This window comes from Lacicoccus kunmingensis DSM 17847 (genome assembly GCF_059568765.1).
Map to the genome: position 1 here is coordinate 114,729 of NZ_JCANUC010000002.1, position 57,671 is coordinate 172,399.

The 57,671-nt window shown below is 41.6% G+C and carries 65 protein-coding genes (2 of these 65 cut by a window edge); 15 read left to right on the plus strand and 50 right to left on the minus strand.

Features of this window, described 5'->3' with window-relative positions; all coding sequences use genetic code 11:
• The 16 genes from BO48_RS03050 to BO48_RS03125 form a co-directional block, all read right to left on the minus strand.
• A protein-coding gene (locus BO48_RS03050; protein WP_496365969.1) for a hypothetical protein crosses the window boundary here: on the minus strand, positions 1 to 134 show its 5' portion. It extends 61 nt beyond the left edge of the window; only the first 134 of its 195 coding nucleotides appear in the window; it begins with the start codon at positions 132 to 134; its stop codon lies beyond the left edge, outside the window.
• Positions 135 to 371: a hypothetical protein gene (locus tag BO48_RS03055; RefSeq protein ID WP_496365970.1), complete on the minus strand. Its 237-nt coding sequence runs from the start codon at positions 369 to 371 to the stop codon at positions 135 to 137.
• Entirely contained in the window at positions 368 to 880 is a 513-nt protein-coding gene (locus BO48_RS03060; protein ID WP_496365971.1) for a hypothetical protein, read from the minus strand. Before BO48_RS03060 ends, BO48_RS03055 begins: the two co-directional genes overlap by 4 nt.
• Before the next feature lie 6 nt (positions 881 to 886).
• Positions 887 to 1,588, minus strand: coding sequence for an MBL fold metallo-hydrolase (locus tag BO48_RS03065; RefSeq protein ID WP_496365972.1), 702 nt, complete (start codon positions 1,586 to 1,588; stop codon positions 887 to 889).
• Positions 1,589 to 2,515: a recombinase RecT gene (locus BO48_RS03070; RefSeq protein WP_496365973.1), complete on the minus strand. Its 927-nt coding sequence runs from the start codon at positions 2,513 to 2,515 to the stop codon at positions 1,589 to 1,591.
• A gap of 2 nt (positions 2,516 to 2,517) precedes the next feature.
• Positions 2,518 to 2,730 (minus strand): helix-turn-helix domain-containing protein, encoded by a 213-nt coding sequence (locus BO48_RS03075; RefSeq protein WP_496365974.1) that lies wholly within the window; start codon positions 2,728 to 2,730, stop codon positions 2,518 to 2,520.
• Between the two features lie 4 nt (positions 2,731 to 2,734).
• Positions 2,735 to 2,881 carry a hypothetical protein gene (locus BO48_RS03080; RefSeq protein WP_496365975.1) on the minus strand — a complete coding sequence of 49 codons (147 nt, stop codon included), beginning with the start codon at positions 2,879 to 2,881 and terminating at the stop codon, positions 2,735 to 2,737.
• 1 nt (position 2,882) lies between these two features.
• Entirely contained in the window at positions 2,883 to 4,841 is a 1,959-nt protein-coding gene (locus BO48_RS03085) for a hypothetical protein (RefSeq protein WP_496365976.1), read from the minus strand.
• Between the two features lie 74 nt (positions 4,842 to 4,915).
• Entirely contained in the window at positions 4,916 to 5,098 is a 183-nt protein-coding gene (locus BO48_RS03090; protein WP_496365977.1) for a hypothetical protein, read from the minus strand.
• Positions 5,095 to 5,367, minus strand: a complete 273-nt coding sequence (locus BO48_RS03095) for a hypothetical protein (RefSeq protein ID WP_496365978.1) — start codon at positions 5,365 to 5,367, stop codon at positions 5,095 to 5,097. The genes BO48_RS03090 and BO48_RS03095 overlap by 4 nt, the downstream gene beginning before the upstream one ends.
• Positions 5,360 to 5,569 carry a hypothetical protein gene (locus BO48_RS03100; protein ID WP_496365979.1) on the minus strand — a complete coding sequence of 70 codons (210 nt, stop codon included), beginning with the start codon at positions 5,567 to 5,569 and terminating at the stop codon, positions 5,360 to 5,362. Before BO48_RS03100 ends, BO48_RS03095 begins: the two co-directional genes overlap by 8 nt.
• The gene (locus BO48_RS03105) at positions 5,570 to 5,788 is read right to left on the minus strand and encodes a hypothetical protein (RefSeq protein WP_496365980.1); all 219 of its coding nucleotides are present in this window, start codon (positions 5,786 to 5,788) and stop codon (positions 5,570 to 5,572) included. It abuts the gene before it with no gap.
• Positions 5,789 to 5,932 (minus strand): hypothetical protein, encoded by a 144-nt coding sequence (locus tag BO48_RS03110; protein ID WP_496365981.1) that lies wholly within the window; start codon positions 5,930 to 5,932, stop codon positions 5,789 to 5,791.
• Positions 5,932 to 6,111, minus strand: a complete 180-nt coding sequence (locus tag BO48_RS03115; RefSeq protein WP_496365982.1) for a hypothetical protein — start codon at positions 6,109 to 6,111, stop codon at positions 5,932 to 5,934. The genes BO48_RS03110 and BO48_RS03115 overlap by 1 nt, the downstream gene beginning before the upstream one ends.
• A gap of 50 nt (positions 6,112 to 6,161) precedes the next feature.
• Positions 6,162 to 6,359 carry a hypothetical protein gene (locus tag BO48_RS03120; protein WP_496365983.1) on the minus strand — a complete coding sequence of 66 codons (198 nt, stop codon included), beginning with the start codon at positions 6,357 to 6,359 and terminating at the stop codon, positions 6,162 to 6,164.
• A gap of 17 nt (positions 6,360 to 6,376) precedes the next feature.
• Positions 6,377 to 6,601 carry a DUF739 family protein gene (locus BO48_RS03125; RefSeq protein ID WP_496365984.1) on the minus strand — a complete coding sequence of 75 codons (225 nt, stop codon included), beginning with the start codon at positions 6,599 to 6,601 and terminating at the stop codon, positions 6,377 to 6,379.
• Positions 6,602 to 6,759: 158 nt separating this feature from the next.
• Between BO48_RS03125 and BO48_RS03130 the strand changes: the two genes are divergently transcribed.
• Genes BO48_RS03130 through BO48_RS03140 form a run of 3 tightly spaced genes read left to right on the plus strand, consistent with a single transcriptional unit; the run spans position 6,760 to position 9,602 of the window.
• Positions 6,760 to 7,527 (plus strand): S24 family peptidase, encoded by a 768-nt coding sequence (locus BO48_RS03130; protein ID WP_496365985.1) that lies wholly within the window; start codon positions 6,760 to 6,762, stop codon positions 7,525 to 7,527.
• Positions 7,528 to 7,551: 24 nt separating this feature from the next.
• The gene (locus tag BO48_RS03135) at positions 7,552 to 8,361 is read left to right on the plus strand and encodes a hypothetical protein (RefSeq protein ID WP_496365986.1); all 810 of its coding nucleotides are present in this window, start codon (positions 7,552 to 7,554) and stop codon (positions 8,359 to 8,361) included.
• Between the two features lie 38 nt (positions 8,362 to 8,399).
• On the plus strand, positions 8,400 to 9,602 hold the full coding sequence (locus BO48_RS03140) for a site-specific integrase (protein WP_496365987.1): 1,203 nt from the start codon (positions 8,400 to 8,402) through the stop codon (positions 9,600 to 9,602).
• A 243-nt stretch (positions 9,603 to 9,845) separates the two neighbouring features.
• Here BO48_RS03140 and BO48_RS03145 read toward each other — a convergent pair whose 3' ends face one another.
• Positions 9,846 to 10,823 carry an acyltransferase family protein gene (locus BO48_RS03145; protein ID WP_496365988.1) on the minus strand — a complete coding sequence of 326 codons (978 nt, stop codon included), beginning with the start codon at positions 10,821 to 10,823 and terminating at the stop codon, positions 9,846 to 9,848.
• Between the two features lie 252 nt (positions 10,824 to 11,075).
• Here BO48_RS03145 and BO48_RS03150 point away from each other — a divergent pair, with 252 nt between their 5' ends.
• Entirely contained in the window at positions 11,076 to 11,498 is a 423-nt protein-coding gene (locus BO48_RS03150; protein WP_496365990.1) for a c-type cytochrome, read from the plus strand.
• Between the two features lie 64 nt (positions 11,499 to 11,562).
• Here the strand turns inward: BO48_RS03150 and BO48_RS03155 are convergent, their stop codons facing one another.
• From BO48_RS03155 to BO48_RS03170, 4 genes are all read right to left on the minus strand, one after another.
• On the minus strand, positions 11,563 to 11,745 hold the full coding sequence (locus BO48_RS03155) for a hypothetical protein (protein ID WP_496365991.1): 183 nt from the start codon (positions 11,743 to 11,745) through the stop codon (positions 11,563 to 11,565).
• A 64-nt stretch (positions 11,746 to 11,809) separates the two neighbouring features.
• Positions 11,810 to 12,991, minus strand: coding sequence for a M20 metallopeptidase family protein (locus BO48_RS03160; protein WP_496365992.1), 1,182 nt, complete (start codon positions 12,989 to 12,991; stop codon positions 11,810 to 11,812).
• 32 nt (positions 12,992 to 13,023) lie between these two features.
• A complete protein-coding gene (locus BO48_RS03165; RefSeq protein ID WP_496365993.1) occupies positions 13,024 to 13,650 on the minus strand; it encodes an N-acetyltransferase in 627 nt (208 codons plus the stop codon).
• Positions 13,651 to 13,991: 341 nt separating this feature from the next.
• A complete protein-coding gene (locus BO48_RS03170; RefSeq protein WP_496365994.1) occupies positions 13,992 to 14,900 on the minus strand; it encodes an alpha/beta hydrolase in 909 nt (302 codons plus the stop codon).
• A gap of 167 nt (positions 14,901 to 15,067) precedes the next feature.
• On the opposite strand from BO48_RS03170, the gene BO48_RS03175 reads away from it, so the two are divergent.
• Positions 15,068 to 15,292, plus strand: a complete 225-nt coding sequence (locus tag BO48_RS03175) for a hypothetical protein (RefSeq protein ID WP_496365995.1) — start codon at positions 15,068 to 15,070, stop codon at positions 15,290 to 15,292.
• A 73-nt stretch (positions 15,293 to 15,365) separates the two neighbouring features.
• A complete protein-coding gene (locus tag BO48_RS03180) occupies positions 15,366 to 15,929 on the plus strand; it encodes a histidine phosphatase family protein (RefSeq protein ID WP_496365996.1) in 564 nt (187 codons plus the stop codon).
• Between the two features lie 67 nt (positions 15,930 to 15,996).
• On the opposite strand, the gene BO48_RS03185 is transcribed toward BO48_RS03180, so the two are convergent.
• From BO48_RS03185 to BO48_RS03195, 3 genes are all read right to left on the minus strand, one after another.
• Entirely contained in the window at positions 15,997 to 17,187 is a 1,191-nt protein-coding gene (locus BO48_RS03185) for a DUF418 domain-containing protein (RefSeq protein WP_496365997.1), read from the minus strand.
• Positions 17,188 to 17,283: 96 nt separating this feature from the next.
• Entirely contained in the window at positions 17,284 to 17,562 is a 279-nt protein-coding gene (locus tag BO48_RS03190; protein WP_496365998.1) for a hypothetical protein, read from the minus strand.
• A 26-nt stretch (positions 17,563 to 17,588) separates the two neighbouring features.
• Positions 17,589 to 18,734: an MFS transporter gene (locus tag BO48_RS03195; protein ID WP_496365999.1), complete on the minus strand. Its 1,146-nt coding sequence runs from the start codon at positions 18,732 to 18,734 to the stop codon at positions 17,589 to 17,591.
• Between the two features lie 116 nt (positions 18,735 to 18,850).
• Here BO48_RS03195 and BO48_RS03200 point away from each other — a divergent pair, with 116 nt between their 5' ends.
• Positions 18,851 to 19,342: a hypothetical protein gene (locus tag BO48_RS03200; protein ID WP_496366000.1), complete on the plus strand. Its 492-nt coding sequence runs from the start codon at positions 18,851 to 18,853 to the stop codon at positions 19,340 to 19,342.
• A gap of 18 nt (positions 19,343 to 19,360) precedes the next feature.
• Here the strand turns inward: BO48_RS03200 and BO48_RS03205 are convergent, their stop codons facing one another.
• Positions 19,361 to 20,311: a dipeptidase gene (locus BO48_RS03205; RefSeq protein WP_496366001.1), complete on the minus strand. Its 951-nt coding sequence runs from the start codon at positions 20,309 to 20,311 to the stop codon at positions 19,361 to 19,363.
• Between the two features lie 204 nt (positions 20,312 to 20,515).
• On the opposite strand from BO48_RS03205, the gene BO48_RS03210 reads away from it, so the two are divergent.
• A complete protein-coding gene (locus BO48_RS03210) occupies positions 20,516 to 21,847 on the plus strand; it encodes a YjiH family protein (RefSeq protein WP_496366002.1) in 1,332 nt (443 codons plus the stop codon).
• A gap of 298 nt (positions 21,848 to 22,145) precedes the next feature.
• On the opposite strand, the gene tyrS is transcribed toward BO48_RS03210, so the two are convergent.
• Entirely contained in the window at positions 22,146 to 23,411 is a 1,266-nt protein-coding gene (gene tyrS / locus BO48_RS03215; protein WP_496366146.1) for a tyrosine--tRNA ligase, read from the minus strand.
• 385 nt (positions 23,412 to 23,796) lie between these two features.
• On the opposite strand from tyrS, the gene BO48_RS03220 reads away from it, so the two are divergent.
• Entirely contained in the window at positions 23,797 to 26,322 is a 2,526-nt protein-coding gene (locus BO48_RS03220; protein ID WP_496366003.1) for a transglycosylase domain-containing protein, read from the plus strand.
• A gap of 68 nt (positions 26,323 to 26,390) precedes the next feature.
• Here BO48_RS03220 and BO48_RS03225 read toward each other — a convergent pair whose 3' ends face one another.
• Together BO48_RS03225 and acsA are read right to left on the minus strand one after the other, a co-directional pair.
• The gene (locus tag BO48_RS03225; RefSeq protein ID WP_496366004.1) at positions 26,391 to 28,055 is read right to left on the minus strand and encodes a formate--tetrahydrofolate ligase; all 1,665 of its coding nucleotides are present in this window, start codon (positions 28,053 to 28,055) and stop codon (positions 26,391 to 26,393) included.
• A 276-nt stretch (positions 28,056 to 28,331) separates the two neighbouring features.
• Positions 28,332 to 30,041, minus strand: a complete 1,710-nt coding sequence (gene acsA, locus BO48_RS03230; RefSeq protein ID WP_496366005.1) for an acetate--CoA ligase — start codon at positions 30,039 to 30,041, stop codon at positions 28,332 to 28,334.
• A 102-nt stretch (positions 30,042 to 30,143) separates the two neighbouring features.
• On the opposite strand from acsA, the gene BO48_RS03235 reads away from it, so the two are divergent.
• From BO48_RS03235 to BO48_RS03245, 3 genes are read left to right on the plus strand one after another with little or no spacing between them, the layout of a single operon-like run.
• Complete coding sequence (locus BO48_RS03235) at positions 30,144 to 30,776, plus strand: GNAT family N-acetyltransferase (protein WP_092985584.1); 633 nt, start codon at positions 30,144 to 30,146, stop codon at positions 30,774 to 30,776.
• An 18-nt stretch (positions 30,777 to 30,794) separates the two neighbouring features.
• Positions 30,795 to 31,439 (plus strand): CBS and ACT domain-containing protein, encoded by a 645-nt coding sequence (locus BO48_RS03240; RefSeq protein ID WP_496366006.1) that lies wholly within the window; start codon positions 30,795 to 30,797, stop codon positions 31,437 to 31,439.
• Positions 31,436 to 32,584 (plus strand): acetoin utilization protein AcuC, encoded by a 1,149-nt coding sequence (locus BO48_RS03245; RefSeq protein WP_496366007.1) that lies wholly within the window; start codon positions 31,436 to 31,438, stop codon positions 32,582 to 32,584. Before BO48_RS03240 ends, BO48_RS03245 begins: the two co-directional genes overlap by 4 nt.
• A gap of 47 nt (positions 32,585 to 32,631) precedes the next feature.
• Here BO48_RS03245 and ccpA read toward each other — a convergent pair whose 3' ends face one another.
• The 9 genes from ccpA to BO48_RS03290 form a co-directional block, all read right to left on the minus strand.
• Positions 32,632 to 33,624, minus strand: a complete 993-nt coding sequence (ccpA, locus tag BO48_RS03250) for a catabolite control protein A (RefSeq protein ID WP_496366008.1) — start codon at positions 33,622 to 33,624, stop codon at positions 32,632 to 32,634.
• Positions 33,625 to 33,766: 142 nt separating this feature from the next.
• Positions 33,767 to 34,249, minus strand: coding sequence for a YtxH domain-containing protein (locus BO48_RS03255; RefSeq protein ID WP_496366009.1), 483 nt, complete (start codon positions 34,247 to 34,249; stop codon positions 33,767 to 33,769).
• Between the two features lie 41 nt (positions 34,250 to 34,290).
• Entirely contained in the window at positions 34,291 to 34,818 is a 528-nt protein-coding gene (locus BO48_RS03260) for a DUF948 domain-containing protein (protein ID WP_496366010.1), read from the minus strand.
• A gap of 90 nt (positions 34,819 to 34,908) precedes the next feature.
• Positions 34,909 to 36,207, minus strand: a complete 1,299-nt coding sequence (gene murC, locus BO48_RS03265) for a UDP-N-acetylmuramate--L-alanine ligase (RefSeq protein WP_496366011.1) — start codon at positions 36,205 to 36,207, stop codon at positions 34,909 to 34,911.
• 25 nt (positions 36,208 to 36,232) lie between these two features.
• The gene (locus tag BO48_RS03270) at positions 36,233 to 37,921 is read right to left on the minus strand and encodes a DNA translocase FtsK (protein WP_496366012.1); all 1,689 of its coding nucleotides are present in this window, start codon (positions 37,919 to 37,921) and stop codon (positions 36,233 to 36,235) included.
• Positions 37,922 to 37,931: 10 nt separating this feature from the next.
• Positions 37,932 to 38,525 (minus strand): YtpR family tRNA-binding protein, encoded by a 594-nt coding sequence (gene ytpR / locus BO48_RS03275; protein WP_496366013.1) that lies wholly within the window; start codon positions 38,523 to 38,525, stop codon positions 37,932 to 37,934.
• Positions 38,526 to 39,332, minus strand: coding sequence for a DUF1444 family protein (locus BO48_RS03280; RefSeq protein ID WP_496366014.1), 807 nt, complete (start codon positions 39,330 to 39,332; stop codon positions 38,526 to 38,528).
• A gap of 29 nt (positions 39,333 to 39,361) precedes the next feature.
• The gene (locus BO48_RS03285) at positions 39,362 to 40,345 is read right to left on the minus strand and encodes a PTS sugar transporter subunit IIC (RefSeq protein ID WP_496366015.1); all 984 of its coding nucleotides are present in this window, start codon (positions 40,343 to 40,345) and stop codon (positions 39,362 to 39,364) included.
• A 17-nt stretch (positions 40,346 to 40,362) separates the two neighbouring features.
• Positions 40,363 to 41,442 (minus strand): M42 family metallopeptidase, encoded by a 1,080-nt coding sequence (locus BO48_RS03290; protein ID WP_496366016.1) that lies wholly within the window; start codon positions 41,440 to 41,442, stop codon positions 40,363 to 40,365.
• A gap of 67 nt (positions 41,443 to 41,509) precedes the next feature.
• Between BO48_RS03290 and BO48_RS03295 the strand changes: the two genes are divergently transcribed.
• Positions 41,510 to 41,806 carry a hypothetical protein gene (locus tag BO48_RS03295; RefSeq protein WP_496366017.1) on the plus strand — a complete coding sequence of 99 codons (297 nt, stop codon included), beginning with the start codon at positions 41,510 to 41,512 and terminating at the stop codon, positions 41,804 to 41,806.
• A 20-nt stretch (positions 41,807 to 41,826) separates the two neighbouring features.
• Here the strand turns inward: BO48_RS03295 and BO48_RS03300 are convergent, their stop codons facing one another.
• The 8 genes from BO48_RS03300 to BO48_RS03335 form a co-directional block, all read right to left on the minus strand.
• A complete protein-coding gene (locus BO48_RS03300) occupies positions 41,827 to 43,029 on the minus strand; it encodes a MalY/PatB family protein (protein WP_496366018.1) in 1,203 nt (400 codons plus the stop codon).
• 89 nt (positions 43,030 to 43,118) lie between these two features.
• Positions 43,119 to 43,751, minus strand: a complete 633-nt coding sequence (gene trmB, locus BO48_RS03305) for a tRNA (guanosine(46)-N7)-methyltransferase TrmB (protein ID WP_496366019.1) — start codon at positions 43,749 to 43,751, stop codon at positions 43,119 to 43,121.
• A 24-nt stretch (positions 43,752 to 43,775) separates the two neighbouring features.
• A complete protein-coding gene (locus tag BO48_RS03310; protein ID WP_496366020.1) occupies positions 43,776 to 44,567 on the minus strand; it encodes a phosphotransferase in 792 nt (263 codons plus the stop codon).
• 219 nt (positions 44,568 to 44,786) lie between these two features.
• Positions 44,787 to 45,635 carry a D-amino-acid transaminase gene (dat, locus tag BO48_RS03315; RefSeq protein WP_496366021.1) on the minus strand — a complete coding sequence of 283 codons (849 nt, stop codon included), beginning with the start codon at positions 45,633 to 45,635 and terminating at the stop codon, positions 44,787 to 44,789.
• Positions 45,625 to 47,046 (minus strand): dipeptidase PepV, encoded by a 1,422-nt coding sequence (pepV, locus tag BO48_RS03320; RefSeq protein WP_496366022.1) that lies wholly within the window; start codon positions 47,044 to 47,046, stop codon positions 45,625 to 45,627. Before pepV ends, dat begins: the two co-directional genes overlap by 11 nt.
• A gap of 139 nt (positions 47,047 to 47,185) precedes the next feature.
• Positions 47,186 to 47,797, minus strand: a complete 612-nt coding sequence (locus BO48_RS03325; RefSeq protein WP_496366023.1) for a hypothetical protein — start codon at positions 47,795 to 47,797, stop codon at positions 47,186 to 47,188.
• Between the two features lie 69 nt (positions 47,798 to 47,866).
• Positions 47,867 to 48,562: a pseudouridine synthase gene (locus BO48_RS03330; RefSeq protein WP_496366024.1), complete on the minus strand. Its 696-nt coding sequence runs from the start codon at positions 48,560 to 48,562 to the stop codon at positions 47,867 to 47,869.
• The gene (locus tag BO48_RS03335) at positions 48,562 to 50,196 is read right to left on the minus strand and encodes a putative polysaccharide biosynthesis protein (RefSeq protein ID WP_496366025.1); all 1,635 of its coding nucleotides are present in this window, start codon (positions 50,194 to 50,196) and stop codon (positions 48,562 to 48,564) included. The genes BO48_RS03330 and BO48_RS03335 overlap by 1 nt, the downstream gene beginning before the upstream one ends.
• A 78-nt stretch (positions 50,197 to 50,274) precedes the next feature.
• Here BO48_RS03335 and BO48_RS03340 point away from each other — a divergent pair, with 78 nt between their 5' ends.
• Positions 50,275 to 51,528 carry a BaiN/RdsA family NAD(P)/FAD-dependent oxidoreductase gene (locus tag BO48_RS03340; RefSeq protein ID WP_496366026.1) on the plus strand — a complete coding sequence of 418 codons (1,254 nt, stop codon included), beginning with the start codon at positions 50,275 to 50,277 and terminating at the stop codon, positions 51,526 to 51,528.
• Between the two features lie 119 nt (positions 51,529 to 51,647).
• On the opposite strand, the gene BO48_RS03345 is transcribed toward BO48_RS03340, so the two are convergent.
• A complete protein-coding gene (locus BO48_RS03345; RefSeq protein WP_496366027.1) occupies positions 51,648 to 51,974 on the minus strand; it encodes an antibiotic biosynthesis monooxygenase in 327 nt (108 codons plus the stop codon).
• A gap of 154 nt (positions 51,975 to 52,128) precedes the next feature.
• On the opposite strand from BO48_RS03345, the gene BO48_RS03350 reads away from it, so the two are divergent.
• Positions 52,129 to 52,662: a DUF421 domain-containing protein gene (locus BO48_RS03350; protein WP_496366028.1), complete on the plus strand. Its 534-nt coding sequence runs from the start codon at positions 52,129 to 52,131 to the stop codon at positions 52,660 to 52,662.
• 22 nt (positions 52,663 to 52,684) lie between these two features.
• Here BO48_RS03350 and leuS read toward each other — a convergent pair whose 3' ends face one another.
• The 4 genes from leuS to BO48_RS03370 form a co-directional block, all read right to left on the minus strand.
• Positions 52,685 to 55,099 (minus strand): leucine--tRNA ligase, encoded by a 2,415-nt coding sequence (gene leuS / locus BO48_RS03355; RefSeq protein WP_496366029.1) that lies wholly within the window; start codon positions 55,097 to 55,099, stop codon positions 52,685 to 52,687.
• A 267-nt stretch (positions 55,100 to 55,366) separates the two neighbouring features.
• Positions 55,367 to 55,831, minus strand: coding sequence for a methylated-DNA--[protein]-cysteine S-methyltransferase (locus BO48_RS03360; RefSeq protein WP_496366030.1), 465 nt, complete (start codon positions 55,829 to 55,831; stop codon positions 55,367 to 55,369).
• 4 nt (positions 55,832 to 55,835) lie between these two features.
• A complete protein-coding gene (locus tag BO48_RS03365; RefSeq protein ID WP_496366031.1) occupies positions 55,836 to 57,386 on the minus strand; it encodes a permease-like membrane multi-spanning protein in 1,551 nt (516 codons plus the stop codon).
• Positions 57,346 to 57,671 carry the final stretch of an ABC transporter ATP-binding protein gene (locus BO48_RS03370; RefSeq protein WP_496366147.1) on the minus strand. Its footprint extends 445 nt past the window's final position, so only the last 326 of its 771 coding nucleotides appear in the window; its start codon lies beyond the right edge, outside the window; it ends in the stop codon at positions 57,346 to 57,348. Before BO48_RS03370 ends, BO48_RS03365 begins: the two co-directional genes overlap by 41 nt.

Genomic DNA, 57,671 nt, shown 5'->3' on the forward strand with positions numbered 1-57,671 from the left:
GGAAACTTACTCTGCGCCAGCCGTGCCAGTGTCTGGATGAATTTCTTGTTGCGTATCGGCTTATAATAGGTGATGTGGCACGGTGGATGGATCAATCTCAGTTCGCCTTGCAGCAGGCTGTTTGTAGGTTTCATCTAAAACAACTCCATCTGATATTTATTCGGTTTTCCAACTACTGTCACACGTTCATATCTCACTTTATTCCGTTTGACCATCGGGCCATGCGATATGATTTTTAATCGCTCCTTTAAACGTCGCCAGCACACCTCACACGTGCGCCGTTCTTCTATCGGGTGTAAATCATCGTCATGGTATTCAAACAGGAATGGCAAGGCAGATTTAAGTTCCTGACACTCCTCGCAACGTTTCATGACTTCACACTCCATTTAGTAAACATGTGGTCAAACAACATCCTTGTATACGGCTGCGGTTTCCACTCCACTTTCTTAACAGGTTTATTAATCGTTATGACCTCTTTTAGCTCAGGATCATACTTAGTATCTGTCGGCGTTGGTGCGTACTTATCATTTAGTGTGTGTCTCACTCTCACTGTCTCGTCCTCCAATTTCACTATTGATATATCACTTCTTCTCTTGGATGATGGTGCAGAATAAAAACGTAAAGTCTCTTCTTTAACGTCCAGTATTTCAGCCAGTTGGGGTATTGACCCACTATCGATAAAACGTTCTTGTCGGTATAAGGCGTATACTGGATAGTCCGTGGCAACATGTACAATGTCGTAATCCTTTGAAGCGCCATGAATGTACCGACTGACCCGATTTGACGACAACCCCAGATATTCCGCAATTTCATCTGTATTGCCTGTGACTAAAAACTCATTATTTTTATAGCAGCTATAAATCTTTCGTTTTCTCGCCAATGATTATCACCTCGCTATCCTCACAGGCACGCCCGTTACTTCTTGTATTTTTTCTTTGAATTCATTTGCTTTGGCATTGTCTTTCGATAAATGGATCAGTGTGATTTCTTTCAGTTTCGATAAGTCGCTTGCCTGTAAATACTTAATGGCGTTCTCTAAGTTCAAGTGGGACTTCATGATTCGGTTTGCCAATGCCCTGTGTAGCACTCCGTTTTCGACCCGCTCCATCATGTAGTCGTAATCATGATTGACCTCTAACATCATGTGAGAGAGTCCTTTAAAACGATAACGAATGTAGTACGTGTCCGTTGCAAACAGTAGCTTACTACCGTTGTCACTGCGTATGAGGAAACCACACGGCTCCGCCACATCGTGCTGTGTCTCAAACGGCTTGATGGTTAATGTGCCAATCTTGATTTCATCCATGTAATTGAATGTTTTCAGTCTGTGGTGATGGATTTTGAGTGCTTCCTTTGTGCCGTTTGTCATATAACAGTTGAGACCCGCTTTTAAATACTGTGCAGTGTACTGCGAATGGTCTCCATGCTCATGAGTAATCAGAACCGCTTTAACCTGCCTAGTTTTAAAATTAAGTGCCTGTTGTACCTTTTCGAACTGAATACCGGATTCAAGAAGAATGGTAGTGATCCCGTCCGAAATTTTGTAACAGTTTCCGGACGAGCCACTGCCGATGGTTTGGATTTCCATTTAAAATGGATTCTCTTCTTCGTCATCAAACGACGCTTGTTTTTGCTCTTTGACTTCTCCAGTTTCTTTGTCGTGCTCCGGCACTGGTTCAGGTTCCACATCTTTAAATTCCGCATCCATTGGTTCATCAAAGTCGAGTGCTTCTGTCGCTTGATTCTCGTCCACCTCTGCATCAAACACCTCTTTACGCTGTCTGTTGTCCGCTTCCTGTGCGAACTTCAGTAAGCCTTCATCAGTTGAAGTATTGATATAACGTTTAGAAGCACGATTGATCACCGTCTTTTTAGCCATTTCTTCTTTAAAATTGTTGTGTGTTTTAGAACGCTTTAGCGCTTCTCTATCCTTAATCATTGATGACTGCATCCATGCTTGCTCAATCTGTTCAATGGTCATCACTTCAACGTGATTCGCCTTATCTTCGAATACTATCGTTGCGTATGCGCCAACAATATTGTCCTTGTTCACACTGCCAAATTTCTGCTTGTGCTTTGGATTGACAATTGAGCCGTTCTCGTCGATGTCATAAGAGAAATCATCGTCCTTATAGATGACTTGGCTCACGACATTTGATGCCCCTGCATCCCTTTTCAGCATCATCACGTTACCGTGATAGCTACGTTGTAATTGCATGCTATTTCCGTATGGAATGAAATACGCTTGATTCTTCGCCGGATTGAGTCCTTGTGTGACCATGTCAAGCAGAGCATTCGCCTTGCTCGCATCTGAGGTATTCATCAATTTGTTATCCTGACTGATTTTTAACCATGCCTGCTTCATTGCGTTGGATGCAGAATAATCTTTCGGCAGTTCGAGATTACCTTGAGATTCCAACACTTTAACCTTATTCAATACACTGTCCGATACATTTTTTTCTGCGAGTAACTGGCTTTCTACCTTTTGTAATTGCGTTTGATTTTGTTCGGTCATTTTTATTCAGTCTCCTTTGGTTTAATATCTATAATTTCTGTAATTTCGCATTGGAAAAAATCTACTAATTTTTGTAACGTGTCAAATTCAATTCCTTTGGAATATCCATTTGCTAGGTTCGATATAGTTGTCCTTGAAAGCCCGGTGCCCTCATGAACATCTTTAATACTTAATCCTCTGCCATAAATGAGTGCTCTGAACTTCAAATAGGTCATATCATCACTTCCAGTTCAACTTATCAATGACGTAACGATCATCTGGATTGTTCTCTTTAATGGTCTTCAACTTCTCTTTCGCTTCCTTTTCGTTTTTGGCAGTTGCAACTCTTTTAAATGTCTTGTCTGATTTTTTAAAAATTCCTAGCATATTATTCAGTCTCCATTCTTAATTTTTTATCCGGCTCACTCACAATGAGTTGTATCTGCTGTGATTCCGATTCTTTCAGTTCCGTCACTGCTTCAGAGTTATCCACGAACATGAATAACTCAATGCCGTAATACTTTGATAAGGTGTTTGTGATGTCGATGCCTGCGTTAATTCTCATTGCGTTATTCAGACCACCGTCGTAAGTCACGCCGTTGACCATGACCTCACACGTTTCCTTGATGTCGCCATTGACTTGCGTATGGAACAATTTAAATCTCGCAAGCTCGAACATCTGATTGACCTTGTCAGTAATTAGATTGACCTTCGTCTTTGTGAACTGATCGAGCAGATACTTTTGATGCTTCAAGTCCTCTATCGTGTCCAGCAGCGCCTCTTCCTCCTTGTGTAGCTCTTCAATTGATGTCCTGATGCGCTCAGACGACTTGTAATCGGACAAGATGCCCTGTGCATCCCTCAACACTTTCTGTTCGTGCATGATGTCCTCAGCCACCTTATTCACCGCTTCTGACTCAACCTCACGTTCGTTTCTTAACTTCGATTCCAGCTGTTCAATTTCTTTTTGAAGTGTCTTGTACTGGTCGTTGTTTTCAGCAGAAACTGTATTGCCTTTATGTTTGTGGAGTTGCGTCGTTTTCTGTTTCAGTTGTCTTTCGACCTCGTCCACTTTCATGTCAATGTCGTTGCGTTTCTCTTTGTTGGATTCAATGGCTGCCGCTAAGTCTTTGCCACTTTTAATCGTCTGATTCAGTTGGGTTTCATAGTTTTCCAGTTTTACTGATTTATCTTTGTTGAACTGCTTTTCCGCATGTGCTTTCGCTTCTTCAACCTTGTGCTCCTGGAGTGACTGACCGCACGACGGACACGTGTCCTCAACGTCTGCGTTAAACGTCTGCATTTCGACTTTGTCACGTTCCTTAGTGATTTCTTTGTACTCTTCAAGAAGACTGTCCTTACGAGCGGACAGGGTCTCAATTTCGCTATTGATACGTTTGATTTGACCGCCGTATATGTCCATGTCCGCTTCCAGTGACGAGATTTCACGTTCTAATCCGTTCACTTTATCTTGCGTGCCGGATTCTAAATCTCTTTTGAGGTTGTCCAGTTCGAACTGCTTATCAGATATTTGACGCTTGATTTCGATGACTGAACCGCAGTTCTGCAGTTCAACTTTCTTATTGTTAAGATTTTCAATTTCCTTTTCTTGTCCGTCGATGGTGATTTCGAGTTGGTCAATATCGCCCGAGAAGTCTTCATCTGGTAATTGATCGTTGAGTGTGTTTATCTTGACCGGAATGTGCTCCAGGTCTTCTTTCGCCTTCTTCAATTTCTCATTCGTAATTTTCATTTGGTCGTCCACGGTGTGTCGATGAATGAAGTCCATTAATGGCTCCAGCTCTTTACTGCTCTCAACCACTTGCTCATCCGATACATCGCCGGCAATTTCAAATAACATCTTGCGTTTGTCCTGCCAGTGTAATTTCGGGAATGCGTCGGGATTGGTCACTAACTTAAACACTTCTTCATCAATCATCTTGCCAATTTCAGTTTTATATTTCGTAATCGGGAATGGTACGTCGTCGATATATTGTTTGGTGGTACGTGAGTTTTTATAGTGCTTTTTCGTTGAACCCTCGACCTTTTCATAGTTCGGATGTGACTCTCTTTTGAGTGTTAAGTCATTGCCGTTATAATCAAAACTCGCTTCAACCGTCGGTACTTTTTCGTGGATATGATCGTTATTTTCATTTTTCGGAACGATATCTATTTTTTGGTCTTGCAAGCCTTTATCAAATAGCAACCAGTTCAGCGCAACGGCTGTGGTCGTCTTGCCAGTCGCATTGTCGCCGTAGATTTTCGCATCCTTGCCGTTGAAGTCGAATGACTCGTCCTTAATGCCTGCAAAGTCTTTGATTTTGAGTGTCAGTAATCGTAGTCGCATTTTCCAATCTCCTTTAATGTGATATATTTTAGTTGTGATATTTTTCATTTCGTCCTGTTGTCGCAGGGCGATTTTTATTTGTATTCAAAATCCACATCGCGCCAATTCGCTTTCAGTATCTTTAAATTCGAATCTTTACCCTCCTTCACCTGTCTTTGATACTCTTTGATTGCCCCCGCCCTACTTGTGTACGGTTTAGAACTACGGTACATATACCTACCACTTACAACTGCAACGATGTAACATTCATCCGTCACTTCCAATCACTCTCCCTTATCGCTTTTCTGATTTGTTCGTTGTACTCTGCTCTCCTGCTTTCAAAAGCTTTTGGTATGATGCCGCCACGCGTCATCCCGTGCGCCTTTTCTTGTTCTTCTGGTGTCATTGTCATTAACTGTTGATTTCTTCGTCTCACCGCATCCAGTTCATCCTGCTTATCTTCTAACTTTGAACGTAGCTCCCAATTTTCAACTTCAACTTCATACCAGCGCTGTTTCAGGAACTCAATTTCCTCCTGCTTATCCATCGGCCTCAACCCTTTCTAATTCGTAATCGGGAATGGTGTACATCGAGTCGATATTGTCATATAAGCAAGTGCCCCGCTTTTTCAGGATGTCGCCGTTCTCCAGCTCGATAAATTTGATACCGCCATGTTTGTTCCTTTGCACTTTGACGACGTCCAATTTTATATTTTTGCCTGTGTTGTAATTTGTTGCTTGAATGATCAATCACTTCACCTGCTCCCATAAATAATCAGTAAATTCATCTTGAATATTGTCATGCAATATTTCGATACTCTTTATCCTTTTGAAATCCGCGACGTGCCCGGACACCCAAACGATGAACTCATACATCTTGACTTCTGTGTGACTGACAGCGTTCTTGTATTTCAGAAATGCTTGGAATCTCGGTTGATATTCATCCGTAAACAATTCAAGTTGCTTCATTTAACCGACCTCCCAATACCCAATCGCTACATCACACATGTACAAAATCAGTGTGCCTACAAGTGTTATAATCCCTAGTGATACCAATCCCATGCCGAGCGAACCAACGCCGACAGTCGCGAAAAACAGCTGTAAATATGACATTAGAACCACCCTTTCTTTTGTGCGCTTTCAACTGCTCTGAGTTCCTTCTGTGCTTCAAGACGTGCGCTACGTTCTACAATTAATGCTTGATTAAGATTTGCTTTATTTTCCTGAAGCTCGTCAATTTGCTCTTTCATACGTTCGTAAGTTTCGAGTGACAATGTGACTGATTCTTGCATTTGATGCTCTCCTTTCAACATTCTGCTCACCCTTGCCCGAGTCGATTATTTTAATCTGATATTTCTTGCAGAATATCTTTCATATATTTTTTTGCTTTTTCCGTTTCCCACCAAATCTTTTTAGTGCCTCTGCGATATTCGATTGACCTCATGCGTGGATCATCAACAAAGTGTGTATTGAAGAATGAGAGGCTGATGCACATGAAGTCACACAACGTTTGTTTATCTGCAAACCATGCGCCTTTCATAGTTAGACCTCCAATAGTTAAAATGTTTGAACTTCAGGCTTAAAAAAATATTTATGAATATCTTTTTCTGGAATGCCCAATAACTTTCTAGCCCTTTCAATATCCCTGTCTTTCCAGCTGACTTTATTATTGAGCTTTAAAGATAGACTTCTTTCAGACATTCCAAGCGCTACTGCAAAGTTATATTGTGTGCCGTACTTCTCGATGATTTTTCCGTTAAGAGAAGAATAATCAAAACACATATTGCTACCTCCTTTCATAAGTTCAAATGTTTGAACTGACTCCATCTTATATTGTCTGTTGAACTAAGTCAATGATAAAGTTCAATTATTTTAACTTTAACTATTGAATATAAGTTCAAACAGTTGTACAATTGAATTATCAATAGGGAGGACATTATATGAAGAAGAAGACATCAGACAGACTAAAGGAACTCATGAAAGAAAGAAATTTAAAACAAGTTGATATTATTAATAAAAGTTTGCCGTACCAAGAAAAGTTAGGTATTTCAATGTCTAAAAGTCACTTATCGCAATATGTTAATGACAAGTCTAATCCTGACAACTTTAAGTTGTACCTTCTCTCTTTAACACTCGATGTAAGCGAGGGCTGGTTAATGGGTTACGACGTGGACAGGCAGCGCGTACCTGATGAAGAAAGAGTCGATGCAACTTCTAAAGTCGCTGATATCGTCACTCAATTAATTCCTAGTCGACAGAATAACGTTTTGCTTTATGCCGAACACCAACTGACAATTCAAAAGGAAGCCGACGGGAAAGTTATCTCTTTAAACTCATACAAAAATGATGTGGTCAACGTAGTGAATGTTAATGGATATGCTTCAGCCGGTACTGGAGAAACACTGACTGATGACGTGTTATTTACAACTCAAATAAAGGGATACGTTCCTCCGCACGATCTAGCGTTGCAGGTAAACGGAAACTCAATGGAGCCGATGTTTGAAGACGGAGAAATTATATTTGTTGAAAGAACACAAGATATTAATAGCGGGCAAATAGGAATATTTATCATTGAAGGAGAATCTTTTATTAAAAAGGTTTTTATAGAAGAAGAAAGGATCAGATTAGTTTCGCTGAACAAAAAATATGAAGATTTATTTTTCTACGACAACCAAAACATTGAATTGATTGGTAAAGTCATATTATAAAATAATTTAAAAGGAGTTTTATGGATGGATTTTTTTATTGCTTTACTCGCTTTGTTGTTCGGCTTTCTGGCAATTGCCGCTTTCATAGCGGGAGTCGTCATGTTAATTATATTGTTGGTGAAACTGTCGAAGAATAAACCGACGAAGAAAACAAGCATCACCGCCGGTTCGTTAATCGGTGGTTCGGTCGTCGCTTTCATTTTGACCATTATTTTGACAGTATCTTTGCCAGGTGACGAACAATCATCCAACACCACAGCAAGCTACCCTACAAGCAGTTCGGATGCACAGTCAGATGATGAGGACGATGAACGAGAGTATGCAGGCGTTGAAGTGGATGGGATGACAGATGAAGAAATCGACGAATCAATTGATGGCGCTTTGGAAGATGAAGAAGTGGAGGTAGTCGAGGAAGAAGAACCAGTTGAAGAAGATTTAATCACTGAAGAAATTGACGAAGAAGAAATCGAGGAGGACATCGGACCAAGCCGCGACGTTGAAAACTTAGACAACTATCGTGCGGATGTCGATGTTCGAGATATTGAGCGCAACCCCCATGAGTTTACTGACGAACTAATCACTTTTGAAGGTGAAATTATTCAAGTGATCGAAGAAGATTCAATGGTATTTTATCGAATCGCAGTGAATAGTGATTATGATCGCATTGTGATGGTGAGTGCCTTAACAGTCACACTGGATGAAAGATTACTAGAAGATGACTATGTGACAATTTACGGCATGTTCAACGACTTAATCACTTACGAGACTGTTATGGGTGGGAGTCGAACCATACCGGCTTTCGTGGCACATGGCGACAGAATAATATTACAGTAGCTCCTTAAACTCTTGCCCGAGTCAAAAGGAGAATCGGAATGAAAGTGACCAAAAGAAGTAATAAACACAATGCAATATATCAGTATAAAAATACCAGAGGAACATTCTGGGGCTATCGTCTGAAGTATTATGACGACGATGGCAAACGTAAAGAAGTGAAGCAGTCAAAATTCGATAGTGAACGTGAAGCTTTTGAACATTTGATGCAAATGCAGTCGGATATTGATAATGGTCGATTGAACAAAAATAATAATATCACTGTCGGAGACTGGTATCAGAATCATATGAACATGAACAAACCGGACGATGACGGCTTGAACGGACATTGGTCTTTAAATACCTACATCAACAGAGAAGTCGTATTCAGGCAGTATATCAAGCCGTTGATTGGTCATGTGAAAATGGATAAATTGACCCTACATTTATACCAATCCGCATTTATTAACGAATTAAGAAAAACATTGAGTGCGTCCACCGTGGATTTATACCATACATTTATGATCATTTCCGTGAATGCAGCAGTGAAACATAAAATTATTAAAGAAAATCCAATCATCGATGTTGTGCTACCTGAAGATAGAGTTGTCAAAGAAGATAAATTTATTGATGTGGATGAATTACAATTGTTTTTAAAAGACATGGAAAAGAATGATAATATCACGAATTATACCATTGCAAAATTCATGGCGTTCAGTGCGCTTAGAATCGGAGAATTGAGAGCCTTGAAATGGAAGTATGTTGACTTTGATAAATTGCACGTGAAAATATATGCTTCAATGACTAAAAATAAGTATGGACTCACCAAAGGAAAGAACAAGCGTATTGTGCCTGTGGATCAGTCAGTCATGCAGTTGCTTTCCGATTATCGTAAATGGTGCATTAAGCGGAAGTCCGGAATCTTGAACGAAGAAGATTATGTATTCATTTCAGAACAGAACGGTTCGCTCATTGGCAACTCGACATTTACATCAGCATTGCAAAGAAGTAATGAACGTACTGGATTAAACATCAAACCACACACATTAAGACATACTCACAGTGCTATATTGATTATGCAGAACCGCTCACTAAAAGCAATCTCCAAGCGATTAGGTAACAGTGAAGAAGTGTTAAGGAGTCATTACGGCCACGTGATCGACAGCGTAGATTTAGACACGATGAGCGCATTTAGCGAAGCATTGGAAGATAAAGCTGGGGCTGAAACTGAGGCTGATAATGATGTGGTACAGTTCAAACGTTGATGTGATAGGTTTTACAAGTCAGATAGATACTACTCAAGATAATAAGCATTTACCATTACAAAGACCGGCAGACATTGATTTTTCAATGCTGCCGGTCTTTTATTATGCCTTTTTTAATCCCCTATTATCTTTATATAACTTTTGCGACTGATAAAAATAGTCAGACAGTAGTTGTAGACAAAACCCCTTCTGCTAACAGAAGGGGTTTGTTATGAGCCGGGTCGAGACCCCTGCTCAATAGATTTAATTTTTCAGTGCTTTTCTAATACTGTTTTCGGCGTAGAAGAATAATCGGCCGAAAATGATACAGATTATTAAACTTAATAATATATAAATAATCAGCGGCAAATTACTGATGCTGTCTGCAATCAGCCAGAAATAGAACATCTGAACCAAAAATATATGATAGGAAGCTTTCCCCATTTTAACGATTAATCCGGTGACAGGATTATCCGCTTTGAATTGATAGGCATTCAATCCAATCACAATCAGTAATAACGTCCAAAAATAAGACGGTGCATGCTGGCTTTGCCAATATCTTTCAATGAAAAAGTTCCATTCCTGATAATACACACCCGCTATATAAACTGCACTTACAGTTGCTATAGGAATCAGCCATTTATAGTTTATCTTTTTAGGATTCAGAGCTAACCAGACCCCTAAAACCAAAGCAAATAAATAACGGACGACTATTACTCTGTAAACACTGCCCGGCACATCAATTAACATACAGAATGCATCTATCAATATACTGATAAAGAATAAAACAATCGTTCCGACAGTCAGATTCTTTTTAACCAGCATGTATATTAAAGGTAAGATCAAGGTCGCCTGTATAATTATAAGAATGAAGTAGCTGCCGGGCCCCCATCCGCCGGTAAACAAAGATGTAATCAGATTTGTAAAACTCAATCCATCCAAAAATAAAAAATGGGCTATGACTTGTATAATCCATATAAAAAGAAAAGGATAAAGCAGTCTTTCAACCTTACTGTAAAGAAATGAAAAATTATAAAACTGATTCAGCCTTACATAACCTCTCCGTTGAAAAGATGCAGCGGTGTTATACCCTGCAAGCAACATAAATACCGGCACAGCCTGCCAGATGTAAAAGGGAGATAAAATGGCAAGCAGCATTTCCTCAGTTAAACTATGAATTAATATGACAGCAAGGATTGCCAATCCCTTTATGATGTCAATATTATGATTACGCTGCTTCATGTTCGGCTCCTTGAGATTAATGTGTATCGTAATCATATATTAATTTTAACACTGTGACAATCAACATCCATTATGGAAAATCAGCAGCGATCTGCTTTCGGGTGATGAATCAACCGGTCTTTATTTACAAAATAATTCTCTCCATCAACAAAGTGGCGGTTGGGAAATAGGGATAATGCCCTATTTGTTAATATTTTTCTATGTGATATATTTAACTTGTAATACACTTTCATTTTGAGGGGGGGTGAGATTATGGATTTGAAAAAGTATTTGATGGCCGGCGGTCTTTCTTTAGTACTGGTTCTTGGTGCGTGCGGCGGTGATACTGAGGAAACTGATGATTCAGCAGATGACGCTGCAACAGAAGAGTCGTCGACTGAGGAAGAATCAACAACTGAAGAGAGTTCGGATGAAGGTGCTGAAGACACTGAGGAATCGGATGACAGTGCTTCAACAAGTGATGTGGACGCAGAAGGTGTTGCACAGAGTTCGTGTGCTTCCTGTCACGGCGGGGATTTCCAAGGAGGCATGGGACCAGCTTTGGAAGGAACTTCTTTAAGTGAAGAAGAATTTACCGACGTCGTAAGAAACGGTCGGGGCTCGATGCCTGATTTCAGCGAAGATCAAGTCAGTGAAGAAGAACTGACTGCGATGTATGATATGTGGTCTGAATAAGCAGATTTTACTTATCGGACAAAAGAGAGACGGCCTGGTTTTTAACCAGACCGCCTCTTTAAATTTATTTAACTTTACGCACTTCTCTTACCAGATTGGGAAAAAGTGAAAAACCATCCACTTCCATATATGATTTCTTGTGGGCATATGCGACTTCAAGTTCCTGCTTCAGCGTTTCCGCAGTATACTTCTCTGTTTCGAAAATTTCTTTCTTACCAGATGTGTAAACAATCTCGATTTTATTCATTATCCAACCTCTTATCTTCAAAATATCATTTTAATATTATCACAAAATTGACTGTTTTGGATATTTAATCGTCTTGTTTTTCATTCAGTCTGTTCAATGTATCGATTGCGCCCTGGCTCATCACTTCAATGCCGTATTTAAAAGCATCTTCATTCACTTTGAAAGAAGGACTGTGCAGCGGTTTCTGCCCTTCTCCGACAGAAGTGCCGAGCCAATAATAAACACCGGGATATTTAAGCAGGAATCTGCCAAAATCCTCTCCGGCAAGACTCGGCCGGTAATCCGGTACCGCTGCTTCGCCGTACAGATTCACTGCCGTCTGCCGCATCTGGTGGGCCCACTCTTTTGAACTGATCGTCGCTGGATAGCCGTCCAAATATTCTATTTCAACAGAAGCCCCCATCGCTTCGACAACATTTTCAACTATGTTGTGAAACCTTTCTTTAATCATAGTTTTCATACCATTGGACTGCGTCCGTATGGTCCCCACTATTTCAGCAGTTTCAGCAATGACATTATGCTGCGTACCTGCCTGAAACTTGCCCACAGTAACAACGGATGGTTCATACGGATCTGAATTTCGACTGACGATTGTCTGCAGTGCATTGATTACCTGTGTACCGACTATAATGGCATCCACTGTATCGTGAGGCATGGAAGCATGTCCGCCCGAACCTTTGATTATCAGTTTGAAACGGTCGGAGTTCCCCATGATCGGCCCGGGCATGATTCCGAATTTACCGACAGGAATCGACGGCCAGACGTGCTGGGCAATCAGGACATCCGGTTCTCTGCCATCAAATACACCTTCATCCATCATCCGCTGCGAACCGCCGGTCGGTGACTTTTCCTCGGCCGGCTGAAAAATCAACAGTACTGTGCCATGCATCTCTTCACATCGATTAAGCAGTACTTTTGCTGTTGCTATCAGCATCGCGGTATGCGCATCGTGGCCGCAGGCGTGCATCACTCCATCATTTTCTGAACTGAATGGTTCGCCTGATGTTTCATGTATCGGCAGCGCATCAATATCCGCCCGGAGTCCGACAATACCGCCTTCATGCGCACCTTCGATGACACCGAGGATACCAGTACCTGCAAAGCCCGTCTCAAACGGGATATTGAGAGCACTCAACTCCTCCTGTATCCGGTTCGATGTACTGAACTCTTCGTCACTCAGCTCAGGAAACCTGTGCAGTTCTCTTCTGAATTGAATCGCATCTTCCACTATCCGGTTGAAATCCATTATAATCCGCCCCTTCAGTCATCATTAGACTCTCATTTTAAATAATAATCGATATTTTCACCGTCAAAATCAAAACCGATATGTTTTTTACCATTGTCGAGCATCCATTCAATATTTTTATAATCCACCGTTTTCTTGCCCCCGTTTGCCTCCAGTGGTTCATTCAGATTCAGTTGAAGTACATGACGGTATTTTCCACCGTACATGATTCTCGTATTCACTATTTTAAAACCCAGTCTGAACTTATCCTTTAGGCTGGGAATATTTGTCGGCAGCACTGTCGTCATTATTTGTTTGAAACGGCCGTCGGCCCTCACCCTCTCAATCAGCTGGCGTCCAAGTTTTGTCTGAAGCCCCTGCCCTCTGCAGTCTGGATGGATAAAAGATATTTCAGAGTAGATTACCTCTGTCCTGTCTGTTATTTCTCCATCTTCGGCCAGGTGTTCCGGATCATCGAGCGGCGGAATATACATTGCGCGGATTGCTTTTAGTTCCTGTTCTATATATACGCCGATGATAAACTCCTGCTCTATCATTTCAATAAACTCCGGTCTGTCTATCGTTTCCAGTATCATCTTATCCTGAAGGTCTTCATAAACAAGTGACTGAAGCGCCATCACATCATTCAAGTCATCCAATTTTAATTTTCTTACTTCCACCGCGCCACCTCTTTTCAAATACGTTATTAAATTTAATACAATTTTATATTTTTTTAGTGAAATACGTTTACATTTCTGCTCACGGGATATAGTAATTACGAGGAGTTGGTGTATCATGACGATAATAGTCAAGTATAGTGACACCAAGAATAACAAGACTCGATATCACTTGATTTCAAACCCGGGTGATACTGAACATATTAAACAGCACTATATTAATAAAGAAAGTCATTCAAATAATATTGGCCAGAAAATGCTCGAATTCATTTATCCGAATCATACAGAGAGATTCAGGATATATGAATTGAATTATAGAAGACACTGATCAGTGTCTTCTATTTTTATATGTTCACTTTCAGCCAGCTGAACATCAGGTCCAGCCACTGGCTCGCTCTGTCATCTATTTTCCCGGTCAGTTCTGTTCCCAGACTCAGACCGTGCTCACCATGCTGGAATGTGTGTAATTCCCAAGGGACTTGATGGTTATCGAGCACTTTGGCAAAGTCCAGGGAGTTCTGGATAAATACAAGTTGATCCTCCATGGTATGCCAAATGAATGTCGGCGGTGTGTCTGTTGATACATAATCTTTTAAACGGGTCAGGCGCATCATTTCCCCGTCCGGCTCCGCACCATAGATCATTCTGGATGCCATCTCCATAAAGCGCGGGTCGCCCATACCTCTTTTTTCGGCAATCTCTTTATTCAGCATATAATCCAATATAGGATAGCTCAACACCTGGAAATTCGGACGGAACCATCTGTTCTCTGTTCCTACAGCTTCTTTCAGCCATTCGCTTGACCAGTGAACACCGAGACTCGCTGCCAGGTGGCCGCCTGCAGAAAAACCGGCTACGCCGATCTTATCCGGATCAATATTGAATTCATGGCAATTTTCCCGTATGAAGGTCATTGTTTTCGCCAGTTCCGTCAGCGGTGTCGGAAATTCAGAGCCGAGCTCCTTGTCATCTTCGACCATACTTGCAAGCTGATAAAGTTCATCACGCTCCGGTGTCCTGCCTTCTTTTTCTATCGCACTGCCGATTGTTGAATAATTTAATATAAACACATGATAGCCCTGTGCGAGAAACTGGTAGGCAATCGGCTCCGCTTCCCTTTTCGATACGTACATATAACTCCCGCCGGGACAGATTACCACTGCAGGATGCCCTTTTGATGTTTTTTCCCTTGCTCCGAGCATCATCGTCACTTCAGCATGATGATCGCCTATATAAAAACTTTGTAAATTCATCAATTTTCCCCTCTCATCAATTAAAAACCAACTCTATTTATCAACTACCATATTATCATATAGTTTTATGAAGGCACAAAAGACAAACCTTGTTCTCATGGGCATTTAAATAACCGACATGATAACATTGTAAATAAGGAAAAGAATTGATGAAGGAGCCATGAACAATGAGAAAAATAACCAGATTTGCAAAAGAAAACGGATTTAAAGCGCTGCCGGGCACCTCTATCGCCACATTGTCCAAAGACAATATAAAATTCAGGATCATGAGACAGGCAGAAAATAAATACAAATTGACCATTTCAAAACGCGGTGACATTTTAACAGAACCGTCCTATCATACCACTGAAGAAGGAGTCATCGATAAAATCATTCATTTCCTGAATCAGTAAACGATAAAAGGATTTGAAATTCAAATGATAGTGTTATCATGTAGTTATACAATATTAATTTGGGGTGACGTAGATGGGAAAGGTTTTTTTGATTCGTCATGGATTGACTGAATATAACAAATCATTGCGTTTACAAGGGGCGAGTGATATTCCGCTCAATGAAGCGGGACTATTACAGGCAAAAAATGCATCTGAATTTCTTAAAGATGAAAAGTTTGATGTGATACTTTCAAGTCCGTTATCGCGTGCTTATGCTACTGCTGAAATCATCAATGAATACCACGATTTAAAAATTCATAAAATGGATGAGTTGAAGGAGCAGTATTTCGGCCCTTTTGAAGGGGAACATATTGAAAATATCCGCTTGAAATACCCGGAAGGCGACATTCCCGGTGTCGAAACATTCGATTCACTGGCTCAAAGAGCAGCAGCAGTGATGCAGTATATTGAGGACAACCACAAGGATGAAAATGTGTTGGTTACAGCACATTCCAGAACAATAAAGTCCATCCTCTCGTTGTATACGGACGAGGTACATATGGTTTTCACCAAACTCGACAACTGTTCTTTAAGTGTCCTCGAGCCGGAGAACAATAAGTGGAAAGTGCTGGACTACAATGTGAGTACACTGGTATAGATAAGTTTAAAACGGCTGTATGGAATTGTTCGATTCCATACAGCCGTTTTATGTCTAATAATATAGTCTAACGCCTTTTTATCGGCAGCACTTTTAAATATGTGACCGTTCTCCATATCCATTCCAGCGGACCGAACCTGAATACTTTCATCCACAGATGACTGTATATGACTTGTACAATGAACACCGCAGCCACTATCGGTATGAAATAAACTGCATCCACCCTGTTGAACAGATTGAAACCGTAAAATATGACCATCATAATAACCGTCTGCATGATATAGTTCGTCAAAGCCATCTGGCCGACAGGCTGCAGCACTTTGACGAGTGCGGGCAGTTTTCTTACGATGATTAAAAATAATGCGATATAGCCGAGTGACATCAACGGTCCCCCCATCGTCGAACTAAGCATTGACAGCATCGACCATGCAGGATCAAGCGATTGATAAGTCACGGCGTATCCCGTCAATATTTTAACTGGCAGTCCGACACCGAGGCCGACCGCAGCCACTTTGTTAATAAGACCTTTATTTTCTTCAAGATTATTAAAGATGCCTCTTTGTGCCGCATATAATCCAATCAGAAAGACAGCGAGCACGTTCGGAACCAGAAATATGATATTCATCAGACTGATGCCGAGAAATGTCGAGTTCAAAATGATCAGTTCTGAATAACTGCCGCCATGAATCGTTTCCGTCATATCAAACGGCAGCGGAAAGGCCCCTTCCACCGGTACATTCACTCCGAATAGGAGGAGTGACATGAGTAACAGGAAGACGGTGAAAATACTCAATATACTGATGCCGATGATCAGATTGATTTTAGGACGCAGTTTATAGAAAAATAATAACAGAATACCGGTCACTGCATATGTCCATAAAATATCCCCATACCATAATAATACGCCGTGCAGAATACCGAATATCAGCAGCATGCCCATCCGGCGCAGGAATAATACATTCGTTGACTGGACTTTATTTTGCGCCCTGGATAAAAATATGTAAAAACCGAGACCGAACAGAAATGAAAACATCGTATAAAAGTTCGTTGTGACGAAAGTGTTGATAAAGAAAATCGCCCATTCGTTATATTGTCCTGTAAATCTCTCTGTTGCCTGCTGCTCCATGCCGTCCTGCATCATCGGTGTCGCAAAGGACATGATATTCATCATTAATATGCCCAGCAGCGCAAAACCTCTGATACCGTCAATTTCATGAATTCTTTCTGAAAAAGAGATCGGCTGATACTGATTGACCACGAACTTCACCTCTTTGTAATTTTGATGACCAAATAATTTTTGATTGTATTTTTATAAATAAAAAACTGAACAGTCTATTAACCGTTCAGTTCATTTTTACCATACTGCCAAAGATGCCAGGTCTACGGACTGTCCGGTAAAGTATGCATATACGTAGTAGACGAGCAGACCGATTACCGGAAGAAATACGAATGCAAAGACCAGCACTCTTAGAAAGCGTGTGAATATCGAATACAGGATATTAAGTGCTATGAGCGATCCGACTGCAATCAGCACATTGATTATCGTGAACTCAATATTGGCAAGCTCAAAGTAATTTATTAAAAATATAGATAGGAATGCAAATCCTATATACATAATAATTCTGAGTATCATAAAACATCCCTCGCTTCTCGTTCAACTTAATTATACAGTGTTTTATCCTCTTTTACTAATATAGCGAATGTCAGTCCAAGCAATATAATGAAGAAACTGAGCCAAGGTGCAAAGCTGATATCAAAACGGCTGATGAAAATACCGCCGATGACGGCACCGATGCCGATACCGAGGTTCAAGCCCGACATATTCCAGCTGAAGACGCTCGCAGCCGAACCTTCGACATTGTCCACAAGACCCGCCTGGACAGCAGGACTTGTGCTCCACTGGAACAGACTCCATATGAACAGATTGACATAGAACAGAATCGGTGTGCTGTATAACAGCGGCATCGCAAGCATCGTCAGTGAAAATAAAATCATCATCGTGATGATTGTTCTTCTGGAACCGAACCTGTCAACGAGATTTCCTCCGAGCACTGTACCTGCCATTCCGCCTGCACCGGCGATAAACAGAGCAATGGAGACATTTTCTATTGTAAATCCGTTTGAAGTCATCAGCGGAGAAATATATCCAAGTACTATGTAGTTACCGATCAGCACCGACATCGTTACACCAATATACAGCACCACATTTCTCATGTTCATGATCTTCGTTTTCGTTGGACTTTCCTTACTCTCAGATTCCTTATCCGGCACCAGCAAAATCAGGCCGATACCTACAAGTATCGAAAGCACGATGACCAGCAGGAATATGATTCTCCAGCCAAACAGCGTACCAACCAAAGTACCTATCGGTATCCCGAAAACATTGGCTGCAGAGAAACCCATATATACAAGCGCAATCATTTTCCCTCTGATACTCGGCTCAGACAATACGACGGTCATATCCAAAATCTTGACGATAAAAATGGCTGCCGCCATTGCCGTCACCACTCTGCCGAGTGCCAGCATCAGAAATGTTTCGGATAATCCGAAAATGACATTACCGAATATAAAGACAATCAAAGAAATTAAAATGACAGGCTTCGGCTTATATTTCTCTGTCAGTTTAACGAGCACCGGGCCGAATATTGCAAAACTTACTGCATAAACAGTGATCAGCTGGCCGGTAACAGCAACACTGATTCCCAAGTCATCACTCATCAGTTCCAATATACCGGAAATGATCAACTCCATCATTCCGAGTAAAAACACCCCAACTGTAAAAGTGACCAATAATTTTTTATTCACATTATCACCTTAAACCTTTAAAAATAATCAACTTGAGTATTATACAATATTTATCAGGCAAATAAAACTTAATCTAATATTCAATCATGTTAAAATGGAATAAAGGAAGGTGCTTAATGAAAAAATTAATATTTTTGATGGCCGCTGTCAGTTTTATATTGATGGCCTGCGGAGAAAATGAAAGCGATGATCTGGAAAGTTTATATGAGGCATTCAACAGAAATCATGAAGAGCTGAGAAATGACATGGAACGTGAGCTGGAAGATATCAGAAACACGGAGGACCGTGAAAATCAGCTCGATATTTATTATAATAACCTGATGCCAAAGTTCGAAGACTTCAAATCAGTCATCAATAATTATGACTTCGGCGAGACTGAACATCTGGAGCTGCAGGAATCCATGCTCGATTACATTAATACTTTGGAAACTCTCGCCAAGCGTTATGGAGAATTCAATTTGAACTTTTATGTCTCAAACCCTTTTGATGACGACCGTTTTTCAGAGGCATTCGATGAAGACCTTGAGGAAATCAAGAAACTGGAAGACAATATTGAAACTAAATACAACCTGATTGAAGAACAGTACCAAAGTATAAATGAGGAATAAAAGGCTGTTCGCCGCCTTTTATTCGCAGAAAATATTTTTAAAATTACGGTGGGTCATTTGTTCAGTGAATCCGGTGCCGTACTGTTCCTCAAGTTTTCCAACCAGATTTTGAAACTCGCCTGCATGGCGCAGGCCGTTTACATATGTGGCGATACCGTCAAAATCAGAACCGATGCCGATGTGATCTTTGCCGCCGAGCTTTATGATACGGTCAATATGAGGAAACAGATCTTCAATTTCAAGTTCGCCCTCACCGATGAACATCGGGCAGAAGACGAGATTGATCATGCCGTTCCGGTCGAGGATCTGTGTAATCTGTTCATCTGTTAAATTACGCGGCTGGTCAAATACTCCACGCGCATTTGAATGGCTCGCAAACACTCTGTCCGCTTTATCTATAATGTCGTTGAATCCGGGAATATTTAAATGGCTCACATCGATGAGCACTTTATTTTCGTTGCATACTTCAATTACTTCCGCACCGAAATTGGAGAGACCTGCCTCTCTCGATTCACCAACACCATCCGCCACCAGGTTGGCATTGTTCCATACCAGCCCGAGGGACAGAACACCCAGCCTGATCAACGTGCGAAGTTTCATCAGATCATTGCCGAATGCATCCGCCCCTTCAAGCGTCAGCACAGCCCCGATTTCATGGGGGTTCAATTTTTTGATTTCACTCAGATCTTTTATGTGCACCATATTTTCCTGTGTAAGCACTTCGTTATAAAAAACATCCACCTGCTCCAGAGCATGCTGCCACTTTTCATTGTCAGGCACTTTCGGAGAGATGAAAATCGCAAAAAACTGGACCTGTACGTCTCCTTCCTTTAAACGTGTATAATTTGAATCGATTTCTTCAGCATCCAGAAACTTCATCTGTGAATGCTCATCCATAAATCCTCTTGACTGACGAATGTCACTTTGTAGTTTCAGCAGCGCGTCACAATGTGTATCTATTATCTTCATTACTTGTTCCCCCTTCAATAAATATTATACAGACAATGGATTGACTCGCAAAAAATTAAATATATTTATACATTATAAAATAATGATTGAATTAATATTAATCAAAGTATAAACTGTAAAGTAGTAATGAAAACGTTTTCTTACATTTTCATTGTTTACTTTACAATTATGAATTGTATAATTTAAATAAAGGTAGGGATATTTATGAACAAAACTGCAACTTTATTAAAATTTTTAATACCATCTTTAATTGGTGTATTCATGTTTTTATATCCTCTGACAGATGCTGACGGCGGTACGACAATACCGATCGCATACTTGGCGGGGTTATTACTGGATGTACTCGGGCATGAATCAGCTTTACTCATTATTACTATTATAATCACATTGGCTGCCATCCTGACTGTCATATTCAGCTGGATACATAAACCGAATTCAATAATGCTGGCTGATATGTTTTCAGTCACACCGGTATGGGTCGTAACAAGACTCCTTGGTGCGGTATTCGTATTGCTGACTTATTTTGAAATCGGTCCTGAAGTCGTCACTTCCATGGGCACAGGCGGCATGATTCTTAACGATCTGATGCCAACATTATTATCGGTGTTTTTATTTGCCGGCATACTGCTTCCCCTATTATTAAATTACGGTCTGCTTGAATTTATAGGTGCGATTTTCACAAAAGTGATGAGACCTTTGTTCACACTGCCCGGCCGTTCCACAGTCGATAACCTGGCTTCATGGGTCGGTGACGGAACAGTCGGTGTACTTCTAAGTAGTAAACAATATGAAGATGGATATTATACAAGAAGAGAAGCGACGGTCATCGCGACAACTTTCTCTGTCGTTTCCATCACATTTACAGTAGTCATTTTAGATTTAATCGGTTTGATGGATTATTTCGGTCTATTCTATCTGACGGTATTGGTTGCAGGTTTTGCTGCAGCATTGATTATGCCGAGAATACCACCTTTATCCAGAATCGAAGATACGTATCATCGTGAAGACAGAGATCTTAAAGAAGTCATACCTGAAGGTTACAATCCATTTACATGGGGTTATCGTCAGGCGATGGATAAAGCCGAAAAAGCAGACGGCTTTGCAGACTACTTGAAAGACGGTTTGAAAACAGTTGGAGACATGTGGTTTGCCGTACTGCCGATTGTTATGGCGATCGGTACACTTGGTACTATCGTCGCTGAATACACACCTGTATTTACATGGATTGGCGCACCATTTGTACCGCTTCTGGAACTTGTAGGAATACAAGAAGCGCAGGCGGCATCTGAGACACTGTTCATCGGTTTCACAGACATGTTCCTGCCAGCCATCTTAATTGAAACCGTCGCTTCCGACATGACACGTTTTGTCGTCGGCGCACTGAGTATCACTCAGCTGATTTACTTATCAGAAGTCGGCGGAGTTATCCTGGGTTCCAAAATACCAATCGGACTTGGCAAACTGTTCATCATTTTCTTACTGAGAACAGCCATTACATTACCAATCATCATTATCTTCGCACATATTATTTTCTAATATTACATGAAAAGAGAGGACAAGAATTTATCTTGTCCTCTCTTTTTGTTCCGCCTATTTGATTTTTAAGCAATCATCTGATGGTGTAGTAGGCGAATATGCCGCGCAGCTCTGTATTCTCGGGTTTTGGGTATCGGAAACGAGTCAGTCTCTCGAACATTCGCATATACTCGGATTCCGACTTTTAAAAACGTGTAAGTCTGCTTATGGACCGAATATGCTCGGATTCAGAGCCCGGAAAACGAGCAGTGCCCTCAAACCCCCGCACATACTCGTCTACACTTCATCATGCCGTTCACTACTTATTATATGTCACCATGTGATACTTCTTTTTACCGCGGCGGATGACTGTAAATTCTCCGTCCAGCTTGTCATCTGCAGTCATTACATGATTGACGTCCTGCTGACGCTCACCGTTAATGTAGATGGCACCATTATTAATATCTTCTCTTGCCTGTCTGCGTGATGATGAGATTTTAGTTTCAACAAGGACATTGACAAGGTTCTCGTCTTCGCCGTCGAAGTTTTCAGTCGGCACATCTTTAAATGCATCTTTGACTTCATTAGAGGTCAGAGACTTTATTTCTCCGTTGAAAAGTGCATCTGTAATCCTTTTTGCATCTTCGAGTGCTTCTTCACCATGCAGGAATCTCGTGATCTCTTCTGCAAGACTCTTCTGGGCTTTACGCAGATGAGGTTCTTCCGCCACTGATTTTTCAAGTGCTTCAATAGCCTCTTTATCAAGGAAAGTAAACAGCTTCAGGAATTTAATGACGTCTGCATCACTCTGATTCAGCCAGAACTGGTAAAATTCATAGGGCGAAGTTCTTGCCGGATCGAGCCAGATATTGCCTGATTCTGTCTTACCGAACTTCTTGCCGTCAGCTTTTGTAATCAAAGGTATCGTCAGACCTTCAGACTCATTTTCACCATACATTCTTCTCATCAGATCCAGTCCGCTTGTGATGTTGCCCCACTGGTCGGAACCGCCGATCTGCATTTTAACATTATAATTTTTGTTCAGGTGGCCGAAGTCGATTGCCTGAAGTATTGTATACGTAAATTCTGTATAGGAAATACCGGTTTCAAGACGGGATTGGATTGCATCCTTTCCAAGCAGGTAGTTCAGTCCGACATGCTTTCCGTAATCTCTCAGGAAGCTGATCAATGAGATTTCTTTAAGCCAATCTTTGTTATTTACAAGAACTGCACCGTTCTCATCGTTGAAATCAAAAACTCTGCCCATTTGAGCTTTGATTCCATCAACGTTTTGGTCAATCTGTTCTTCTGTCAGAAGCTTTCTTTCTTCAGCCTTAAATGACGGATCGCCGATCATGCCAGTCCCCCCGCCGATTAATACGACCGGACGGTGTCCATATTCCTGGAAACGCCTTAAAGTCAGAAACGGTACGAGGTGTCCGATATGCAGACTGTCAGCTGTCGGGTCTGCTCCGCAGTATATTGAGACCTGCTCGGTATCCAACAATTCAGTGATTTTCTCTTCATCAGTCATCTGATAAATAATACCACGGTATTTCAAATCTTCTAATAATGCACTCACAATAATTCCTCCTGATTTTTAAAATAAAAAAACACCCCACTAAATATAGTATGGGTGCTGAGCACGGTACCACCAAACGGTTTCGCTTTAGGATGAATATCATCCTGATGCCTGAATGTTTCTTATGGGTGTATTCACAAATTATCCATCACTGGTTTTCACCGCCCACCAGCTCTCTTGATCAGGATAAATCCACTACTTCTCCCACTATTCAGAGGGTATTAAATTAATCTAATAATAACATCTTCATTATAAAAGTCAACTGTCCGGCTGTCCCCCATCATTAAAGTGAAGTAATAATTTCATCACTTTTTAATCTTGCAAGGGTTGATATCACTATCTATAATGATTTTATATATGGTATAATGTCCGTTGATAGGAGGTCCACATGAAGAAAAATATTAGAGAATTTTTTGATAATATTAAGAAGATTTTTACGAAGGGCGAACCGAAGGGTGACAAGGACACAGTGACCGGTAATACCTTCAAAGAAAAATTTTCAAATATAAACACGAGAATGAGAAATGCTGGTTCTCCAGTCAGAGTCGCTTTTTTTACTACATATGAAACTGCTTGGAATATTGTTTTATTTATTATATTGGCATTTTCATTATTAGGCCTTTTAGCTTTCAGTGTCGGGCTTGGTTATTTTGCAGCTCTGGTAAATGACGAAGAAGTCCAGTCCAACGATGAACTGGTTGTTGCGCTGACAGAGATGACAGAAAGTTCTACTGTTGCATTCGGCACCGGTGAATCGCTCGGTACACTCCGTGCGGATCTCATCAGAGAAAGAGTCGACTATGAAGACATAAACCCTTATGTTGTCGACGCTGTCGTCGCAACTGAGGATGAACACTTCTATGAACATAACGGCGTTGTGCCGAAAGCATTCATGCGTGCAGCGCTCCAGGTCTTCGCCGGCGGCGATGATGGTACGGGCGGCAGTACATTGACACAGCAGCTCGTCAAAAACCAATTGCTTACCAATGAAACAACTTTCGACAGAAAAGCAGTTGAACTGCTCCTTGCTTTCCGAGTGGAAAAACTGCTCGATAAAGATGAAATCATCGGAGCATACTTAAACGCTGTTTCTTTTGGACGTAATGCCAATGGACAAAACGTTGCCGGCATCCAGGCAGCTGCCGAAGGTGTTTTCGGAAAAGATGCAAGTGATCTCAACCTCGCTGAAAGTGCATTTTTAGCAGGTATGCCGCAAAACCCATATGCATACACCCCATTTATGCAGGGCGGCGATGTCAAAGACGAAGATTATTTGCAGTATGGGAAGAACAGACAGACCTTCGTCCTCGACCGTATGTTATTAGAAGAGAAAATCACGCAGGAAGAATATGACGAAGCTGTCGAATATGACTTATACGCAAACCTAACAGACAGTGTCGTTGTTCCAAACCAGAACTATCCTTTCCTAACAGATGAACTGGAGCGTCGCAGTGTCCAGATATTAAAATACGTACTGGCAGAAGAGGACGGTCTGACACGTGAGGAAGTGGATTCCACACCACTCATCAACCAGGACTATACAGAACAGGCAAACCAGGCACTCCGCTATGAGGGGTATCACATTACTTCAACCATTGATAAAGAAATCTATGACACCATGCAGGATGTCAAAGATGATAACTTCTACTATTATGGTGACAGAAGTTCTGAAGATGCGATTGATATAGAGGAAGAGTCTGATGAAGAAGAAGAAATGATGCATCACGAAGTCGGGGCAATATTGAAAGAAAACAGCAGTGGTAAAATATTAGGATTCATCGGCGGTCGTGACCACGAGGCATCATCTGTCAACCACGCCACACAGACAGATCGCCAAATCGGTTCGACTATGAAGCCGTTGATAACATTCGGCCCTGCGGTCGATAAAGGCATTATTGCTCCTGACACTGTATTACTCGATGAGAAATTCAGTTATAACGGTTACGAACCTGCCAACTACGACTACGAGGAAGAATTCGGCCTTGTTTCTGCAAAACATGCACTCAGTAACTCATATAACTTAAGTACCTTAAGATTATGGGCAGATGTCCGTGAAGAAAATCCACAGGAATATTTTGAACGTATGAATATGCCACTGCCTGATACATTGTTCGACTATGAAGGCCGAGGATTCGCTTCTCTGCCGCTTGGTACGAATAACCTTACTGTACAGCAGAACGTCGATGCATTTTCAAGCTTTGCACAGGACGGCAGCTTTACAGAAGGCTATATGATTGAAAGTATTACAAGCCCTGACGGCGAGGTCGTTTACGAACACGAACCTGTCAAAAACGAAGTGTTCAAAGATTCAACTGCATATCTGATGTCTGACATGCTGCAGGAATCCTTTATCTCAGGTTCTGCATATCATATCGAAGACTTCTATCGAGGCATTGAAAATGAATACGATTTTGCAGCTAAAACAGGTACATCCAACTCATTCGTCGACTCATGGTTCATGGGATACAATCCCGATGTCACTTTAGGTTTATGGATGGGATATGACGAGAACATACCTCAGGTTTCCGGCTATGAAGGTGAACAATATCTCCATATATACAACTGGCGTAACCTGACTCAGGAACTGCTCGCCCTCGCACCGGATCAGATGGGACGCGGCGCATCATTCCAACAGCCAGATTCAGTCAGACAAATGGAATATTGTGGACTTACAATGGAAACAGAAAGTGACTGTGAAAAAGATTTAGATACACCGGTTACCGGTCCTGTTGCAGAAGATACAAGACTCAGTGACAAGAGCAGTTTAAATGACCCGGCAATACAGTCAAGAATGGGTGCTGCTTTTGATGATGAAGGACTTTCCAATTCTTCTTTGAGAGGCACAGTGACCAACACGTATGATAACCGTTATTCTGTCGGCGGCTCATCTGACGATGACGACGATGATGATTAACTTCAATTAAATTAGAGCATAAAAAGAAGAGATCGGCCAATTGGCCGATCTCTTCTTTTTGGTTTTTATTAAAATAAACCTTTTGAGTTACCTTCTGCATCAACATCCATGTTAACAGCAGATGGAGTTTTCGGTAAACCAGGCATAGTCATGATGTCACCTGTAAGGGCAACAACGAAACCAGCACCAGCTTTAATATCCAGTTCTCTTACAGTTACAGTGAATCCTTCAGGACGACCAAGTTTTTTCGGATCGTCACTTAGTGAATACTGGGATTTCGCCATACAAACCGGTAAGTTTCCAAAACCGTTTGCTTCGATTTCTTCAAGCTGTTTTTGAGCTTTAGCTGTCAGAACTACACCGTCACCGCCGTATACTTCTTTAACGATCGTTTCGATTTTCTGATCGATTGGAAGCTCAAGGTCATAAAGATGCTTGAATTCCTGTGGCTCATCAAGGACTTCCATAACCTGTTTAGCAAGATCTACGCCGCCTTCGCCGCCTTTTTCCCATACTTGAGTAAGTGAAACGCGGACGCCTTGCTCTTTACACCAATCTAATACAAAGTCTCTCTCTTCATCAGTGTCTGTAACGAAGTCGTTTAATGCAACAACAGGCTCGACACCGAATTTACGAGCGTTCTCAATGTGTTTACCTAAGTTTACAATACCTTCTTTAAGAGCATCCACGTTTGCATCACCTAAGTCAGCTTTAGCAACGCCACCGTTCATCTTAAGCGCACGGATAGTCGCAACCAGTACGATAACGTCAGGTTTGAAGTCACCTTTACGCGCTTTGATGTTCATGAATTTCTCTCCACCTAAGTCGGAACCGAAACCACTTTCTGTTACTACAATGTCAGCAAGTTTACGTGCTGTGTTTGTAGCGATTAAAGAGTTACAACCATGTGCAATGTTTGCGAATGGTCCACCGTGGATTAGAGCAGGTGTACCTTCCATAGTTTGTACTAAGTTTGGTTTGATTGCTTCTTTAAGAAGTAAAGCAAGCGCACCTTCAACTTCCAACTCTTTAGCAGTTACAGGTTTTTTGTCATAAGTGTAACCAATGATCATTTGACCAAGTTTTTCTTTAAGGTCCATGATGTCTGTAGCTAAACATAGTACAGCCATGATCTCACTTGCAACTGTGATGTTAAAACCGTCTTCACGAGGTACACCACGGCTTGGTCCGCCAAGACCAACAACCACTTGACGAAGTGCACGGTCGTTCATGTCAATAACTCTCTTCCATGAAACGCGACGCGGGTCAAGATTCAGTTGGTTACCTTGGTGGATGTGGTTGTCAATGAACGCAGACAGAGCGTTGTTAGCTGTTGTGATCGCATGCAGGTCACCGTTGAAATGAAGGTTGATTTCCTCCATTGGTAATACTTGTGCCTGGCCACCGCCGGTAGCTCCACCTTTAACACCCATAACAGGACCTAATGATGGCTCACGCAATGCAACCATTACTTTTTGTTCCAATTTGTTGAATGCGTCTGATAAACCAACAGTTACAGTAGATTTACCTTCTCCGGCCGGAGTCGGGTTCATCGCGGAAACTAAAACAACTTTTGCTTTGTTTTCGTCTCCTTCTACTTGATGAATGTCTACTTTCGCTTTATGTTTACCATGCAGTTCCAAAGCCTCATTAGGAATGTTCACCTTAGCTGCGATATCTTCAATAGGTTGAATCTCAGCTTTAGCTGCAATTTCCTGATCTGTTTGTGCCATTATCTCATCTCCTAAAAGAATAATATTGAGTTATGCTGAGGCATAACACTTACCACTTTATTATGACATATCTAAGTGAATTTTTCCACAAACAACGCATTTTAAGTTAATTCTGATAATATAATTTCCTTCCCCCGTGTTTCTGACATAATTTAAGTCACAAAATGAATTTTTTACACTTTTTTAAAGATAATCTCCCTCTGATTTTCCGGCTATAGCCAGAATCCTTCTCCAAAAATGAACCCCCTCGCTTTGAGGGGGTTCAAATATTTTATATTAATCATCATCCATGCTTGAAAGATCTCCGGCATCCAGATTCAATTCCCATGCCTTCAATACGCGGCGCATGATTTTACCACTGCGTGTTTTCGGCAGTTTATCCTTGAATTCAATTTCTCTCGGTGCAGCATGTGCAGCGAGTCCTTCCTTAACAAATACTCTGATCTCTTCTTTCAGCTCATCTGATTCCTCATACTCTTCTCTTAGAGCGATGAATGCTTTGACGATTTCACCTCTGACCGGGTCAGGCTTACCGATGACACCGGCTTCCTGTACTGCAGGGTGTTCAACAAGTTTCGACTCTATTTCAAACGGTCCGACTCTTTCACCGGCAGTCATGATGACATCATCCACTCTGCCCTGGAACCAGTAATATCCGTCTTCATCTTTGTAGGCCGAGTCACCGGATACGTACCATTCACCAATGAAGTATGAATCATATTTAGGCTTGTTCTTCCATACTTCTCTCATCATCGCTGGCCAGCCTGATTTGAGTGCCAGGTTGCCCATTCTGTTTGCCGGCAGTTCATTACCGGAATCATCTATGATCGCCGCTTCAACACCCGGTACCGGTTTACCCATGGAACCGGCTTTAATATCCATAGCCGGGAAGTTAGTGATCATATGAGCGCCCGTCTCAGTCATCCACCAAGTATCGTGAATTCTTAAACCAAGAACATCCATGCCCCATTTGACCACTTCAGGGTTCAACGGCTCCCCTACAGACAGTACATGTCGCAAGGAACTTAAATCATATTGTTTAATGACTTCGTCGCCTGCACCCATCAGCATGCGGAGTGCTGTCGGCGCACTGTACCAGATTGTGATATTCAGTTCATCAATGGCTCCGTACCATGATTCAGGTGAGAATCTACCGCCGACGACAACGTTTGTCGCACGGTTCAGCCATGGTGCGAATATACCGTAAGATGTACCAGTTACCCAGCCCGGATCAGCAGTACACCAGTATACATCATCCTCTTTTAAATCAAGTACATATTTACCCGTAATATATTGTTGAACCATAGCATACTGAACGTGAAGAACCCCTTTTGGCTGTCCAGTAGACCCGCTTGTATAGTGAAGAATCATTCCATCTTCCTTATCCAGCCATTCCATTTCCAACTCTTCGGATGCTTTCTCAAAAGCAGCATGGAAATCCACCTGATCGTCATTGTCCGTTTCACCGACAACGACGACTTTTTCAAGGTTGGGCAGCTCGTCTACAGGTATACGTCCAACCAGTTCCGGAGTAGTGACGATTACTTTCGCATCACTATTTTCCATTCTGTCTTTAACAGCTTTTTCCATAAACGCTTCGAATAAAGGTCCAACAATCGCACCCAGCTTCAAAGAGCCCAGTAAGCTGAAATATAACTCAGGCGAACGTGCCATGAAAATAAATACACGGTCCCCTTTTTCCACTCCTGCTTCATTCTTCAATACATTCGCAGCTTTGTTGGAAGCGATCTGCATATCTTTGAATGTGTATGTGGATGTTTCATCATTTTTGTAGATAAAGGCAGTCTTATCTCCATAACCATCTTCAACATGTTTATCAATGGCTTCATAAGCCATATTGAATTTATTTGTTTCAGACCATGAAAAATTCTTTTCAATCTCATCCCAGTTGAAATTTTCATAAACCTTATCGTAATCATTTAAATTCGGATTTTGATCCGTTGCTTTGTAATGCTCTACTTTCATCTTAAATCCCCCTATAAGTTTTCTCATTTCTAATGATAGTATATAATAATATTAACGTACTTTTCAAAATTTTTAAATCTTATTAATCAGGAGGTGTGATTTGTGCAGCACCAAAAAACTTATCATCAGGAACTTCTCACTCTAAATGACCGGAAAATAGTTATCGAGGGACCTGTTTCCAGCGATACTTTAAAGACATACAGCTTTGATGATGGTTTGGATGCTTTCAGAAGACCGAAGGATCAGTTTGAAGCGATTTTGGAAATCGCCGATCTCGATGAAGGCAGAATCATAATAGCACGTGATGGCGAACATATTATTGGATATGTCACCTACCACTACCCTGACGAACTTGAAAGATGGTCTGACGGCAATCTGCCCTACCTCATTGAACTTGGCGCGGTAGAGATATCTTTAGGCTACCGCAGCGGCGGCATCGGTAAAAAATTGATTCAGCTGACAATGGAAGATTCGTTTGTAGAAAACTATATTATAATCACCACCGAATACTATTGGCACTGGGACTTGAAAAATAACAGTCTCAGTGTCTACGAATATAAAGATATTATGATCAATTTGATGGCAAGCGCCGGATTTGAAGTATTTCAGACCAATGACCCTGAAATCACGGCCCACCCCGCCAATACGCTTATGGCACGAATAGGCAACAATATTAAAAGGGAGCAAATGATGGAATTCGATAAAATCCGTTTTAAAGACCGCTTCTTTTTCTAATGCTGAGGAGGATATTAAATGTTAGTAGAAAGAATTATGACATCGCCTGTCCGGACGCTGTCCCCGGAAAATACAATTGAAGAAGCGCTCAATATGATGAGCCGGTATTCATTCAGGCATGTGCCCATCACCAATGAGGAAGATAAATTAGTCGGTATCGTTTCAGACAGAGATGTTAAAATGACACTGCCGTCCGTACTGTCTGATGAAGATCCCGTTATGAATCTGGAACAGCCGCTGTCCAGAATAATGAGGACGAACGTGACCTATTGCCATCCCATGGACTTCGTTGAGGAAATTGCCCTTGATTTCTATCATTTTGCGATTGGTGCGATTCCTGTGGTCAGAGAAGGTAAAATCGTCGGTATCGTTACACAAAAGGATATGCTTAACACTTTCCTGGAGCTGACCGGTATAAAAGAACCTGGATCGATCATTGAGATAGATATCGAAGACAAGACAGGCGTCATCTATGAAGTAGGAAAAGTATTCAAAGATTTGAACATTAGAATAATCAGTGTGTCAGTTTATAAGAATAAGGAAACCAAGGGGAATAAAATCATTGTATTACGCGTTCAGGCGATGAATCCGAAATTTGCAATACAAAGACTACAGGAACAGGGGTTCAATGTGCTGACTCCTGACAAAATGGGTTTGAGATGAAACCATTATATGTATATGATAAATCATTGCTTGAATACAGATTCAATGATCAGCACCCCTTTAATCAAATGAGAGTAAAAATGACAACTGATTTACTGACAGCATCAGGTTTTTTAAAAGAAGAAGACATCATTAAACCGAGAAAAGCGACTGATGAGGAGCTATTGCTTGTTCATCAGCCTGATTATGTAGAAGCAGTCAAAAAAGCCGGTGAAGGCTCACTTCCTGGGTCCCAGATGGAAAGTTACGGTCTCGCGGGTGAGGATACGCCAACTTTTGATGATATGCACGAAAAAAGTAAAATGCTGGTCGGCGCCACACTGACCGCTGTAGATGAAGTGGTGAAAGGCAATGCAAATAAGGTTCTGAGCCTTGCCGGCGGACTACATCACGGTTTTACCGGTCGTGCCAGCGGATTTTGCATTTATAATGATTCGGCGGTAGCCATTGAATATATGAGAAAGCATTACGGTCTGAAAGTCCTTTATATTGATACGGATGCCCACCACGGCGACGGTGTACAGTTTACTTTCTATAATACTAATGAAGTGATGACCTACTCCATTCATGAGACGGGAAGATACTTATTTCCGGGCACCGGTTCCACAACGGAAAGAGGCGGCGATGCAGGTTTCGGATTTTCAGTCAATTTACCTGTCGATGCTTTTACAGAAGATGAATCATTTTTAAGTATTTTTGAAGACAGTCTGGAAAATGCAATCATCAAATTCAAGCCGGATATCCTGTTAAGCCAAAACGGAGTGGATGCACATTACAGAGACCCGATGACCCATCTCGCTTTGACTTCGAAATCATATGAAGAAATCCCGCGTATCGTCAATCGTCTCAGCGATGAATATACAGGCGGCAAATGGATTGCTGTCGGTGGCGGTGGCTATAATATATGGCAAGTTGTACCGAGGATGTGGGCACAGATATGGCTGGCGATGAACAATGAAAAACCACCGCGCGGCAAGCTGCCCGATGCTTTTCTTGAAAAATATCAAAGCAAAAGCAAGGTCGAATTCCCGACATTGTGGGAGGATGATTTAAGTGACTTCCAGGAGATACCGAGAAAGAATGATATCACTGAAAAAAATGAAGGCATGCTCCAGAGAATACTGATGTATCTGGAACAAATATAAAAAACCTCTAACTGGAGTTATATATTGACTCCAACCAGAGGTTTTTATTATTTTGTAGAAGATCTGTATTCGATGAGATAAGGCAGGATGACGTTCGGTTCATCCACAGGTTCATCTTTCATATACTTCGTCAGCAGTCTCATGCCCACTGCTCCGATATCATACAATGGTATCGCAATACTCGTCACAGGAGGACGCATCATATGCACCAGGTTCGTATTGCTGCAGCTTACAAGCTGCAACTTGTTTGGAAAGCTGATACCGCGGTCTAAAGCGCCGTGCAGCATCCCGACAGCCGCTTCATCACTCATCGTGATAAGGACGTCTACATTCTCCTCGTCGAGCAGACGGTCGAATACGTCTCTTCCTGCATGGTAGTGAGTTGCGACTTCCTGAATGTATTCCTCTTTGAAAGGCAGGTTATTTTCTCTGTAAGCTTCCTTAAGCCCATCTTCAATATGACGTTCAAGCTGTTGGGAATAAAGTGCCTTGACGAAAAATATATCTTTCGCTCCATTTTCAAATAAATGGTTTGATATTTCTTTGATCGCTTTAAAGTAATCAATGTTTACTGAAGGCAGGTTTGCATCCTTCTCACTCGTTCCGCATATAACGACCGGAACATTCGATCCTTTAATGTCTTCAATTGTCTCCTCATTCAAGGTACCGCCGAGAAATACAATACCGTCAACCTGCTTGCTGATCAGGTTCAAAAATGAGTTCCTTTCCTTTTCCGGATCATTGTCAGTATTTGCGATGATCGTCTGATAGTTATACATCTCAGCAATATCATCAAGCCCTCTTGCCAAAGACGAATAATACAAGTTGGATATATCCGGTATGATTACGCCAACTGTTGTCGTCTTTTTACTCGCCAATCCTCTAGCGACAGCATTTGGCCTGTAGTTTAATTTTTTAATGACTTCTTTAACTTTTTTTCTCGTCTCCGGCTTAACGTTGGGGTTACCGTTAAGTACCCGGGACACAGTAGCCATGGAGACTTTTGCTTCACGTGCTACATCATAAATAGTTACTGTCATATGTACACCTCCTGAATAAATATGTAAGCGTTTGTTTTTAATAATAACATGAACAGGACAGTGATTGCATCTTAATTATACTGATTGTTGTAATAATCACATAAAAAAATTAACCACATGAATAACATGTGGTTAATTGAAGTTACTTATTATCTTTATCTTCTTCAGCAAACTTGGACATGTCGACTGTTCTCGGGTCATCTGCACCCTCGTCGGCTACATCGTCCTGTATTGCTCTCTTTTGAGCCTGAATATCTTCTTCATCCATGTTTTTGATGCGTTGTTTTTCTTCTAATTCACTTTTCTTTGCAACGGCTTCATCTTTTTTAGCTTCAATCTTGGAACGTAACTCTTCAGTTTTCTGTTCCGCTTTTTCTTTAAGTGATTCGCTGTCAAAACCGCCGTTCTCTTTTGAGTTGAAAGTCTGTGTGAATTTGTTGGTTGTATCAGAGATGTCATCCCTTAACGCATCACCAGATTTCGGTGCGAGGAACAATCCTCCGATTGTACCTACTGCAAGCCCGAGAACAAGGCCGATTGTGAAATCACGGCCTGTAGTGCTGTGGATTTGCTGTTCATATTCTTCTACACCGTGTAAATGGCGATCCCTATTATAAGTTTCCATAATTTATAAAGACCTCCTCTTCAATTATTGAATAATGACTGTTAATGATTCTCTCCGGAACTGTCATCTCCCGGTGAAGGGGAATTCACTGCTACCGGCAGATTCTCGTCGTCATTTGATGCCTGTGTATTCGTGTTGTAAGACTTGTTGCGTCGTTGTCTCATCTGCCATTTATCTGCAACTTCCATTGCGACATTGGACCATTGGACAACTTGTGAGATCTTATCTTCATTTTGTGAAATGTTATGAGTGATAGAGTTTGTCACTCTGTCCACTGAACTGTTCAGATTGCTGACTGAATCACCCATACCTTGAACTGCATCTACAACTGAATTCAATTTTTGTGATTTACCCTGAACATCTTCAGTTAAGCGATTTGCTTTATGAAGTAAATCTGTAGATTCTCTTGTGATACCTTGAATTTGCCCTTCAACACCATCCAGTGTTTTTGCAATATGATCTAAATTCTTTTTAACAGGTAAAATTACATAAGCCACTGCAATTGCAACAATCAATAAAGCAATTGCCGCTATACCTGCAGCAATAGCCAATATAAGCTGCCAATCCATAATCAAACGCCTCCATCTTCTTTAGACAATTTTTTTATTCATTATTTAAAATAGCCTAATTCGGCCATTAGTAAACATATTTATTGCAAATTATGATAATAATTCTGTAAATCTTTTTTCATATTTTTGAATATCCCCTGCGCCCATAAATATAATCACTGCATTTTCATGGTTATTCAATAATTCCAAATCATCATCGTTCAAGACAGTGGCACCGGGTATTAAGTTGCTCAAGTCCGCACTGGACAAATTACCGGCCGACTCTCTTGCCGAACTGAATATATCTACGATATAAGTCTTATCAGATTCGTTCAGAGCTTCGGCAAACTCATTCAAAAACTTCTCCGTCCTTGAAAAAGTATGAGGCTGGAAGACGGATACGATTTCTCTTCCCGGATATTTTTTACGCGCTGTTTCAAGTGTTGCTTTGATTTCTTTCGGATGGTGCGCATAATCATCAACCAGGACCATTTCATTAATATATGTCTCGCTGAAACGGCGCTTCACTCCCCCGAATGTAAGGAATGCTTCTTTTATATTATTCATATTCAGTGATTCAAAATAACATACAGCAATGACAGATAATGAATTTAAAACATGATGATCTCCATACATCGGTATGACGATGGTATCTTTGAAATCATCGCCAATTGACACTTCGAATTCTGTACCTTTTTCTGTTGTTCTTATATTGGTTGCGGTGACATCAAAGTCTCCTTCAATGCCGTAAGTGTACATTGGTACATCCACTTTGATCTTATTGATATTTTCATCTCCGCCGAATGCGATGACAGCCTTTTTGACCTGTGAGGCCATTGCATTGAACGCATCGATGACGTCATCCAGATCTTTAAAGTAATCCGGATGGTCGAAATCGATATTTGTTATAATCGCATAGTCCGGATGATAGCTTAGGAAATGTCTTTTATACTCACAGGATTCAAATGTGAAATAATCGCTGCTCTTCAACCCGAACCCTGTCCCGTCACCGATTAAAAAAGTGGTTTCAACATCACCGTTCATCACATGGCTGAGCAGTCCCGTCGTTGAAGTTTTTCCATGGGCACCGGTGACTGCTATAGAAGTGAAACGGCTCATGAATTCAGCCAGGAATTCATGGTACCTGATTACTTTGAAATTGCTCTCCATAGCTTTTTTAATCTCAATATGATCATCTTTAAATGCATTTCCTGCAATATAAGTATAGCCCTCTTCGACATTGCTCTCATCGAAAGTCAGAATATCTATTCCTTTATCTCTCAATTGGAATTCTGTAAAAACTTCCTTATCAATGTCAGAGCCCCGAACGACATGACCCAGGTCATGCAGTACTTGAGCAAGCGCACTCATACCTGCACCTTTTATACCAATAAAATGAAATTTTTCCACAGGGACACCAAACTTTCTCAATATATTAAGGTTGTTGCTCACGTATGAACTTTAAAACTTTATCCTTGGTTTCTTTTTCTATTTCTCCCCTGTTGACTCTAAGGGGTTTATTAGAAGTTGGAATTTGAACCAGCATGTCATTGCCTTCCACTAAATTGTCCGATCCCTTGATCACTTGGTTTCTGTCATCTTTAAAGGAGACTTTAGTCTGAAGCAGCTGCAGCAGTTCATATCCTATTTTAGCAGCCGGATCACCATGCCGGATCAGCAGATGGATACCCAGCGGTTTGCCTTTTTTCAGAATTTGCACAACAGCACTGATGGCTTCATGATTATTACTCTGAATAAGCTCGCTGAAATCATCAATAACAACTACTATAACACTTTTTTTATTAGCATGGCTGACACGCTGATTGAAACTGGATATATTCCGTACATGTGCACGCCTGAATTGATTTGATCTGGAATTCACTTCCTGTAATATATCATCCAAAGCGTCGGTTGACTTGATCGTCTCATGTTCAGAAAATAAGTAATTCAACCGCTTATAATCATCGTACTTGTCATTGCTTGTAACAAATTTGAACTTTAAGTCATGTGAAGTATGGTTCATCAGCATTGATATGATGAAATTGTCTATCAAGTGTGCCGCTTCATCATTTTTTCCGCCGTAGACCAGCAGATGCCCCGCCTTCGGGAGTTCATAGCTGAAAATCTGATCATCCACAATTTTTCCAAAAATAAATTTATAATCATTTTTCCTCAATTTCAAACTGCTCTTTTGAAATAAGGTACTGAAATAAATAGGCCTCGGTTCCCTCAATGGGATTTCAACCCCTATATGGCTTGTACCGATAATCGGAGCAACGACACGCATTTCTTCCACTGGTAAATAAGGCAAAATATGTGCTTTAAGCTTCGAAATATTACTGATCCGAAAATTCCGGTTTAATTTCAATTCATGCGTACCGATGATGCCATTTGATTTATATTCATTGATACTCGCCGGCACACCATTGGCGTTGAAAGCCTGAACAATCGCATCGCTGAGATCTTTCTCTTCAGAAGCATAGTCAGATGTCTGCATTTTACCGAGCATATCAAGCGAAGGCAGACTGAGCGTGGGGCCATATCGTTTTTCGGCTGATGCGGATTTCATTTTAACAGGTGTCCCCATCGTGTGCGTTGGAATTTTATCTTCCTTCAATGACTTTTTCTTTTTTGTCAGAGGTTTGATGGCTGATTTTAAATTTTGAGAACTTCTGGATTCGGCTTCCTCTTTTCTTCTCTTCATCGCAGCTTCTCTTTTGACATTATCACGGTGTCTTTTGTGATTTCTTGCTTTTACAATATCACGGATGATTACTGACTGTATGTCATCATAATTCGTTTCATCCGGATTTTCGGGTGTCTCCGGTGCCGGTTCTTCGTTCTTCTCAAGTTCATACTTTTTCAGACCATGAACAGGCGATGGAATATCCCTCGCCTTTTTCAATATGAAGCTGGATTTACTTGTATCCGGCAAATTCGTTGATTGATGATGCTCACGTCTTCTGTCTCTTCTGACAAAATCGGCACCATCATTTTCCCGTCTCTCAACCGGTTGCTTTTTTATATCATCGTCTATATCAAGCGGAAATCTAAAACGCTCTTCTGTCAGGTTTTCCTCTGCATCCACAGGTTTAAATTCTCTTCTTTTCCTTGATCTAGCCATAATCTCACCCTTAATTCACTGCAAATGATTGACCGACTTCATAGTTATCATTTAATACATAGATTCCGTCAATCCCATCATCTTCCAGATTCAATTCTTTTTTAGAACAAATCATACCATTCGATTCAACGCCTCTCAGCTTTGACGGTTTAATATACATACCGTCCGGCATCCACGCGCCGACTTTCGCTACGACCACTTTTTGGCCCGAGTCGACATTCGGAGCACCGCAGACAATTTTCAGGTTATTATCCCCGACATCCACCTGGCAGACATTCAGCTTATCTGCATCAGGATGCTGTGATTTTTCAGTAACGTATCCAACAACGAATTTTGGATCCAGATCCGCTTCAATCTGCTCTTCGCCGACCGAGGATAAAATTTCATTAATTTTATTAACATGAGTTTCACTCGGAATGACATTGACCACATCTTTTTCGAGTTCAAATTTGTCTGAAGCATTGAAAATATTCACGCCGACTGTTTCATCATTTTCCTTGATGACCGTCACACCGTCATGATGTGTATAGGACGGTGATTTCGCACTTCTTAAAGATACCAGCAATACATCGCCAACATAAGCATTATTATAAGTCAGTTTCATTTACTTCCCTCTTTTTGAATTCTTTTGTTTGCCGAGTATGAATACCGGCTGCAATCTTTTCTCTCTGTATGAGAATGATAATGAAGTGATTGGCGTCAGACCTTCTGCAAAATACTGCATCATCATCTGGGCCATGATATCGTAACCCACTTCATTTTTGACATCTGCCACAATCAGTACATCCTGGTGCGGCAGTCCGACCATCATCTCGCCTTCACATATTTCATGCATATCATTTAAAAACTGTTCGTTAAGGATTCTGGAGGCGTCGTAGCCGTCATTATGATTCACAAAATAAAAGTCATTTTCCTGCACAGTCTGCTTTTTATAATCTATTTTCAAATTGCCCAGGTTGTTATATGCAAGCACTCTGATATCTTCGTGGCTCATACCGAATGATTCAGCCAGCTTTTCATCAATCAGACGATAGCTGTTTTTAAAATCCATTGCATAGTAGACTCTCGTTTCATTCGTGTGATCATCCATGATGAATTTAAGCCCGCTTTTGGTTTCTTCATAAAAACTCGTCGATCTGACGACCGGATAAATCATGGACTGGTCCAGATCGACCGATTCATCTTCCATGCGTGTTAATGTTTCATCAATATAGTAAATGATTTCATCTACGAATTCATCATCATTTTTAGCTTTTTGAGCCGCTTTGGCAAGCTCTATATCGACACCTTTTTTATTGTCCTTGCGTTCGATTCTGAGCTCTTCATCTTTCCTGTTGAATTTAAAATCAAAATCATCACGCTTTGCATTTAGTTTTTCTAATATTAAATCTTTCAGTTTAAAAACATTCATCAGAATGCCTCCAATAATTTCTACTTATTTTAATGCTGTAAAGCCTGGTCGCCTTCCTTGATCATTCCAAGTTGTCTCATCAGAATATAGATCAAATACGTGACCACGGCCGGTAAAACAATATGGAATACAAGAATCAGTACAATTACCTGCACTGACATCCCCATCGTTTCTATCGCCATTATCTGGCCGACAAAACCACTGGTTCCCATGCCTGCGCCTGCCGCATTGTTTTCCATTGGAAAGAATACGGTCATTATCGGCGCAATGATGGCACTTGCGAGTGTAGGCGGCACAATGATAAACGGATTTAAAAATACATTCGACACCTGCAGCATTGAAGTTCCGATTCCAAGCGAAATCAGTCCTGATATACCATTATCCCGGTATCCCTGCACGGCAAACCCGACCATATGGCAGCAGCAGCCGATTACCGCAGCGCCTGCTGCCAGGCCGCTGATTTCAAGCATCAGTGCGAGCGCTGCACTGGATAGCGGTGCAGTCAGCATCAGACCGAAAACCACTGCAACCAGTATGCCCATGACAAACGGCTGCTGTTCAGTCGCAAAGACGATGAAGCCGCCCACACTTGTCATGAAGTCACCGATCCAAGGTCCGACAAACTGGGCAACTCCATACGCTGCAGTAATTGTCAGCAGCGGTGTGACTATAATATCTATTTTTGTTTTCCCGCTGTACAAACGGCTGATTTCAACTGCTGCGATACTTGCGATGAAGCTGCCGGCCGCACCGCCAAATTCATATGCGGCATAACTGACGACAACAGTTGAAAAAACAACAAGCGGCGGCGCCTTCAAACCATAGCTGATGGCGGCACCAATTGCCGCTCCGGTCAATGCCATGGCTACTGCACCGATTTCAGTCATGAATGATAGAAATGGAATATAAGTCCCTATCGTATCCATGATCAGACCAATAATCAAAGAAGAAAACAATCCTAAAGCCATAAAGCTCATCCCGTCGATGAACCAGCGTCTTAATAATTTTCTCATAATTTTATACCATCCGTTTATCGGCCGTTTAAGGTTTTAACGACATCAGAATTTACACCTTGTACAAGGTGCGATAAAAACTTGTGTGCTTCCATATAATCATTATAGTCGATAATTGAATGCGAAGTATGAATATATCTTGCACAAATTCCGACAACTCCCGAAATGACACCTTCATTGGAGACGTGTATACTTCCCGCATCCGTACCGCCCGGTGAAGTATAGTATTGATATTTTATGTTATTCTGCTCAGCAATATCGATCATATACTCTCTCATCGGTTTGGATAAGATCATTGTTCGATCCATTATTCGAAGTAACGTGCCGCCGCCGATTTTTCCAGTATCATCTTTCTTGCCCATCATATCATTCGCCGGGGAGCAGTCCACAACAAATGCGACGTCAGGCTTGACCATGTTACTGCTCACTTTGGCGCCTCTTAAGCCGACTTCTTCCTGAACATTCGCCCCGACATACAGATCACAATCGAGATTCACATCTTTCAATGATTCCAGAACTTCGATCGCTATCAGACAGCCGTATCTGTTATCCCATGCTTTCGCCAGGAGTTTATTATCATTTTCCATTACTTCAAACTGAACATCGGGAACGATTGAATCACCGACTTCGATGCCCATCTCCCTCAGTTCATCTTCGCTGTCGGCACCGACATCAAATAGCATATCTTTGATTTCAGTCTTTTTATCCTTTCCGCCTTTACGGAAGTGAATCGGTACACTGCCGACGATACCCGTAATCTCTTTATCATCGCTTGTACGCAATTTTAATTTCTGGCTTAATAAAACATCGCTCGACCATCCACCGAGCGGCACGAACTTTATAAGTCCGTTCTTTTTGAGTTCTGTCACCATAAAGCCCACTTCGTCCATATGAGCTGCAATCATTACTTTTGGTGCATTTTCCTTACCGCTTTTCTTAACGGCAAAAATACCGCCCAGGCCATCGGTGATGATTTCGTCAGATAGTGGTTCGAGCGCTTTTCTCAAATACTTCCTGACAAGATCTTCAAAGCCGGGTGCCCCGTGCAATTCAGTTAATGCTTTCATTCTATCCAAAGTTTTTTGTGATAAATTCATGATAATTCCCCTTTAAGATGATTTTCATTTATTTCATATGGTAAACTACATTTAAGGAGGTAGTTTTATGTCAAAGCGTAGAATAGTTTTATTATTTACAGTTCTCACTTCTGTACCGGCATTAATCTGGTTTTTCCTTTACCGGACGGTAGATGCTCAAAAAGTGATTGATGGTTTACATTTACAATTCGATGATGTTTCATTCATCTCTCTGGATTATCAGACGGACGAAAGAAACTTCCTTGGAATGAAATCCAAAGTGATCAATGGCGTCGTCCATGTTGGTGAAGGTGAAGATGTTTCGAAGTACCAATTTATGGCTGATGCTTATACAGGTGAAATCATGGAGATTACTAATCAGTAATCTCCTGTTTTTTTACCCTTTTACACCCTGCCGTCTTCTTTCAGTTTTTCAATCGTTTTATGAATACGTTCCATGCCGGATTCAATACGCATTCTGCCGGAAGCAACGTTCATCCTGAAACGTCCGTTGTCGACAACGTCGTAAATATGACCGGGCGACACAGCAATGCCCCCTATATCTACAAGCGCTTTATGCATCTCGGCATCTTCAATTCCGCATTTCTCAAAGCTGATCCACGCTAAATAAGTTGATTCCGGCTTTTTGAATGACAGATAATCTGACAGATGTTCATTGATGTATTCCTCGATATAATCAAAGTTTCCTTCCAGGTGATCGTTCAGTTCATCCACCCACTCACCACAGTCCGTATAGGCAGCGTCAATCGCCGACAGAACCAGACTGTTTGCCGTGCCTACATTGTAGCGATGGTCATATTCATAGACGATTTTATTTCTCAGCTCTTTATTTTTAGTGATGAAATATGAATGCGGTATACTCGCCAGATTAAAAGTCTTTCCGAGACCTGTTGTTACAATGATCGGGTCCCCCTCATCCATCAGCTCGGCCATGGATACGAACTTCTCTTTTGGCCTTACAAAATCCATATGAATCTCATCACTGATGAAAAAGACATCATTGTGGATACAGATATCTTTCATCTTCTGAAGATCTTCTCTCGACCAGACTTTTCCGGTCGGGTTATGCGGATTACAATGGACGAACACTTTATTTTCAGGTGCCTGGCACAATTTTTCAAAGTGGTCGAAGTCGAATGAGTATTCATTATCCTCTTCAATAAGAGAACATGAAACCACCTTACGGTCATTTCCCTTTAAAACTTTCAAAAATGCATTGTATGTCGGCATATTCAAAATAACGCCGTCGCCCTCGTTTGAGTGGAGACGCACCGCTTCACTCACCGTATACAGCACAGACGGTGCATAAGTGATCATGTCATCCGTCAAATCCACATTGTAGCGGGATTTCCACCACTGTTTGACAGGGCCGTAAAATTTGGAGTTTTTCCAGATTGTATAGCCGAAAATGCCGTTATCCAGCCTTTTTTTCATTGCTTCTGTAATGGCTTCAGGTGTTTCAATATCCATATCAGCTATCCAGAATGGTGCGAGCCCCGTACGTCCGAATAACGGCTCAGTGCCTTCATACTGAATACTGTAAGTGCCTTCTCTGGTCGTTTCTTTATCGAAATTGAACTTGCTCAAAAGCTTCCCCTCCACGTATAATTTCTTCACATTATATTTTATCATTCTTTACCGATAATTACATTGCAAAGGCAAAGAAAAAAAGCATCTTAAAAAGATGCTTTCAATAAATATATTCTGCTGCCGTTCTTTGAGAATTTCTCTTCATACTCGGTTCGTATGTTATCTTCGGGCTCTTCCTCATGAAGGTCCAAAATGATTTCATCAAACTTCATGCCGTATTCGTTCATGCTTTTTAAGCTGTATTCGAATAAACCGCGATTATCAGTTTTAAACTGCAGGCTGCCTTCACCATCCAAAAGATGATGATACTGTTTTAAGAAAGTATGATAAGTAAGACGTCTTCTTGCATGCCTTGTTTTCGGCCACGGGTCTGAAAAATTCAGGTGAATTTTTGAAACTTCACCTTCATTCAGATAGTCGCTGATATAATTCGCATCCAACAGTGCCAGTCTGATGTTTTTCAAATCCAGTTCAATAATCTTTTCCACTACTCTGATGATGATATTCTTATCCAGCTCGATGCCAAGATAATTGATATCGGGGTTTCTTACGGCAAGTTCTGTAATGAATGTCCCCATGCCCGTCCCGACTTCAATGTGCAACGGCTGATCAACATCAAAAAAGTTTTTGACTTTATTTTTATAAGTCATTTCTGTATCCACAATATGGCCATTGTCCTTCAAATAATCCATGGCCCATGGTTTGTTACGAATTCTCATCCTGCTGCTCCATTCACTTTTCCACTAGATGAACCGATCTCTTTTAATCACGTGATTCAAGAACAGTATCCAGTCGTTCATATCTTTAAAACGCTTATGGTCTTCATACCACTGCACCATCGTAATTGCCTGGACCAATGTGTACCATTTCATGCGTTTTCTTAAATCTCTATCATATTTTATGCCGTATGATTCCAGCCATTCATCCCATTTTTCTGCCGGAACATAAGTGTAAAGGATGATACCGATATCTATTGCAGGGTCTGCAATCATCGCGCCTTCCCAATCTACTAAGAATAATTCATCCTGATCGGACAGCAGCCAATTGTTATGATTTACATCACCGTGGCAGACTGTACTCAATGATTGATCCAGTTTTGGAATTTCATTTTCTAAATATTGAATGGCACTTCTTACAGTGTGGTGTGCATTCACTTTAGGGGATAATGAAGATTGAATCTTATTCAATAATAAGTCGGGTAACATCGGTTTCATGCCTATTTTCTTAAGCATAGTCAACAACGGTCCTGATGAATGAATTTTCTTCATCAACGCTGCCACCCTGTTTGAAGACATCTCTTCATGGGTCAGCTCACGGCCATTCTTCCAATGCTGTGCTGTTACGACCTCTCCCGTTTCTATGCGTTTCGTCCAAACCAACTTCGGCACTATACCTTCTGCTGATAGTGCTGCTATAAAGGGGCTGGCATTGCGTTTCAGAAAGAGCTTCCGGCCATCCTGTTCGGCTTTATAAGCCTCACCTGATGCACCGCCTGCGGGGTCCAGTGTCCAGCCGAGCTGATAGAAATGCTCCAAATTCCACACCTCTCTTCGTCCTTAAAAGACGCTAAAATAATTATATATTATAGCGCCCTTTTTTTGTTTCGTGATTAAAATAATATAGTGTTTGCGGTGTGATTTCAAGACTCATATTTTTTAATTTATATGACAACAGCAATAAAACAGCCGTCAAAGTCACATATTATAAGGCTTCATCATACTTTAAAAATATAAGTGTAATATCACTCGTTAACTTTATTTAACTGAATTTAATAGTGTGATTTTTTTATTAAAGTATTCCTGCAGCTGCTGCGTGACCCGTCCTGGCTTACCGTCACCCACAGATCTGCCGTCCACTTTGATGACCGGAATGATTTCCTGGGTCGTACTTGTATAGAACACTTCATCCGCTTCACTCATATCCGACACCGTAAACCCTTCTTCCCTGACAGAAATATCGTTTTCTTCTGCCAGTCCGAGAACAACCCTCCGGGTGATGCCGTTCAATATCAGATTGTTTGCCGGATGCGTAAACAGAACTTCATTTTTCACCATGAATACATTGGTCGAAGAGCCTTCCGTCACCACACCGTCACGATGCAAAATCGTCTCTTTGGCACCATTTTCCACTGCATACTGTTTCTCCATGACATTGGCAAGCAGGTTCAGACTTTTAACATGGCACTTCAGCCATCTGTAATCTTCGGCAGTCACTGCTTCCACACCCGAATTCATCGGTCCCAGCGGTCGCTTAGCTTCTCTGATGCTTGCATAGATGACCGGTTTAGTCACATGCGGAAAACCGTGGTCGCGTGGAGCGATTCCTCTTGATACCTGAATGTAGAGTGCACCGTTAAGAATAACGTTGCGGTATTTTATTTCATGGAGTATTTCCACGATTTCATCACGGCCCACGTCCCTGATCAAAATTTCCCCGGCACTTTGCAGCAGTCTGTCGACATGTTCATCAAAAGTGAAAAAATTGCCATCATAAATACGGATGACTTCATAGACACCATCGCCAAAATAAAACGCACGGTCTCCACTTTTTATACTCATTTCCTCGTGGTTCATATACTGTCCGTTATAATAACTAATTCTCATTGGCTTCACCTTCTACACATATTCTGTAAATCGCCTCTAAATAAATTGCAGTGGCTTTCAGCAGTTCATCTATTTTCATCGTCTCATTCTTCTGGTGCATCGTGTCTTTCGTATCATTGAACATGGCACCGAACGCGACGCCTCTTTCAAGCGTTCTTGCATAAGTTCCGCCGCCGATTGTGAATGGCTCGGTATCATCTTCCACATGATTTCTGTAGCTGTCCAGAAGCACTTTGACGAGCGGGTCCTCCGGATTTACATAATGAGGGGGTTCATCCGACAGATCTTCAATTGTGAAACCTTCATTGAGTATCCTGCTCTTAAGTGCATGGATTCCGCTGTTGAAATCCAGACCTTCCGGGTATCTCAGGTTGACGCCGAAGCTTGCACCATCCACCTCTGTATAATTGATCATCCCGGTGTTGACACTGACCTCACCCATATCCTCATGAGTATGCGCCATATCAAATTGCTCGCCTTTGTAGTTTCCGACGATATACTTATTCGCAAAATCCACAAAGTTCATTGCGTTATCGTCAAGCTCCATAGTGCTCAGAAATTCAATCAGAATAAAGCCCGCATTCATGCCGGCTTCCGGTGTTGAACCATGGGCACTCCGCCCTTTTATTCTTATATTCAGGAAACCATTATCCACTTCGTAGTTGCCTTCTGCACCTGTGTTTCTTAAAAAGCCTTCGAATGACTGGATGACTTCCGTCATATTTTGAATCACTTTCAATTTTGCTTCCGCTTCTTCAGGGACCATATTATATCTCTCGCCTGAAATTAAAACTTTCAGTTCAATATTAGGTTCTTCCTCATCCAGCAATGTATGCTTCTGTACAATATTGAAGGATGTAATTCCTTTTTCCCCATATATCAAAGGAAATGCAGCATCCGGAGCAAAGCCCGCCGCCGGCATTTCTTCACTGGCAAAATAAGCTTTCGTACATTCCCAGTCTGATTCTTCATCTGTCCCGATGATCAGACGCGTTTTCAATTTGAAATCCACATTCTGTTCATGCAGAATTTTCATCGCATAATATGCAGCCATCGTCGGTCCTTTATCATCCTGGACACCGCGTGCTGTAATCGAGTCCTCCGTCACAACCGCTTCAAATGGCTTATTATCCCATCCTGTACCGGGCGGCACGACATCGACATGCCCCAATACTCCGAAAATCTCATCGCCTTCACCGGCTTCGATATGACCGGCAAGATTGTCGACTTCTTTTGTTATGAAACCATCCCTTTTACCGAGGTCCAGCATGTAGTCCAGGGCAGCTTTCGGTCCTTCTCCGACCGGTGCACCTTCTGTTCTGTCCCCTTTCACACTTTCTATTTCCAATAATCCGATCAAATCTTCAATCAATGAGTCTTTATGTTGATTGACAAGCGCCTGAAAGTCCATGTCCGTTCATCCTTACTTATAGTCGTTTATTTTTAATGATAAATATATTTGAGTATAAAAACAAGCAATCGTAACATCATATTTAAAAATTTCACAATAAAAAAACCGGTTCATATGAACCGGTTGTGTGAATAAACGATTATTTCTTATTGTCCTCATCCTGATCTTCATCATAAACGACATGGATATTATGATTATCATCAATTTCGCCTTTATCATTGACAACTTCAGAATTCGGGTTTTCTTCCGGGTGGACAAATCCACCTTCAGAGTCGAAGTTGCCTTCTTCCTGATCGGTCGTCAAGTGGCCGTCACCATCTACTGCATCAGGTTTTACATCGTGCTTTTCTTTCTTAACTTTTGACTGAACATTTTCTGCATATCCTTTTGGATCTTCTTTAGCTTTGTTAAATTCAGTCTTTGCTTTATCCTGATATTGTTTTGCCTGGTCTGACATCTTGTTCTGATAATCTTTGGCCTGCTCTGTCGCTTTTGATTGGACATTCTGTGCATATTGCTTAGGGTCCTCTTTTGCTTTTGAATACTCTTCTTTTGCTTTATCCTGAACTACACTAGCTTTCTCACTAACTTTATTCTGTACATTTTGGGCATATTCTTTCGGATTTTCCTTTGCCTTGTTGTACTCATTCACTACCGCATCCCTGTTGTCTTTCTCAGAGAGTTTCTTAACTGCTGCTGCCACACCGACGAGTGCAGCCAGTTTGACTAAACCATTAATTAATCTTCCCATTTTAATACACCTCTATTTAATTTAATTTTGAAGTAATTACTAATAAATATTTACCCAATCTTAAATGATTTAAACAAGGTGTGTTAAATTATTCACTTCTTCACCAGTTAAATATCTGCTTTCTCCTGCTTCCAGCATCTCATCCAGGGCTAAATTACCGAATTTCAGACGTTTCAGCCCGACCACTTCGTTATTCAAATATATGAACATGCGCTTCACCTGATGAAACTTACCTTCATATATAGTCAATTCGACTTTCCTGTCGTCTACTTTTTTAGCAATGGCAGGTGAAGATGTGAAATCTTTTAAAGGAATGCCCGCTTCCAATTTTACGATATCCTCATCCGACACATCTTCTTTTAATATGACTTCATATGTTTTCCCTATCTTATTTCTCGGACTCAGCAAACTGTGTGACAGCTTCCCATCATTTGAGATGATCAGCAGGCCCGTTGTATCTTTATCCAGCCTGCCGACAGGAAACAATTCATCAATCTGCGGATGGTCTATCAGTTCCATGACCGTCTGCGTAGGGCCGTCTTCAGTGGATGAGATGACGCCCCGGGGTTTATTCAGCATGAGATAAATAAACTCCTCCAATACCACCTGTTCATCATTAATCGTGATATGGCTGTCATATGAAACTTTGTGATTCGGTTTATTGATGACTTCATCTTCGACTTTCACCTGTTTATCTCTGATCAGTTTAGACACTTCTTTACGGCTGCCGATTCCGGCATTTGCCAAAAACTTATCCAAACGCATTATAAAAACCTCAACTTCTGTCTGATTTTATCTGCTCTGGCACCGAGTATCTCGTCGGCCAGCCTGCTTCTGAATGAGAGGAAAATATAAACAAACGCCCCGACAGGTACCGTCACAGCAAGTATGATGATTGAATCCACTTTATTCTGAACATCAAGGGAGAATAGTAAAATTAAATAAACGACCTCGACTGCCAAAAGCATGACCACAGTATAAAAACCAATCTGCATTAATGGCTTTATTAGCGGACTGATATGGAACTCGCCATATTTCTTTATAATCCACAAGTTTAAAACAACACCGATTCCAAGTGCAATTGCCGTCCCCATCACCGCACCGACTGTGTGAAACTGCATAATGAGTGGAATGTTGATTCCGATTTTGACTACAAGCACTGCAAGCACGACATATAATGTGAGATTTTGTCTATCTATGCCCTGTACAATCGAACATGTGATTGAAAACAGTGAAATGATAATGCTGACCGGTGCATAGAATATTAATATTTTAATGCCCATTTCATTGTAGCTGTAGAAAGATGTATAAAGCGGCGCAGAAAGAATCATCATTCCAATCGCTGCAGGTATTGCAAAGAATAACAGCATCAACAGCATCATTTTAATCTGATGGTGAACATTGCCCATCTCTCTTCTCTGGAAGTTTTTGGTGATGAACGGCAGGATGCTGATTGCGAAAGCTGCTGCAAGAGAAGTTGGAATCATGATGAGTTTGTGCGTCGTCAAGTTCAGCATACCGAACCAGCTGTCGTGATACTGTTCTGGTACGCCGGCTAATGCGAGCCCGTTGTTATGCGTCAGCTGGTCGATGAATATCATTACAGGTATACTGATTCCCACTATTATAAATGGAATGCCATAGCGGACGATTTCACCATACATTTCCTTATATGAAAAATCGTAATCCGTGTTGTCCGCTTTGACCAGCTTCTGAATGTGCGGCTGTCTTTTTCTCCAGAAGACGAACAGCGTCACGATGGCACCGATACCGCCGATGAATGCAGCAAATACTGCGATTTCGTTTGCCTGTTGAACCGTACCGTCCAGTACATAAAGGATGATGTAGGCACCGCTCAGAAGTACTGCGATTCTGATAATCTGTTCCACTACGGATGACGCACTCGTCGGACCGAAGGATTCAAACCCCTGGAATATACCTCTGAACGTCGCCATAAATGGAATGATGATGACGGCAATACCGATGATACGAATAATGCGTGTAATATCTTCAGCAGTCCAGCTGCCCTCGCCGCTGCCTGCTGCGAGTGTCTGCAGGTTCGCTATGTAGGGTGCTGCGATATAAAGTGCCAAAAACGCAAGCGCGCCGGAAGCGATCATTACAAGCAGACTTGATTTGTACAGCTTCTGACTCGTCTGGTACGCGCCCAGCGCATTATATTTGGCCACATATTTCGATACGGCACCGGGCACACCTGCTGCTGCAATCGACAGCATGATTGTGTAAGGCGTATAAGCATAACCGTATAAGGCCAGGTTTTCTTCTCCACCCATAATACTGTAAAATGGGATCAAGTAGAGCATTCCCAAAACTTTGGTGATCAATGTCGCCAAAGTCAGGTAGAATGTCCCTCTCACCAGTTTATTTGAATCTGACATTTTTATAACCTTCTTATTTTAGACTAAATTACATTATAATCAAAATATCATCACTTTCAAACCAAAAGGAGCAAATCTATGTTTGACATAATCGTTGTAGGCGGTGGCGTCAGCGGCCTCATGGCAAGCTATGCAGCCTCAAAATACGGCAAAAAAGTATTACTTATCGAGAAAAATAAAAAGCTTGGACAAAAACTGCTGATTTCAGGCGGCGGGCGCTGCAACGTGACGAACCGTCTGCCCTACGAAGAGATCATCAGCCATATCCCTGGCAACGGCAAGTTCCTTTACGGCCCTTTCAGCACTTTCGACAATGAAAGCATCATTGACTTCGTCCAGACACGCGGTGTCAATTTAAAAGAAGAGGATCACGGCCGGATGTTTCCTGTGACCAACAAGGCAATGGATGTATTGAATGTCTTTTTAAAAGAACTGGATGAGAACAATGTGACCATCCGGTACAGTACTATAGTAGAAAAAATCTTAACCGGCGATGAGTCAGTCACCGGCGTACGTCTGAATGACGGCGAAATGATAAAGGCTTCCAATGTGATTGTTACCACCGGCGGAAAAAGCGTACCCAACACAGGATCCACCGGAGACGGCCACAGATTTGCGACGGAAGCCGGCCATAATATTACAGAATTATTCCCGACCGAGGTCCCTATCACGTCCTCCGAGCCCTTTATTAAAGAAGGCAATTTAAAAGGACTCAGTCTCAGCAATGTCGCTTTATCCGTTCTCAGAAAGAACGGTAAGCCGCGAATAACACATCAGATGGATATGATATTTACCCACTTCGGCGTTTCAGGCCCGGCCGCACTCAGATGCAGTCAGTTTATATTTAAAGAGCAGAAAAACCAGAAACGTAAAGATATTTCCATGATGATTGATTTTTACCCGGATGTTAAAAAAGGTGCGCTGCAGCAGGAGCTCGATGCACTTTTAAAGGATAGTCCGAATAAATCCATCAGAAATATCCTTAAAGGGATGATCCAGGACCGCCTCGCAGAATTCCTGATTGAGTTTAACGGCATTGATGGCGATGCCAACAGCCATCACCTTAAAAATGAAGATAAGCAGAAGATTGTTGCGTTCCTGAAAGGTTTCACTTTCAAAGTCGACGGCACCCAGTCCATTGAAAAAGCTTTCGTTACCGGCGGCGGAGTCAACTTGAAAGAGATTACTCCCCAGACGATGGAAAGCCGGATGGTCGAAGGTCTTTTTTTTGCCGGAGAAGTGCTCGATATTCACGGCTACACCGGTGGCTATAATATCACAAGCGCGCTTGTGACAGGTTTCGTTGCCGGACACAGTGCAGGAATGAAGTGACGTCATGCTGACTACGCCATAACTGGTGTAAAAAAGCATGCTACTTATAGCAACGCAGCATATAACTGAACATTTACAACAAAACCCCGTCACTCACTTTGAATGACGGGGTGCTTCAATTATTCTGCCGGATGATGCTGGTGTTCAATTTCATAAATGCGTATTTCATTGTCGATAATCGGGTTATCCGCCGGTTTCTCTTCTCCTGATTTTGCATTGTGTGCTTTTTGATTTTTACGGCTTTTTCTCCATGTTTCAAAAGACGCATGATCTTTCCAGTTTGTTGAGATCAGCAATTCATCGTGATCTTCAAGTTTTTCATTCTTCAATACTTCCATCAGTTCGAAGCCTTCAAAAGTATGCACAGCCTTCGGTTCCTGGAACTTTGCCGCCACTTCATCAATCCGGCCTTTTTTAATGCTTAATGCATTCACTACTTTAATCATTTCAATCATCCTTTCGTAAAGGTTCTATATAAAACAATATCATAATCTCCCCACTAATCTTCATGAGAAAAGTTACGAAATTCTAAAAGGTTTAACTGTACACCTGTAAAGGAATTTATATAATAGTATATTTTATCAGGAAAGGAGCCTTAATTTGTCTTTTCAAGATATGTTCATCGGTGACTCCGACATGATTCTCCGTACAATCATTGTCGGCCTGCTCGCCTACATTGCTCTGGTGGTCATTATACGGATGAGCGGCAAGCGCACTTTATCTCAGATGAATGCTTTTGACTTTATCGTGACCGTTGCACTCGGTTCGATTTTAGCGAGTATTATTCTGACGAAAGATGTTTCACTGATTCAGGGCATTACAGCCTATTTAATATTGATCATCATGCAGTTTATCATTACCAAGTTAACCATCTACAGTGATAAATTTAATAAAGTTATCAAATCCGAACCAAAGTTACTCTACTACAATAATCAATTTTTAAAAGAAAATCTGAAAAAGGAAAGGCTGAACAAAACTGAGATTCATCAGGCCGTACGTGCCAGTGGGACGGCCAACCTGGAAAATGTAAAAGCTGTCATTTTGGAATCTGAAGGCAGCATATCCGTCATACCTCAAAGTGACAAAGATTCAGAGAATCGTGAATTTGATATTATGAAGAACGTAAAAAAGTAAGGTCAGAGACCTTACTTTTTTCTTAGTTTGCTACTATATTAATCAATTTGCCAGGTACAGCAATGACTTTTCTTACAGTCTTATCGTGGATGACTTCCTGAACTTTGTCAGATTCGATTGCGATACGCTCCAGATCTTCTTTTGATGCATCTGTCGGTACATTCATCTTCTCACGTACTTTACCGTTGACCTGGATGACGATTTCAACTTCTTCTTCAATCAGTTTACTTTCATCAAATGCCGGCCATTCTTCGTAAGTGATCGTACCTTCATGACCGATTCTTTCCCACAGCTCTTCCGCTAAATGCGGTACAATCGGTGAAAGCATTTTAACGAAGTTTCCAATATATGTTTTGGAGATTTCGTCCTGCTTATTACACTCATTGACAAATACCATCATCTGGGAAATTGCAGTGTTAAAATCAAGCGTCTCATAATCATCGGAAATCTTCTTCACTGTTTCATGGTAGACCTTATCGAGGTCCGGTGTATCCTTATCGACAATCTTACTCTGTACTTCGCCGGTCTCTTCATTGATGATGAGTCTCCATACACGGTCGAGGAAACGTCTTGAACCATCGAGTCCTGTCGCGCTCCATGCGATTGAAGCATCAAGCGGCCCCATGAACATTTCATACAGTCTCAAAGTGTCTGCACCATGTGAATAAACGATATCATCCGGGTTGATGACATTCCCTTTTGATTTACTCATTTTCTCATTGCCTTCACCGAGAATCATGCCCTGGTTGAACAATTTCTGGAACGGCTCTTTCGTGTGCACAACGCCGATATCATAAAGTACTTTGTGCCAGAAGCGTGCATACAGCAGGTGCAGTACCGCATGCTCTGCCCCGCCGATGTACAGGTCAACCGGCAGCCAGTGTTTCAGTTTTTCAGCGTCTGCCAATGCTTCATCATTGTGAGGATCGATAAATCTCAGGTAATACCAGCAGCTGCCTGCCCACTGAGGCATCGTGTTCGTCTCACGGCGTCCCTTGACTCCGTCTTCTCTCACAACTTCTATCCACTCGGAATTATTCGCAAGTGGTGATTCTCCTGTGCCGGACGGTTTTATTTCATCCATATAAGGCAGTTCCAAAGGAAGCTCGTCTTCAGGCACTGTTGACATTGTACCGTCCTCCCAGTGGATGACTGGAATCGGCTCGCCCCAGTAACGCTGGCGTGAGAACAGCCAGTCACGGAGTTTATATGTCGTTTCTTTTCTTCCGAAATTGTTCTCGTTCAGAATCTCGAGCGACTTTTCAATCGCTTCTTCGGTGCCGAGACCATCGAGTTTACCAGAATTCACATGCGTGCCGTCGCCTGTATAAGCTTCTTCTTCAATATCTCCGCCTTCGATCACTTCAACGATCGGCAGATCGAATGCCTTCGCGAACTCATAGTCACGCTGGTCGTGTGCAGGCACGGCCATGATTGCACCTGTTCCGTATGATGCAAGAACGTAATCAGAAATCCAGATTGGCATTTTTTCACCGTTGAACGGGTTGACTGCATATGCACCTGTAAAGGCACCTGTTTTTTCTTTCGCAAGATCGGTACGTTCCAGTTCGCTCTTCATCGCCGCTTTATCCTGATAAGCTTTGATTGTTTCTTTTTGTTCTGCTGTCGTGATTTCATCCACAAGTTCATGCTCCGGTGCGAATACGGCATATGTCGCGCCGTAAATTGTGTCCGGACGTGTTGTAAATGCTGTGAACTCTTTATCCGTACCTTCAATTTTGAAATCGATATTCGCACCTTCGGATTTTCCAATCCAGTTACGCTGCATATCTTTAAGAGATTCCGGCCAGTCCAGATCTTCAAGATCTTCGAGCAGACGGTCGGCATATTCCGTGATTTTCAGTACCCACTGGCGCATCGGCTTTCTGACAACCGGGTGTCCGCCGCGCTCTGACAGACCATCGATGACTTCTTCATTCGCAAGTACTGTGCCCAGTGCCTCACACCAGTTCACAGGTACTTCGTCGATATAAGCAAGTCCTTTATTGTACAGCTGGATGAAAATCCACTGTGTCCATTTGAAATAATGAGGGTCTGTCGTATCGATTTCACGGTCCCAGTCATAGCTGAAACCGAGTTCTTTGATCTGTCTGCGGAAATTATCGATATTCTTTTCGTTAAATTCACGTATATCATTTCCTGTATCAATCGCATACTGCTCCGCCGGCAGGCCGAAAGCATCCCAACCCATCGGATGCAGGACGTTATAACCCTGCATGCGCTTCATGCGGGAGACGATATCTGTCGCAGTATAACCTTCCGGGTGTCCGACATGGAGTCCGGCCCCTGAAGGATACGGGAACATATCCAGTGCATAAAACTTCTTCTTGTCGTATTCTTCTTCTGTTTTGAACGTTTTATTTTCTTCCCAAAATTCCTGCCATTTTTTCTCAATCTCTCTGTGCTTATAAGCCATTTGGACCCTCCTATTTATATGTAAAAAAGTATATAAAAATCCCATGTTTAATAAAACATGGGACGATCTATATGACCGCGGTACCACCCGCATTCACTTTAAAAGTGCATCTCAAAAGTATTCAATTCATTGAATACAGACAAGTTCATGGCCCGCTGTTACCGGTTTCCACCGCCACCGGTTCTCTTGAAACAGCTTCACATTACTACTTCTGTACAAGTACTAATATATGTTATTTTTTAAATATTAGCAAGTGTATAAAATCATTTATATTAATTGCAGCCCTTCAATCGTCAGTAATTTCGACTTTTTATCCAACCCGCCGGTATAACCGCCTAAAGTGCCGTCACTTGAAATGACTCTGTGGCACGGGACAATGATTGAAACCGGATTTTTACCATTCGCATTGGCGACGGCCCTTGAATAATTCGCACCGCCGCATCTGACAGCGAGTTCTTTATAGCTGATTGTCTGCCCGTAAGGGATTTTCCACAGTTCACTCCAGACTTTCTGCTGGAACTTCGTTCCACTGTACCTGAAGTTGATCGGCACTGTGAAATCGCTCCGTCCGCCGCCGAAATATTCATTCAGCTGCTCTATACACGTATCAATCACCTCTGTATGATCATCACTTTCTCCAGGCTCACTCACATGATCGATGCCGACGATCTCTCCCTCATCACTGACTATCTTCAGCCAGCCGACCGGAAATTCCTTATAAACAACTGTCATTTTATCACCCCTTATAGACAATTTTAAATCCTCTGTCATAAATGTTTCTGAGCATTTTCGTCATTATAAAATAAACGACCGTACTGATTATTAACATCACCACTATCATTATACCAGTCATCTGATGATTTATTTCACCATCTGCACCAATGAAAATATTCGACATCAGACCGGTTGTAAATATTAAAATTAAAATCATGATCGTCATAATGATGGAGGCACCTGTATCCATCCGTTCAGTCGGCTTGTTGGGGTTGACCACCGGGTATTTCGCACCGAACCACATGCCGATCGGAATGACCGCGAGCGCAGTAATTATAATGAAAGAAAAACTGTAGATGAGTCCGAGTACGGAAATATCAGTAATTACAAAAACAACCAGGGACATCAAAATATATACCGGAACAATTGTAATGAAATTATAGATGAATTTAGAGGCGACCAGATCCCCCGCTTCCACCGGCAAGGACCGCATCATGGCATGATGCCTCGCATCCCTTGCGGTATTTGAAGCTGAAACGAATATTGAAATGATGACCGTCCCTGTAATCGATACAGAGATGACTGCACCTTCCATGCTCATCTGTACCGCCCCTTCAGGCGCCACCGGATTATATGCCACAAAATAAACGACAAACGGAATGAAGTATTGCGGTAAAACTGCCGCCCATTCCTTAAAGTCTCTCAATGTCATTTTAATATCTTTTTGCAACAGTGCACCTTTGACAGAATTGACGTCGAGGGACGTACTGCCTGCTTTCCTGCTGCGCCCTGAAGTGGTGATCCATCCTTTTAAAAATCCATTTTTAACCACCTGTGTCAGACTCACAAAAATGATGATGGATAAAATAATACTTAATAATGTAAATACGGTAAATTCCAGCAGATTCACATTGTAAATAAAGCCCTCATATAACCATGCAGGATTCGGCAAATACTTGATTACCGTTTCAATATTGACGACGCCAAACGTAATGATAAGATACGGCAGAACTGCCGCAAAACCGCCGATAAACGTCAATATCTCCGATACTTTCTTAGGACTCGCAACTTTTGTCACCAGGAATACAATGATGTAGCTTAGTCCGAGTGTCAGTATACTGAGCAACATGAAATATAAGATTGCTGATACCAGCGGTAAAATGCTCGAATATCTGAAAGTGAATGCTGCGCCGACAATCAGACTGATCGGTATTGTGACCGGCAGGATGCCCGTAAACAGCTGCAGGATGAATTTCGCCCGCAGCAGTTCGACTGCTTTGACCGGAAAAGTAAGATATAACTGCATGTTTTCATTCATGAACATATCTTTTACTATCCGGTTGACGGTGATCAGCGACAGTATAATCATGATGAGCACAGATATCATCACCATTATGGATGAAAGAATGCTCTCTTCTGCCAATAACAGAAAATTAAACATAGTGATGATGATTAACGGCAGAAACATCACTGCGAATAAAGCGATGATGACCAGAGATACAATCGTCTGGGTGCGTAAATTTTTTAAATAATTAACCGCCGATTGAATCTCGACTTTCAGAATCGGAAACATTCACTTCCTCCTCCCCGGTCAGCGCTAAAAAGACATCTTCAAGTGAACCGGATACAAGACCGCTTTTTGTTCTCAGCTCGGACAGTGTGCCTGTCGCTTTTTCTTCCCCTTCATAAATAATCAATATCCGATCGGCAATCTCTTCTGCGAGCCCGAGTGTATGTGTCGTTAAAAAGACCGTATTGCCGTCATCCACATATTTCTTTAAATAGCTTTTCAAATTGCGGTTACTCTTCGGATCAAGCCCGACGTTCGGTTCATCCATGAAAATGACTTTTGGCTCAT

Excerpts from the sequence above, each read along its gene's own strand:
- BO48_RS03055 (WP_496365970.1), bottom strand. The coding sequence starts at position 371 with ATGAAACGTTGCGAGGAGTGTCAGGAACTTAAATCTGCCTTGCCATTC.
- BO48_RS03065 (WP_496365972.1), bottom strand. The coding sequence starts at position 1,588 with ATGGAAATCCAAACCATCGGCAGTGGCTCGTCCGGAAACTGTTACAAA.
- BO48_RS03070 (WP_496365973.1), bottom strand. The coding sequence starts at position 2,515 with ATGACCGAACAAAATCAAACGCAATTACAAAAGGTAGAAAGCCAGTTA.
- BO48_RS03075 (WP_496365974.1), bottom strand. The coding sequence starts at position 2,730 with ATGACCTATTTGAAGTTCAGAGCACTCATTTATGGCAGAGGATTAAGT.
- BO48_RS03080 (WP_496365975.1), bottom strand. The coding sequence starts at position 2,881 with ATGCTAGGAATTTTTAAAAAATCAGACAAGACATTTAAAAGAGTTGCA.
- BO48_RS03085 (WP_496365976.1), bottom strand. The coding sequence starts at position 4,841 with ATGCGACTACGATTACTGACACTCAAAATCAAAGACTTTGCAGGCATT.
- BO48_RS03095 (WP_496365978.1), bottom strand. The coding sequence starts at position 5,367 with ATGGATAAGCAGGAGGAAATTGAGTTCCTGAAACAGCGCTGGTATGAA.
- BO48_RS03105 (WP_496365980.1), bottom strand. The coding sequence starts at position 5,788 with ATGAAGCAACTTGAATTGTTTACGGATGAATATCAACCGAGATTCCAA.
- BO48_RS03110 (WP_496365981.1), bottom strand. The coding sequence starts at position 5,932 with ATGTCATATTTACAGCTGTTTTTCGCGACTGTCGGCGTTGGTTCGCTC.
- BO48_RS03115 (WP_496365982.1), bottom strand. The coding sequence starts at position 6,111 with ATGCAAGAATCAGTCACATTGTCACTCGAAACTTACGAACGTATGAAA.
- BO48_RS03120 (WP_496365983.1), bottom strand. The coding sequence starts at position 6,359 with ATGAAAGGCGCATGGTTTGCAGATAAACAAACGTTGTGTGACTTCATG.
- BO48_RS03125 (WP_496365984.1), bottom strand. The coding sequence starts at position 6,601 with ATGTGTTTTGATTATTCTTCTCTTAACGGAAAAATCATCGAGAAGTAC.
- BO48_RS03130 (WP_496365985.1), top strand. The coding sequence starts at position 6,760 with ATGAAGAAGAAGACATCAGACAGACTAAAGGAACTCATGAAAGAAAGA.
- BO48_RS03135 (WP_496365986.1), top strand. The coding sequence starts at position 7,552 with ATGGATTTTTTTATTGCTTTACTCGCTTTGTTGTTCGGCTTTCTGGCA.
- BO48_RS03140 (WP_496365987.1), top strand. The coding sequence starts at position 8,400 with ATGAAAGTGACCAAAAGAAGTAATAAACACAATGCAATATATCAGTAT.
- BO48_RS03145 (WP_496365988.1), bottom strand. The coding sequence starts at position 10,823 with ATGAAGCAGCGTAATCATAATATTGACATCATAAAGGGATTGGCAATC.
- BO48_RS03150 (WP_496365990.1), top strand. The coding sequence starts at position 11,076 with ATGGATTTGAAAAAGTATTTGATGGCCGGCGGTCTTTCTTTAGTACTG.
- BO48_RS03155 (WP_496365991.1), bottom strand. The coding sequence starts at position 11,745 with ATGAATAAAATCGAGATTGTTTACACATCTGGTAAGAAAGAAATTTTC.
- BO48_RS03160 (WP_496365992.1), bottom strand. The coding sequence starts at position 12,991 with ATGGATTTCAACCGGATAGTGGAAGATGCGATTCAATTCAGAAGAGAA.
- BO48_RS03170 (WP_496365994.1), bottom strand. The coding sequence starts at position 14,900 with ATGAATTTACAAAGTTTTTATATAGGCGATCATCATGCTGAAGTGACG.
- BO48_RS03175 (WP_496365995.1), top strand. The coding sequence starts at position 15,068 with ATGAGAAAAATAACCAGATTTGCAAAAGAAAACGGATTTAAAGCGCTG.
- BO48_RS03180 (WP_496365996.1), top strand. The coding sequence starts at position 15,366 with ATGGGAAAGGTTTTTTTGATTCGTCATGGATTGACTGAATATAACAAA.
- BO48_RS03190 (WP_496365998.1), bottom strand. The coding sequence starts at position 17,562 with ATGATACTCAGAATTATTATGTATATAGGATTTGCATTCCTATCTATA.
- BO48_RS03200 (WP_496366000.1), top strand. The coding sequence starts at position 18,851 with ATGAAAAAATTAATATTTTTGATGGCCGCTGTCAGTTTTATATTGATG.
- BO48_RS03205 (WP_496366001.1), bottom strand. The coding sequence starts at position 20,311 with ATGAAGATAATAGATACACATTGTGACGCGCTGCTGAAACTACAAAGT.
- BO48_RS03210 (WP_496366002.1), top strand. The coding sequence starts at position 20,516 with ATGAACAAAACTGCAACTTTATTAAAATTTTTAATACCATCTTTAATT.
- BO48_RS03220 (WP_496366003.1), top strand. The coding sequence starts at position 23,797 with ATGAAGAAAAATATTAGAGAATTTTTTGATAATATTAAGAAGATTTTT.
- BO48_RS03225 (WP_496366004.1), bottom strand. The coding sequence starts at position 28,055 with ATGGCACAAACAGATCAGGAAATTGCAGCTAAAGCTGAGATTCAACCT.
- acsA (WP_496366005.1), bottom strand. The coding sequence starts at position 30,041 with ATGAAAGTAGAGCATTACAAAGCAACGGATCAAAATCCGAATTTAAAT.
- BO48_RS03240 (WP_496366006.1), top strand. The coding sequence starts at position 30,795 with ATGTTAGTAGAAAGAATTATGACATCGCCTGTCCGGACGCTGTCCCCG.
- BO48_RS03245 (WP_496366007.1), top strand. The coding sequence starts at position 31,436 with ATGAAACCATTATATGTATATGATAAATCATTGCTTGAATACAGATTC.
- ccpA (WP_496366008.1), bottom strand. The coding sequence starts at position 33,624 with ATGACAGTAACTATTTATGATGTAGCACGTGAAGCAAAAGTCTCCATG.
- BO48_RS03255 (WP_496366009.1), bottom strand. The coding sequence starts at position 34,249 with ATGGAAACTTATAATAGGGATCGCCATTTACACGGTGTAGAAGAATAT.
- BO48_RS03260 (WP_496366010.1), bottom strand. The coding sequence starts at position 34,818 with ATGGATTGGCAGCTTATATTGGCTATTGCTGCAGGTATAGCGGCAATT.
- BO48_RS03270 (WP_496366012.1), bottom strand. The coding sequence starts at position 37,921 with ATGGCTAGATCAAGGAAAAGAAGAGAATTTAAACCTGTGGATGCAGAG.
- ytpR (WP_496366013.1), bottom strand. The coding sequence starts at position 38,525 with ATGAAACTGACTTATAATAATGCTTATGTTGGCGATGTATTGCTGGTA.
- BO48_RS03280 (WP_496366014.1), bottom strand. The coding sequence starts at position 39,332 with ATGAATGTTTTTAAACTGAAAGATTTAATATTAGAAAAACTAAATGCA.
- BO48_RS03285 (WP_496366015.1), bottom strand. The coding sequence starts at position 40,345 with ATGAGAAAATTATTAAGACGCTGGTTCATCGACGGGATGAGCTTTATG.
- BO48_RS03290 (WP_496366016.1), bottom strand. The coding sequence starts at position 41,442 with ATGAATTTATCACAAAAAACTTTGGATAGAATGAAAGCATTAACTGAA.
- BO48_RS03295 (WP_496366017.1), top strand. The coding sequence starts at position 41,510 with ATGTCAAAGCGTAGAATAGTTTTATTATTTACAGTTCTCACTTCTGTA.
- trmB (WP_496366019.1), bottom strand. The coding sequence starts at position 43,751 with ATGAGAATTCGTAACAAACCATGGGCCATGGATTATTTGAAGGACAAT.
- dat (WP_496366021.1), bottom strand. The coding sequence starts at position 45,635 with ATGAGAATTAGTTATTATAACGGACAGTATATGAACCACGAGGAAATG.
- pepV (WP_496366022.1), bottom strand. The coding sequence starts at position 47,046 with ATGGACTTTCAGGCGCTTGTCAATCAACATAAAGACTCATTGATTGAA.
- BO48_RS03325 (WP_496366023.1), bottom strand. The coding sequence starts at position 47,797 with ATGGGAAGATTAATTAATGGTTTAGTCAAACTGGCTGCACTCGTCGGT.
- BO48_RS03330 (WP_496366024.1), bottom strand. The coding sequence starts at position 48,562 with ATGCGTTTGGATAAGTTTTTGGCAAATGCCGGAATCGGCAGCCGTAAA.
- BO48_RS03335 (WP_496366025.1), bottom strand. The coding sequence starts at position 50,196 with ATGTCAGATTCAAATAAACTGGTGAGAGGGACATTCTACCTGACTTTG.
- BO48_RS03340 (WP_496366026.1), top strand. The coding sequence starts at position 50,275 with ATGTTTGACATAATCGTTGTAGGCGGTGGCGTCAGCGGCCTCATGGCA.
- BO48_RS03345 (WP_496366027.1), bottom strand. The coding sequence starts at position 51,974 with ATGATTAAAGTAGTGAATGCATTAAGCATTAAAAAAGGCCGGATTGAT.
- leuS (WP_496366029.1), bottom strand. The coding sequence starts at position 55,099 with ATGGCTTATAAGCACAGAGAGATTGAGAAAAAATGGCAGGAATTTTGG.
- BO48_RS03360 (WP_496366030.1), bottom strand. The coding sequence starts at position 55,831 with ATGACAGTTGTTTATAAGGAATTTCCGGTCGGCTGGCTGAAGATAGTC.
- BO48_RS03365 (WP_496366031.1), bottom strand. The coding sequence starts at position 57,386 with ATGTTTCCGATTCTGAAAGTCGAGATTCAATCGGCGGTTAATTATTTA.